This is a genomic window from Pseudomonas sp. MWU349 (assembly GCF_017947325.1).
Classification (GTDB): Bacteria; Pseudomonadota; Gammaproteobacteria; order Pseudomonadales; family Pseudomonadaceae; genus Aquipseudomonas; species Aquipseudomonas protegens.
Genome location: NZ_JAFEVP010000004.1, coordinates 564552 through 620680, shown reverse-complemented (window position 1 = coordinate 620680; position 56129 = coordinate 564552). Strand labels below are relative to the sequence as shown.

At 63.8% G+C, this 56129-nt stretch carries 53 protein-coding genes and 1 riboswitch (2 of these 54 cut by a window edge); of the genes, 25 read left to right on the top strand and 28 right to left on the bottom strand.

From position 1 onward, the window contains the following. From betI to yccS, 9 genes are all read left to right on the top strand, one after another. Positions 1-585, top strand: the 3' portion of a protein-coding gene (gene betI, locus KCG88_RS19225; RefSeq protein WP_025131144.1) for a transcriptional regulator BetI. It extends 9 nt beyond the left edge of the window; the window shows 585 of its 594 coding nt (coding positions 10-594); the start codon falls outside the window, past its left edge; its stop codon occupies positions 583-585. Positions 586-693: 108 nt separating this feature from the next. Further along, on the top strand, positions 694-2166 hold the full coding sequence (gene betB / locus KCG88_RS19220) for a betaine-aldehyde dehydrogenase (RefSeq protein WP_047289660.1): 1473 nt from the start codon (positions 694-696) through the stop codon (positions 2164-2166). A 135-nt stretch (positions 2167-2301) separates the two neighbouring features. Next, on the top strand, positions 2302-4005 hold the full coding sequence (gene betA / locus KCG88_RS19215) for a choline dehydrogenase (protein ID WP_047289661.1): 1704 nt from the start codon (positions 2302-2304) through the stop codon (positions 4003-4005). A 229-nt stretch (positions 4006-4234) separates the two neighbouring features. Next, positions 4235-5677: a TldD/PmbA family protein gene (locus KCG88_RS19210; protein WP_210712892.1), complete on the top strand. Its 1443-nt coding sequence runs from the start codon at positions 4235-4237 to the stop codon at positions 5675-5677. Further along, positions 5677-7014, top strand: coding sequence for a TldD/PmbA family protein (locus KCG88_RS19205; RefSeq protein ID WP_047289663.1), 1338 nt, complete (start codon positions 5677-5679; stop codon positions 7012-7014). Before KCG88_RS19210 ends, KCG88_RS19205 begins: the two co-directional genes overlap by 1 nt. Positions 7015-7050: 36 nt before the next feature. Further along, a complete protein-coding gene (gene mdtD / locus KCG88_RS19200) occupies positions 7051-8481 on the top strand; it encodes a multidrug transporter subunit MdtD (RefSeq protein WP_047289664.1) in 1431 nt (476 codons plus the stop codon). Positions 8482-8724: 243 nt separating this feature from the next. Beyond that, positions 8725-10062: an ATP-dependent RNA helicase DbpA gene (gene dbpA / locus KCG88_RS19195; RefSeq protein WP_241774776.1), complete on the top strand. Its 1338-nt coding sequence runs from the start codon at positions 8725-8727 to the stop codon at positions 10060-10062. Between the two features lie 39 nt (positions 10063-10101). Then, on the top strand, positions 10102-11280 hold the full coding sequence (locus KCG88_RS19190) for an NAD(P)/FAD-dependent oxidoreductase (protein WP_047289665.1): 1179 nt from the start codon (positions 10102-10104) through the stop codon (positions 11278-11280). Positions 11281-11404: 124 nt separating this feature from the next. Continuing rightward, on the top strand, positions 11405-13597 hold the full coding sequence (gene yccS, locus KCG88_RS19185) for a YccS family putative transporter (protein ID WP_047289666.1): 2193 nt from the start codon (positions 11405-11407) through the stop codon (positions 13595-13597). 86 nt (positions 13598-13683) lie between these two features. Here yccS and KCG88_RS19180 read toward each other — a convergent pair whose 3' ends face one another. Beyond that, positions 13684-14421 carry a transporter substrate-binding domain-containing protein gene (locus KCG88_RS19180; protein ID WP_047289667.1) on the bottom strand — a complete coding sequence of 246 codons (738 nt, stop codon included), beginning with the start codon at positions 14419-14421 and terminating at the stop codon, positions 13684-13686. A 277-nt stretch (positions 14422-14698) separates the two neighbouring features. Between KCG88_RS19180 and KCG88_RS19175 the strand changes: the two genes are divergently transcribed. Further along, positions 14699-15151: a GNAT family N-acetyltransferase gene (locus KCG88_RS19175; RefSeq protein WP_210712891.1), complete on the top strand. Its 453-nt coding sequence runs from the start codon at positions 14699-14701 to the stop codon at positions 15149-15151. A 3-nt stretch (positions 15152-15154) separates the two neighbouring features. Here the strand turns inward: KCG88_RS19175 and KCG88_RS19170 are convergent, their stop codons facing one another. The 4 genes from KCG88_RS19170 to KCG88_RS19155 form a co-directional block, all read right to left on the bottom strand. Next, complete coding sequence (locus KCG88_RS19170; protein WP_011063952.1) at positions 15155-15451, bottom strand: winged helix-turn-helix domain-containing protein; 297 nt, start codon at positions 15449-15451, stop codon at positions 15155-15157. A 23-nt stretch (positions 15452-15474) separates the two neighbouring features. After that, complete coding sequence (locus tag KCG88_RS19165; protein ID WP_047289669.1) at positions 15475-15987, bottom strand: M48 family metallopeptidase; 513 nt, start codon at positions 15985-15987, stop codon at positions 15475-15477. A 42-nt stretch (positions 15988-16029) separates the two neighbouring features. Then, positions 16030-18153, bottom strand: coding sequence for an EAL domain-containing protein (locus KCG88_RS19160; protein WP_047289670.1), 2124 nt, complete (start codon positions 18151-18153; stop codon positions 16030-16032). A 180-nt stretch (positions 18154-18333) separates the two neighbouring features. Further along, positions 18334-18474, bottom strand: a complete 141-nt coding sequence (locus KCG88_RS19155) for a hypothetical protein (protein ID WP_158498115.1) — start codon at positions 18472-18474, stop codon at positions 18334-18336. Between KCG88_RS19155 and KCG88_RS19150 the strand changes: the two genes are divergently transcribed. After that, entirely contained in the window at positions 18473-19144 is a 672-nt protein-coding gene (locus KCG88_RS19150) for a polysaccharide lyase family 7 protein (protein ID WP_210712890.1), read from the top strand. The genes KCG88_RS19155 and KCG88_RS19150 overlap by 2 nt on opposite strands. Before the next feature lie 99 nt (positions 19145-19243). Here the strand turns inward: KCG88_RS19150 and fba are convergent, their stop codons facing one another. The 6 genes from fba to tkt form a co-directional block, all read right to left on the bottom strand. Continuing rightward, positions 19244-20308, bottom strand: coding sequence for a class II fructose-bisphosphate aldolase (fba, locus tag KCG88_RS19145; protein ID WP_003229012.1), 1065 nt, complete (start codon positions 20306-20308; stop codon positions 19244-19246). 210 nt (positions 20309-20518) lie between these two features. Further along, positions 20519-20848, bottom strand: coding sequence for an MliC family protein (locus KCG88_RS19140; RefSeq protein ID WP_011063956.1), 330 nt, complete (start codon positions 20846-20848; stop codon positions 20519-20521). A 60-nt stretch (positions 20849-20908) separates the two neighbouring features. Further along, a complete protein-coding gene (locus KCG88_RS19135; RefSeq protein WP_210712889.1) occupies positions 20909-21130 on the bottom strand; it encodes a hypothetical protein in 222 nt (73 codons plus the stop codon). 32 nt (positions 21131-21162) lie between these two features. Beyond that, positions 21163-22326, bottom strand: coding sequence for a phosphoglycerate kinase (locus tag KCG88_RS19130; protein ID WP_047289673.1), 1164 nt, complete (start codon positions 22324-22326; stop codon positions 21163-21165). 17 nt (positions 22327-22343) lie between these two features. Then, the gene (epd, locus tag KCG88_RS19125) at positions 22344-23423 is read right to left on the bottom strand and encodes an erythrose-4-phosphate dehydrogenase (RefSeq protein ID WP_047289674.1); all 1080 of its coding nucleotides are present in this window, start codon (positions 23421-23423) and stop codon (positions 22344-22346) included. Between the two features lie 153 nt (positions 23424-23576). Next, on the bottom strand, positions 23577-25574 hold the full coding sequence (tkt, locus tag KCG88_RS19120) for a transketolase (RefSeq protein ID WP_210712888.1): 1998 nt from the start codon (positions 25572-25574) through the stop codon (positions 23577-23579). Between the two features lie 258 nt (positions 25575-25832). On the opposite strand from tkt, the gene KCG88_RS19115 reads away from it, so the two are divergent. The 4 genes from KCG88_RS19115 (at position 25833) to KCG88_RS19100 (ending at position 30442) form a co-directional block, all read left to right on the top strand. After that, the gene (locus KCG88_RS19115) at positions 25833-26828 is read left to right on the top strand and encodes a metalloregulator ArsR/SmtB family transcription factor (RefSeq protein ID WP_047289676.1); all 996 of its coding nucleotides are present in this window, start codon (positions 25833-25835) and stop codon (positions 26826-26828) included. 19 nt (positions 26829-26847) lie between these two features. After that, on the top strand, positions 26848-28038 hold the full coding sequence (metK, locus tag KCG88_RS19110; protein ID WP_047289677.1) for a methionine adenosyltransferase: 1191 nt from the start codon (positions 26848-26850) through the stop codon (positions 28036-28038). A 224-nt stretch (positions 28039-28262) separates the two neighbouring features. Next, positions 28263-29933, top strand: a complete 1671-nt coding sequence (ligB, locus tag KCG88_RS19105; protein ID WP_210712887.1) for an NAD-dependent DNA ligase LigB — start codon at positions 28263-28265, stop codon at positions 29931-29933. Between the two features lie 113 nt (positions 29934-30046). Continuing rightward, a complete protein-coding gene (locus KCG88_RS19100; RefSeq protein ID WP_011063964.1) occupies positions 30047-30442 on the top strand; it encodes a DUF1090 domain-containing protein in 396 nt (131 codons plus the stop codon). Between the two features lie 39 nt (positions 30443-30481). Here the strand turns inward: KCG88_RS19100 and KCG88_RS19095 are convergent, their stop codons facing one another. Then, positions 30482-30931 (bottom strand): cytochrome c, encoded by a 450-nt coding sequence (locus KCG88_RS19095; RefSeq protein WP_011063965.1) that lies wholly within the window; start codon positions 30929-30931, stop codon positions 30482-30484. A 132-nt stretch (positions 30932-31063) separates the two neighbouring features. Here KCG88_RS19095 and KCG88_RS19090 point away from each other — a divergent pair, with 132 nt between their 5' ends. Beyond that, on the top strand, positions 31064-32239 hold the full coding sequence (locus KCG88_RS19090; RefSeq protein WP_210712886.1) for an MltA domain-containing protein: 1176 nt from the start codon (positions 31064-31066) through the stop codon (positions 32237-32239). An 81-nt stretch (positions 32240-32320) separates the two neighbouring features. Here the strand turns inward: KCG88_RS19090 and KCG88_RS19085 are convergent, their stop codons facing one another. Both KCG88_RS19085 and KCG88_RS19080 read right to left on the bottom strand, forming a co-directional pair. Further along, a complete protein-coding gene (locus KCG88_RS19085) occupies positions 32321-32704 on the bottom strand; it encodes an MAPEG family protein (RefSeq protein ID WP_011063967.1) in 384 nt (127 codons plus the stop codon). Between the two features lie 36 nt (positions 32705-32740). Then, the gene (locus KCG88_RS19080; RefSeq protein WP_210712885.1) at positions 32741-33574 is read right to left on the bottom strand and encodes an EamA family transporter; all 834 of its coding nucleotides are present in this window, start codon (positions 33572-33574) and stop codon (positions 32741-32743) included. A 309-nt stretch (positions 33575-33883) separates the two neighbouring features. Between KCG88_RS19080 and KCG88_RS19075 the strand changes: the two genes are divergently transcribed. Next, positions 33884-35143 (top strand): sodium:proton antiporter, encoded by a 1260-nt coding sequence (locus KCG88_RS19075; protein ID WP_047289682.1) that lies wholly within the window; start codon positions 33884-33886, stop codon positions 35141-35143. Here KCG88_RS19075 and KCG88_RS19070 read toward each other — a convergent pair whose 3' ends face one another. Continuing rightward, on the bottom strand, positions 35144-36031 hold the full coding sequence (locus tag KCG88_RS19070) for a formate/nitrite transporter family protein (RefSeq protein ID WP_047289683.1): 888 nt from the start codon (positions 36029-36031) through the stop codon (positions 35144-35146). It abuts the gene before it with no gap. Positions 36032-36104: 73 nt separating this feature from the next. Then, the gene (locus tag KCG88_RS19065) at positions 36105-36509 is read right to left on the bottom strand and encodes a hotdog domain-containing protein (protein WP_011063971.1); all 405 of its coding nucleotides are present in this window, start codon (positions 36507-36509) and stop codon (positions 36105-36107) included. A gap of 199 nt (positions 36510-36708) precedes the next feature. Further along, positions 36709-36815: riboswitch (S-adenosyl-L-homocysteine riboswitch) on the top strand. A gap of 21 nt (positions 36816-36836) precedes the next feature. Here KCG88_RS19065 and ahcY point away from each other — a divergent pair. The 4 genes from ahcY (at position 36837) to KCG88_RS19045 (ending at position 42310) form a co-directional block, all read left to right on the top strand. Further along, on the top strand, positions 36837-38246 hold the full coding sequence (gene ahcY / locus KCG88_RS19060; protein WP_011063972.1) for an adenosylhomocysteinase: 1410 nt from the start codon (positions 36837-36839) through the stop codon (positions 38244-38246). Positions 38247-38435: 189 nt separating this feature from the next. Beyond that, on the top strand, positions 38436-39281 hold the full coding sequence (gene metF / locus KCG88_RS19055) for a methylenetetrahydrofolate reductase [NAD(P)H] (RefSeq protein WP_210712884.1): 846 nt from the start codon (positions 38436-38438) through the stop codon (positions 39279-39281). Positions 39282-39405: 124 nt separating this feature from the next. Further along, complete coding sequence (locus KCG88_RS19050) at positions 39406-40221, top strand: transporter substrate-binding domain-containing protein (RefSeq protein ID WP_210712883.1); 816 nt, start codon at positions 39406-39408, stop codon at positions 40219-40221. A gap of 223 nt (positions 40222-40444) precedes the next feature. Beyond that, on the top strand, positions 40445-42310 hold the full coding sequence (locus tag KCG88_RS19045) for a DEAD/DEAH box helicase (protein ID WP_047289686.1): 1866 nt from the start codon (positions 40445-40447) through the stop codon (positions 42308-42310). A gap of 299 nt (positions 42311-42609) precedes the next feature. Here the strand turns inward: KCG88_RS19045 and KCG88_RS19040 are convergent, their stop codons facing one another. Beyond that, positions 42610-43206, bottom strand: a complete 597-nt coding sequence (locus tag KCG88_RS19040; protein ID WP_011063976.1) for a YceI family protein — start codon at positions 43204-43206, stop codon at positions 42610-42612. A 32-nt stretch (positions 43207-43238) separates the two neighbouring features. Next, positions 43239-43790, bottom strand: a complete 552-nt coding sequence (locus tag KCG88_RS19035; RefSeq protein WP_047289687.1) for a cytochrome b — start codon at positions 43788-43790, stop codon at positions 43239-43241. 317 nt (positions 43791-44107) lie between these two features. On the opposite strand from KCG88_RS19035, the gene KCG88_RS19030 reads away from it, so the two are divergent. Continuing rightward, positions 44108-45514, top strand: coding sequence for an adenosylmethionine--8-amino-7-oxononanoate transaminase (locus KCG88_RS19030; RefSeq protein ID WP_210712882.1), 1407 nt, complete (start codon positions 44108-44110; stop codon positions 45512-45514). Positions 45515-45597: 83 nt separating this feature from the next. Further along, positions 45598-46317 (top strand): 16S rRNA (uracil(1498)-N(3))-methyltransferase, encoded by a 720-nt coding sequence (locus KCG88_RS19025; RefSeq protein ID WP_047289689.1) that lies wholly within the window; start codon positions 45598-45600, stop codon positions 46315-46317. A 16-nt stretch (positions 46318-46333) separates the two neighbouring features. Here the strand turns inward: KCG88_RS19025 and KCG88_RS19020 are convergent, their stop codons facing one another. From KCG88_RS19020 to KCG88_RS19010, 3 genes are all read right to left on the bottom strand, one after another. Beyond that, a complete protein-coding gene (locus KCG88_RS19020; protein WP_241774872.1) occupies positions 46334-47185 on the bottom strand; it encodes a transporter substrate-binding domain-containing protein in 852 nt (283 codons plus the stop codon). 79 nt (positions 47186-47264) lie between these two features. Further along, on the bottom strand, positions 47265-47615 hold the full coding sequence (locus KCG88_RS19015) for a RidA family protein (protein WP_210712881.1): 351 nt from the start codon (positions 47613-47615) through the stop codon (positions 47265-47267). A 20-nt stretch (positions 47616-47635) separates the two neighbouring features. After that, positions 47636-48877 carry a D-amino acid dehydrogenase gene (locus tag KCG88_RS19010; RefSeq protein WP_210712880.1) on the bottom strand — a complete coding sequence of 414 codons (1242 nt, stop codon included), beginning with the start codon at positions 48875-48877 and terminating at the stop codon, positions 47636-47638. A gap of 107 nt (positions 48878-48984) precedes the next feature. Here KCG88_RS19010 and KCG88_RS19005 point away from each other — a divergent pair, with 107 nt between their 5' ends. After that, positions 48985-49890, top strand: a complete 906-nt coding sequence (locus KCG88_RS19005) for a LysR family transcriptional regulator (RefSeq protein ID WP_210712879.1) — start codon at positions 48985-48987, stop codon at positions 49888-49890. A 285-nt stretch (positions 49891-50175) separates the two neighbouring features. On the opposite strand, the gene KCG88_RS19000 is transcribed toward KCG88_RS19005, so the two are convergent. Next, entirely contained in the window at positions 50176-50793 is a 618-nt protein-coding gene (locus KCG88_RS19000) for a hemolysin III family protein (protein ID WP_011063984.1), read from the bottom strand. A gap of 155 nt (positions 50794-50948) precedes the next feature. Here KCG88_RS19000 and KCG88_RS18995 point away from each other — a divergent pair, with 155 nt between their 5' ends. After that, a complete protein-coding gene (locus KCG88_RS18995; RefSeq protein ID WP_210712878.1) occupies positions 50949-51866 on the top strand; it encodes a LysR substrate-binding domain-containing protein in 918 nt (305 codons plus the stop codon). Positions 51867-51992: 126 nt separating this feature from the next. Here KCG88_RS18995 and madM read toward each other — a convergent pair whose 3' ends face one another. From madM to KCG88_RS18965, 6 genes are all read right to left on the bottom strand, one after another. Beyond that, positions 51993-52760 (bottom strand): malonate transporter subunit MadM, encoded by a 768-nt coding sequence (madM, locus tag KCG88_RS18990; protein ID WP_210712877.1) that lies wholly within the window; start codon positions 52758-52760, stop codon positions 51993-51995. 5 nt (positions 52761-52765) lie between these two features. Further along, positions 52766-53158, bottom strand: a complete 393-nt coding sequence (madL, locus tag KCG88_RS18985; protein WP_047289699.1) for a malonate transporter subunit MadL — start codon at positions 53156-53158, stop codon at positions 52766-52768. A 67-nt stretch (positions 53159-53225) separates the two neighbouring features. Next, positions 53226-54161 (bottom strand): malonate decarboxylase subunit epsilon, encoded by a 936-nt coding sequence (gene mdcH, locus KCG88_RS18980; RefSeq protein WP_210712876.1) that lies wholly within the window; start codon positions 54159-54161, stop codon positions 53226-53228. Beyond that, complete coding sequence (locus KCG88_RS18975; RefSeq protein WP_210712875.1) at positions 54158-54784, bottom strand: malonate decarboxylase holo-ACP synthase; 627 nt, start codon at positions 54782-54784, stop codon at positions 54158-54160. Before KCG88_RS18975 ends, mdcH begins: the two co-directional genes overlap by 4 nt. Continuing rightward, positions 54781-55584, bottom strand: coding sequence for a biotin-independent malonate decarboxylase subunit gamma (gene mdcE / locus KCG88_RS18970; RefSeq protein ID WP_047289701.1), 804 nt, complete (start codon positions 55582-55584; stop codon positions 54781-54783). The genes KCG88_RS18975 and mdcE overlap by 4 nt, the downstream gene beginning before the upstream one ends. After that, a protein-coding gene (locus tag KCG88_RS18965) for a biotin-independent malonate decarboxylase subunit beta (protein ID WP_047289703.1) crosses the window boundary here: on the bottom strand, positions 55581-56129 show its 3' portion. Its footprint extends 303 nt past the window's final position; only the last 549 of its 852 coding nucleotides appear in the window; its start codon lies off the right edge, out of view; the stop codon is at positions 55581-55583. Before KCG88_RS18965 ends, mdcE begins: the two co-directional genes overlap by 4 nt.

Here is a 56129-nt window from a genome sequence, read left to right as displayed (position 1 = left end):
GTCGGTATGCAACCCATACGCCGCCAGCAATTGATCGAAGCCACGCTGCAAGCGGTCGATCAGGTCGGAATGGGGGACGCCAGCATTGCGCTGATCGCCCGTTTGGCCGGTGTCTCGAACGGCATCATCAGTCACTACTTTCAGGACAAGAATGGCCTGATCGCCGCCACCATGCGGTACCTGATGAATGCCCTGATAGAGAACGTCACCGAGCGCCGCCAGGCGCTGACAGATGACAGCCCGCGGGCCCATCTGCAGGTGATCATCGAAGGCAACTTCGACGCCAGCCAGGTCAATGGCCCGGCAATGAAAACCTGGCTGGCCTTCTGGGCCACCAGCATGCACCACCCGTCATTGCACAGGTTGCAGCGGATCAACGATCACCGCCTCTACTCCAACCTGTGCTGCCAGTTCCGCCGCGTCCTGCCGCTGGATGAAGCACGCAGCGCCGCCCGTGGCCTGGCAGCCCTGATCGACGGTTTGTGGTTGCGCGGAGCGCTGTCGGGAGACGCTTTCGACACCGAGCAGGCGCAACAGATCGCTTACGAATACATGGATTTCCAACTGGCTAAGCAGGAGCGCTAGAGCACAACCAAGACGCTCGGCCCCTGAACCGCCACTGATCAGCGTGCCCCGAACTTAGGGGCATGCCCGGTGGTCAAGCCAACTACTTAATGCACTTGCGAGGACACTATGGCCCGTTTCGAACTGCAAAAACTCTACATCGATGGCGGCTACACCGACGCCGGCAGCGACGCCACTTTCGATGCCATCAACCCGGCCAACGGTGAAGTTCTCGCACAAGTGCAACGTGCGACCAAGGAAGACGTGGAACGCGCCGTGGTCAGCGCCGAGAAAGGCCAGAAGATCTGGGCCGCCATGACCGCCATGGAGCGTTCGCGCATCCTGCGTCGCGCCGTGGAAATCCTCCGCGAGCGCAACGACGAACTGGCCGCCCTGGAAACCCTGGACACCGGCAAGGCCTTCTCCGAAACCAAGTACGTGGACATCGTCACCGGCGCCGACGTGCTGGAATACTACGCAGGCCTGGTGCCAGCCATCGAAGGCGAGCAGATCCCGCTGCGCACCACCTCCTTCGTCTACACCCGTCGCGAGCCCCTGGGCGTCGTGGCCGGTATCGGCGCGTGGAACTACCCGATCCAGATCGCCCTGTGGAAATCCGCACCGGCCCTGGCGGCCGGTAACGCGATGATCTTCAAGCCGAGCGAAGTGACCTCGCTGACCACCCTGAAACTGGCCGAGATCTACACCGAAGCCGGCCTGCCGGATGGCGTGTTCAACGTCCTGACCGGCAGCGGCCGCGAAGTCGGCACCTGGCTGACCGAGCACCCGCGCATCGAGAAGGTCTCCTTCACCGGCGGCACCGACACTGGCAAGAAGGTCATGGCCAGCGCTTCCAGCTCCTCGCTCAAAGACGTGACCATGGAACTGGGCGGCAAGTCGCCACTGATCATCTTCGACGACGCCGACCTGGATCGCGCCGCCGACACCGCCATGATGGCCAACTTCTACAGCTCCGGTCAGGTCTGCACCAACGGTACTCGCGTATTCGTGCCAAGCCACCTGAAAGCCGCTTTCGAAGCCAAGATCGCCGAGCGCGTTGCACGCATCCGCATCGGCAACCCGGAAGACGAAAACACCAACTTCGGCCCGCTGGTCAGCTTCCCGCACATGGAAAGCGTGCTGGGCTACATCGCCAAGGGTAAAGAGGAAGGTGCCCGCGTACTGTGCGGCGGCGAGCGCCTGACCGATGGCGAATTCGCCAAGGGCGCCTTCGTTGCACCGACCGTGTTCACCGACTGCACCGACGACATGACCATCGTCCGTGAAGAAATCTTCGGCCCGGTCATGGCGATCCTGACCTACGAAACCGAAGAAGAAGTGATCCGCCGCGCCAACGACACCGACTTCGGCCTGGCCGCCGGTATCGTGACCAAGGACCTGAACCGCGCCCACCGCGTGATCCATCAGCTCGAAGCCGGTATCTGCTGGATCAACGCCTGGGGCGAGTCCGACGCCAAGATGCCGGTCGGCGGCTACAAGCAGTCGGGCGTGGGCCGTGAGAACGGCATCAGCTCGCTGAACAACTTCACCCGCATCAAGTCGGTGCAGGTCGAGCTGGGCGACTACGCCTCGGTGTTCTAAGCAGCTGTCAGCTACAAGCGGCAGGCCCAGGCAACAGCCTGGCTTGCCGCCTGCTCCCCATTCAATGCCAAGCCCGCTTCGCTGCCTTCCCTGCAGCTTGAAGCTTGAGGCTTGCAGCTCTCCACGGAGGCTCCAATGGCCCAAGAATACGATTACATCATTGTGGGTGCCGGCTCGGCCGGTAACACCCTGGCGACCCGTCTGACCGAAGACGAAGGCGTCACCGTCCTGCTGCTGGAAGCCGGCGGCCCGGACTACCGTTTCGACTTCCGCACCCAGATGCCGGCGGCACTGGCGTTCCCCCTGCAAGGCCGGCGCTACAACTGGGCCTACGAGACCGATCCTGAGCCTCACATGAACGGTCGTCGCATGGAGTGCGGTCGCGGCAAGGGCCTGGGCGGCTCTTCGCTGATCAACGGCATGTGCTACATCCGCGGCAACGCCATGGACTACGATGGCTGGGCCAAGCTGCCAGGCCTGGAAGACTGGACCTACCTGGATTGCCTGCCGTATTTCCGCAAGGCGGAAACCCGTGACATCGGCCCCAACGACTACCACGGCGGCGAAGGCCCGGTCAGCGTGACCACGCCCAAGGCTGGCAACAACCCGTTGTTCCACGCCATGGTCGAAGCCGGTGTACAAGCCGGATACCCGCGCACCGAAGACCTGAACGGCTACCAGCAGGAAGGCTTCGGCCCGATGGACCGTACCGTGACCCCCAAAGGTCGTCGCGCCAGTACCGCCCGCGGTTACCTGGACACCGCGAAAAAGCGTTCGACCCTGACCATCGTCACCCACGCCCTGACCGACAAGATCCTCTTCGAAGGCAAGCGCGCCGTGGGCGTGAGCTACCTGCAAGGCAGCACTGAAGAGCGCGTGGAAGCCCGGGCGCGCAAGGAAGTCATCGTCAGCTCCGGCGCCATCGCGTCGCCGCAATTGCTGCAACGCTCCGGCGTAGGCCCCCGCGCCCTCCTGGAAAGCCTGGACATCCCGGTGGTTCACGACCTGCCGGGCGTGGGCGAGAACCTTCAGGACCACCTGGAACTGTACCTGCAGTACGCCTGCACCCAACCGGTATCGCTGTATCCATCGCTGCTGTGGTGGAACCAGCCGGCGATCGGTGCCGAGTGGCTGTTCAACGGCACCGGCATCGGCGCCAGCAACCAGTTCGAAGCCGGCGGTTTCATCCGGACCCGCGAAGAGTTCGAATGGCCGAACATCCAGTACCACTTCCTGCCGGTGGCGATTAACTACAACGGCAGCAATGGCGTGAAAGAGCACGGCTTCCAGGCGCACATGGGCTCCATGCGCTCGCCGAGCCGTGGCCGCGTGCAGCTCAAGTCCAAGGACCCGCGCCAGCACCCGAGCATCCTCTTCAACTACATGGCCACCGAGCAGGACTGGCAGGAATTCCGCGACGGCATCCGCCTGACCCGTGAAATCATGCAACAGCCGGCCCTGGACCCTTTCCGCGGCCGCGAGATCAGCCCCGGCATCGAGGTGCAGACCGACGAGCAACTGGACAAGTTCATCCGCGAGCACGCCGAGACTGCGTTCCACCCATCCTGCTCGTGCAAGATGGGCACCGACGACATGGCTGTAGTGGATGGCCAGGGTCGCGTGCATGGCATGCAAGGCCTGCGCGTGGTGGATGCCTCGATCATGCCGATCATCACCACCGGCAACCTCAACGCGCCGACGATCATGATGGCCGAGAAAATCGCCGACAAGATCCGTGGCCGCCAGCCACTGCCACGCAGCACCGCGGCCTACTACGTCGCCGGCGACGCCCCGGTACGCGGCAAGCCGATGCGCGATGTGACTCCCGCCGCGCAGTAAGCCTGATGGGTGCCGACCGCAAGGGTCGGCGCCCTTTCTCTCTGCCCTTCATTCCCTCAGAACTACTGCCTTGATCGCAGCCTTGGGCAGCGGCTACAGTTCTGCAACTTGCACATCCCCTTTCGCCCCCGCGCCCATCAGCACCTATACCTGTAGGAACCGCCGGGCGGTGTTCCGTTTGCTGGCGAAACGTGTCGACCCGCTATCGCGCCTCACAAGGAGGTCCTCCATGTTCGACTTTCACCCCCAGCTCAAGCAGCGCTTCGCTGCCTTGCGCACGGGCGCCGAATTCTTTTCCCTGCGTTATGTCCGCGAGTCGGACCAGTACCTGTCGGTGCGCAAGAATGTCGCCGAGCCGCCGAGCCTGGGCCGAGACGAAGGGGCGATGCTGACCGTGCGGGTGCGCGGCGTGGAAGCCTACGCCGCCACCAACGACCTGTCGCAAAGCGGCCTGCAGGCCGCCCTGGACCGCGCCGAGCAGCAGGCCCGGGTCATCGCCGCCCATGCCCTGCTGGACCTGCGTGAGCAACCGGTCTCCAGCCACCGCGCGGACTATTTCTCGCCCAACCTGGAGCAGCCCTTCCCCTCCCTCAGCGACTGCTATCAGCTGCTGGGCGATGAGTCGGCCTCGGTACCCAAGGATGAACGCCTGGTGAACTGGCAGGTGGGCATCGGCGTGACCCAGGTCGAACAGATCTACCTCAACAGCGCCGGCGCCGAGCTGCGCCAGGCCCAGCGTTTCGTCTACCCGGGCCTGGACGTGACCGCCTACGACGGCAGCGACAGCCAGACCCGCAGCCTCGGCCGGGAGAACTTCGGCCAGCAGGGCGCTGGCGATGTGATCAGCCGCTGCGGCCTGTTGGGTGCTGCGCCACGGGTCGCCGACCAGGCCCTGCAACTGCTGCTGGCGCCCAATACCCCCCAGGGCCCGCGGGACCTGCTGCTGATGCCGGACCAGATGATGCTGCAGATCCACGAATCCATCGGCCATCCCCTGGAGCTGGACCGCATTCTCGGCGACGAGCGCAATTACGCCGGCACCAGCTTCGTCAAACAGCAGGACTTCGGCCGCCTGCAATACGGCTCTTCGCTGCTCAACGTGACTTTCGACCCGCTGATCCCCGAGGAACTGGCCAGCTACAGTCATGACGACGACGGCACCGCGGCCAGCAAGCAGTTCCTGATTCGCGAGGGCCTGCTGGTACGCCCCCTGGGCAGCGCCCTGTCGCAATACCGCAGCGGCCTCGACGGCGTCGCCAACAGCCGCGCCAGCAGTTGGAACCGTGCACCGATCGACCGCATGGCCAACCTCAACATCGAGCCCGGCGACCAGCCCCTGGAGCAACTGATCGGGCACATCGAGCACGGCATCCTGATGTCCACCAACCGCTCCTGGTCCATCGACGATGCGCGCAACAAGTTCCAGTTCGGCTGCGAATGGGGCCAACTGATCGAGAACGGCGAACTCCGCGGCGTGGTCAAGAACCCCAACTACCGGGGGATTTCCGCGCAGTTCTGGCGCAACCTCAGCGCGGTGGGCGATCGCAGCACCTTCCAGGTGCTGGGCACGCCCAACTGCGGCAAGGGCGAGCCCAACCAGGTGATTCGCGTCGGCCATGCGTCGCCGGCCTGCGTGTTCAGCAAGATTGATGTATTTGGAGGAGACGCCTGATGACCAGGACAGCCGATCAGGCCCAGCCATTCAAGGCCTTGGTGCAGTGGCTCAAAGACGCGCTGCGCGAGACCGAGCAGTTCACCCTGAGCTACGCCGCCGAAGCCTCGGAGTTCATTCGCTTCAACCACGCCAAGGTGCGCCAGGCCGGGCAGGTGCAACAGGCCAGCGTGCACTTCAAGCTGATCGACAATGGCCGCCACGCCGACCTCAGCATCACCCTGAGCAATGACCCCGAGGTGGATCGCCAGCGCCTGGCCGATGGCCTGCAACAACTGCGCGAGACCCTGCCGCTGCTGCCGGCCGACCCGTACCTGATGCTCAACCACACCCATTGGCAAAGCCATCACGTGCAGGACCAACCGCTGCCCGGCAGTGAGCAGGTGGTGGAAGAAATCGCTCGCGCCGGCGCCGGCCTGGACCTGGTGGGTATCTACGCTGCCGGTCCCATCAGCCGTGGCTTCGCCAGTTCCGGCGGGGCCTTCGGCTGGCACCAGGCCAACAGCTTCAACTTCGATTTCAGCCTGTTCCACGAAAACGGCGAGGCGGTGAAGGCCAGCTACGCCGGGCACGCCTGGGACAGCCAGGCCTTCGCCCTGCGCTTCCAGCAGGCCCGGGAACAACTGGAATTCCTTGGACGGCCACTGCGCACCCTGGCGCCCGGACAGTACCGGGCCTACCTGGCGCCGGCGGCCCTGGAGGAAATCATGGGCATGCTGGCCTGGGGCGGCTTCTCGGCCCAGTCGATCGCCAGCAAGCACAGCCCGCTGCAGAAGCTCTATGCCGGTGATGCCGCGCTGAACCCGCTGGTGTCGCTCGACGAACAGGTCAGCGGTTCCCTGAGCCCGGCGTTTTCCGACGAAGGCTACCCGCGCAGCGACCTGTCACTGATCGCTGCGGGCAGCGCCAATGCCCAACTGATCAACTCCCGCAGCGCCGCCGAATATGGCCTGACCACCAATGGTGCCGGCAGCGGCGAGTACCCCAGCGCGCTGAACATGGCCGCGGGGCAGTTGTCCCAGCAGGAGATCCTCAAGCAACTGGGCACCGGGCTGTACATCAGCAACCTGTGGTACCTGAACTACTCGGACCTGCCGGCGGCACGCCTGACCGGCATGACCCGCTTCGCCACCTTCTGGGTGGAAAACGGCGAGATCCAGGCGCCGGTGAGCACCATGCGCTTCGATGACAGCGTCTACAGCCTGCTGGGCTCGCAGCTGGAAGCCCTGACCGAGCAACGCGAGCTGCTGCTGTCGGCCAGTACCTACGGCCAGCGCCAGACCGCTTCGATGCACTTGCCCGGAGCGCTGGTCAGCCGCCTGACCCTGACCCTGTAGAAACCGCCCTCAAACCTGAACTCACCCAGAGGTCCCATGCCCGAACGCGCGCCACTCGATGCCACCACCGCCCGCTGGCTGCCCTGGGTGGTGGCCATCGCCTTCTTCATGCAGTCCCTGGACGGCACCATCCTCAATACCGCCTTGCCGGCCATGGCCCAGGACCTGGCGGAAAACCCGCTGCGCATGCAGGGGGTGATCATCGCCTACATGCTCACGGTGGCCCTCTTGATCCCGGCCTCGGGCTGGATCGCCGACCGTTTCGGCACCAAGCGGATCTTCTTCGGCGCCATCTTGCTGTTCAGCATCGGCTCCCTGCTCTGCGCCCTGTCCAACACCCTGACCCAGCTGATTGGCGCCCGGGTGATCCAGGGCCTGGGCGGTGCGCTGATGCTGCCGGTGGGACGGCTGGTGGTGCTGCGTGCCTACCCGCGTTCGGAACTGGTGCGGATCATGGGCTTCATCACCATTCCCGGGCTTCTGGGGCCGCTGATCGGCCCGACCATGGGCGGCTGGATGGTGCAGTACCTGACCTGGCACTGGATCTTCCTGATCAACCTGCCGGTAGGCGCCGTTGGCTGCTACGCGGTGTGGCGCTTCATTCCCGACCTGCGCGGCAGCGAGCGCACACGCTTCGACAGCCTGGGCTTTGTGCTGTTCGGCGCGGCGATGGTGCTGATCACCATCGCCATGGAAGGCCTGGGGGAACTGCACCTGCCGCACTTGCGGGTGATGTTGCTGCTGTTCGGCGGGCTGGCCTGCCTGGCGGCCTACTGGCTGCGGGCCGTGCACACCGACAACCCACTGTTCGCCCCGTCACTGTTCAAGGTGCGGACCTTTGCCGTGGGCATTCTGGGCAACCTGTTCGCCCGCCTGGGCAGCGGCGCCCTGCCGTTCCTGGTGCCCCTGCTGCTGCAAGTGGCCCTGGGCTACTCACCGTCCCAGGCGGGGATGAGCATGCTGCCCCTGGCGGCCGCGGCAATGCTGGCCAAGTCCATCGCCCGGCCACTGATCGAGCGCCTGGGCTACCGCATCGTGCTCACCGGCAACACCCTGGCCCTGGGCATCATGCTGGCCAGCATGGGGCTGGTCAGCGAACAGACGCCCTACCCACTGCTGCTGGGCATGCTGGCGGTGCTGGGGGCGATCAACTCGCTGCAGTTCACGGCGATGAACACCGTGACCCTGATCGACCTCGACGATGCCGCCGCCAGCAGCGGCAACAGCCTGCTGTCGGTGGTGGCGCAACTGTCCCTGAGCCTTGGGGTGGCCTGTGCCGGCGCGCTGCTGGGCGGCTTTACCGCTGAGTTGGGCAACGATGGCGTGGACACCGTGCTCGGCGCCTTCCAACTGACCTTCCTCACGGTGGGCATCATGGCGATGCTGGCGGCGGCGATCTTCCTCCAGCTGTCGCCTACCGATGGCCGGCGCGCGCGCAAGCTCCAGGAGCAGCACATCGAACACTGACCCCACACACCTCCCCCGTAGGAGCCGGCTTGCCGGCGAAGGCCCTCCCGAGCCCTGCGCCCACCTCGCGGCCGCTTTCGCCGGCAAGCCAGCGCCTACACAAAACCGCCCCTGCGCGGCTGCTCGTCCAGAATTTGCAGGTTGTGGGAGCGGGACTGATACACTGCGCGACATTTTGTTTTGCAGGCCAGTCCCGTGACCACCATTGCCACCGCTTTTAATACTTTGCCCCTGTCTCCCGCCATGCTGGCTAACCTCGACTCCCTCGGTTATGCCCAGATGACGCCGATCCAGGCGCAGAGCTTGCCGGTGATCCTCAAGGGCATGGACCTGATCGCCCAGGCCAAGACCGGCAGCGGCAAGACCGCGGCCTTCGGCATCGGCCTGCTGAACCCGATCAACCCGCGCTACTTCGGCTGCCAGGCCCTGGTGATCTGCCCGACTCGCGAGCTGGCCGACCAGGTGGCCAAGGAAGTGCGCCGGCTGGCTCGCGCCGAAGACAACATCAAGGTCCTGACCCTGTGCGGCGGCGTGTCCTTCGGGCCACAGATCGCCTCACTGGAGCACGGCGCGCACATCATCGTCGGCACCCCGGGGCGTATCCAGCAGCATCTGCGCAAGGGTTCGCTGGTGCTCGACGGCCTGAACACCCTGGTGCTCGACGAAGCCGACCGCATGCTCGACATGGGCTTCTACGACGCCATCGAAGACATCATCGAAAAGACCCCGTCGCGCCGCCAGACCCTGCTGTTCTCCGCCACGTATCCGGTGGGCATCAAGCAACTGGCGTCGAAATTCATGCGCGATCCGCAAACGGTGAAAGCCGAAGCGTTCCACGACGATACGCAGATCGAGCAGCGCTTCTACGAGATTTCACCGGAAGAGCGCATGAGCGCAGTGACCAAAGTCCTGAACCACTTCCGCCCGGCCTCCTGCGTGGCGTTCTGCTTCACCAAGCAGCAAGTGCAGGAAACCGTCGATCACCTGACCTCCAAAGGCATCTCCGCTGTCGGCCTGCACGGCGACCTGGAGCAGCGTGACCGCGATCAGGTGCTGGCGATGTTCGCCAACCGCAGCACATCGGTACTGGTCGCCACCGACGTCGCCGCCCGTGGTCTGGACATCGATGCGCTGGACATGGTGATCAACGTCGAGCTGGCCCGCGATTCGGAAATCCACATTCACCGCGTTGGCCGTACCGGTCGCGCTGGCGAGAAAGGCATCGCGGTCAGCCTCGTCGCACCGTCCGAAGCCCATCGCGCGCAAGCCATCGAACAACTGCAGAAAGCCCCGTTGAACTGGGATCAGGTCGATAACCTCAAGTCCCAGGGCGGCGCCCCGCTGCAGCCACCGATGAGCACGCTGTGCATCGCCGGCGGGCGCAAGGACAAGGTACGTCCAGGGGATATTCTCGGCGCACTGACCGGCGACGCCGGCATCCCTGGCGCCCAGGTCGGCAAGATCGCGATCTTCGACTTCCAGTCGTATGTGGCGGTTGAACGCACCGTGGTCATGCAGGCGCTGCAGCGTTTGAACAACGGCAAGATCAAGGGCCGTTCGCTGCGCGTGCGCGTCCTCTAACCCCACCGCCCCTACACAAATTTGTGCGAGGACACCGTTTTGCGTTCTACCCAAGTCGTGATCATTGGCGCCGGCGCCGCCGGCCTGATGTGCGCCCTGACCGCGGCCGGCCGGGGCCGCCAGGTATTGCTGCTGGACCACGCCAACAAGGCCGGCAAGAAGATCCTGATGTCCGGCGGCGGCCGCTGCAACTTCACCAATATGTACACCGAGCCGGCCAATTTCCTGTCGCAGAACCCGCATTTCTGCAAATCGGCCCTGGCGCGCTACACCCAGTGGGACTTCATCGGCCTGGTGGCCAAGCACGGCGTGCCCTACCACGAGAAGAAACTCGGCCAGCTGTTCTGCGATAACAAGTCCAGCGACATCCTCGGCATGCTGCTCGACGAGTGCGATCAGGTCGGCGTGGAGCTGCGCCTGGACACCTCGATCCAGACCATCGAAAAGGTCGAAAGCGGCTACCTGCTCGACACCACCCTCGGCCAGGTTCAGTGCCAATCGCTGGTGATCGCCACCGGCGGGCTGTCGATCCCGACACTGGGCGCCACCGGCTTCGGTTATCAGGTGGCCAAACAGTTCGGCCATGAACTGCTGCCGACCCGCGCCGGCCTGGTGCCGTTCACCATCACCGACCAGCTCAAGGAACTGTGCGGCGAGTTGTCGGGCACCTCGGTGGACTGCCTGGTGAGCTGCAACGGGCAGAGTTTTCGCGAGAACATCCTGTTCACCCACCGCGGCCTCAGCGGCCCGGCGATCCTGCAGATTTCCTCCTACTGGCAGCCCGGCGACAGCGTCGAGATCAACCTGCTGCCAGACCACGACGCCCTGGGCTGGCTGCAACAGCAGCAGGGCGAGCGCCCCAACAGCGAGCTCAAGACCCTCTTGGGGGAGATTTTCACCAAGAAGATGGCCGGCCTGCTGGCCGACCACTGGTTCGCTTCCAAGCCGATGAAGCAGTACACCCCGGCGGAGCTGGCGGACGTGGCGCAGAAACTCGGCAGTTGGCAACTGGTGCCGGCGGGCACCGAAGGCTACCGCACCGCCGAAGTGACCCTGGGTGGCGTCGACACCCGGGAAGTCTCGTCCAAGACCATGGAATCGCTGAAGAGCCCGGGGCTGTATTTCATCGGTGAAGTGCTGGACGTCACCGGCCACCTGGGCGGCTTCAACTTCCAGTGGGCCTGGGCCTCGGGCTACGCGGCGGCGCAGTACGTCTGAGCCTGTGGCCAGGGCGCCGTAGGAAAGAGGAACAGATTTTGCTCAAGGATGTGACGACGGCATTGCGCCGTCGTCAATACTGGCTCAATTTAGCTGCATCGCCCCGGAAGGCCTGCCCTACTCCATGTCCTCGACCTCTTTTCGCCAATCCCTGCGCCGTCTCTGGGCGCTGGATAAATTCAGCTACAGCGTGCGGGTATTCATCGCCCTGACCGGCAGCATGGCGCTGTGCTGGTATCAGGATGAAATGGCCCTGCTGATCCCGCTGTTCCTCGGCATCATCGCCAGCGCCCTGGCGGAAACCGACGACAGCTGGCAAGGCCGGCTCAATGCCCTGGCCGTGACCCTGGTGTGCTTCAGCATCGCCGCGCTGTCGGTGGAGCTGCTGTTCCCCTACCCCTGGATCTTCGCCATCGCCCTGGCCCTGGCCAGCTTCGGCCTGACCATGCTGGGGGCGCTGGGCGAACGCTATGGCGCCATCGCCTCGGCGACCCTGATTCTCTCGGTCTACACCATGATCGGCGTCGACCAGCGCGGCGGCGCGGTGATCGATTTCTGGCATGAGCCGGTGCTGCTGGTGGCCGGCGCCGCCTGGTACGGCCTGCTGTCGGTGCTGTGGCAGGCGCTGTTTTCCAACCAGCCGGTGCAGCAGAGCCTGGCCCGGTTGTTTCGCGAGCTGGGTTTCTATCTCAAGCTCAAGTCCTCGCTGTTCGAGCCCATCCGCCAGCTGGATGTGGAGGCCCGGCGCCTGGAGCTGGCCCAGCAGAACGGCAAGGTAGTGGCGGCCCTCAACGCGGCCAAGGAGATCATCCTGCACCGGGTCGGCAATGGCCGGCCGGGGTCGAAGGTCAGCCGCTATTTGAAGCTGTACTTCCTGGCCCAGGACATCCACGAACGCGCCAGCTCTTCCCACTACCCGTACAACGCCCTGACCGAAGCCTTCTTCCACAGCGACGTGCTGTTTCGCTGCCAGCGCCTGCTGCGCCAGCAGGGCAAGGCCTGCCGCGCCCTGGCCGAATCCATCCAGCTGCGCCAGCCCTTCGTCTATGACGCCAGCTTCGCCGAAGCGCTCGGCGACCTGCATGCCTCCCTGGAACACTTGCGCATCCAGAGCAACCCGGCCTGGCGCGGACTGTTGCGTTCGCTGCGGGCCCTGGCGGCCAACCTCGGCACCCTCGACCGCCTGCTCAGCGACGCCAGCAACCCCGATGCCCTGGCCGACGCCACCGACAGCAGCCTGCTGGACCGCTCGCCACGCAACCTCAAGGATGTCTGGACCCGCCTGCGCACCCAGCTGACGCCGACGTCGCTGCTATTTCGCCATGCCCTGCGCCTGCCCCTGGCGCTGAGCATCGGCTACGGCATGGTGCATTTGATCCACCCGTCCCAGGGCTACTGGATCATCCTCACCACCCTGTTCGTCTGCCAGCCCAACTACGGTGCCACCCGGCGCAAGCTGGGGCAGCGGATCGTCGGCACCGCCATTGGCCTGACCATCGCCTGGGCGCTGTTCGACCTGTTCCCCAGCCCCTTGGTGCAATCTTGTTTCGCCATTGCCGCCGGGGTGGTGTTCTTTACCAACCGCACCACCCGCTACACCCTGGCCACGGCCGCCATCACCCTGATGGTGCTGTTCTGCTTCAACCAGGTGGGCGACGGTTACGGGCTGTTCCTGCCGCGGCTGTTCGATACCCTGCTGGGCAGCCTGATCGCCGGCCTGGCGGTGTTCCTGTTCCTGCCGGACTGGCAGGGCCGGCGCCTGAACAAGGTGCTGGCCAATACCCTGACCTGCAACAGCATCTACCTGCGCCAGATCATGCAGCAGTACGCCGCCGGCAAGAGCGACGACCTGGCCTACCGCCTGGCCCGGCGCAACGCCCACAACGCCGACGCCGCGCTGTCCACCACCCTGGCCAACATGCTCATGGAGCCCGGGCATTTCCGTAAGGAGGCCGACGTCGGCTTCCGCTTCCTGGTGCTGTCCCACACCCTGCTCAGCTACCTGTCGGGCTTGGGCGCGCACCGGGAAACCCGGCTGCCGGACGAGGTTCGCGAACAGCTGATCAATGGCGCGGGCGTCAGCCTGGCGACGAGCATCGACGAAATCGCCCAGGGGCTGGCCAACAAGACCCCGATCGCCATCCAGAGCGATGCCGAAGAGGCGCTGGCCAATGAGCTGGAGCAGATGCCCGATGAAATCGACGAAGGCCAGCGCCTGGTGCAGACCCAACTGGCGCTGATCTGCCGCCAGTTGGGCCCGTTGCGGACCCTGGCGGCGCATCTGATCAAGGACACCAGCGACAACGCAAAACCGTAGGAGCCGGCTTGCCGGCGAAAGGGGCCGCAAGACTGATGCAAGGTCCGGGGGCGCTTTCGCTGGCAAGCCAGCGCCTACGTCTTCGGTTACATGCCGTGCTGGCGTAGCAGGCGGTCGTAGCTGCCGTCAGCTTTCATGGCAGCGATTTCCTTGTCGAACCTGGCCACAATCTGCGCATGCTCGGGGTTCTTCAGGCTGACCAGGATATGCAGGCTGTTCTCGCTCAGGGGCTTGGGCAGGAACTCCACCGCATTGCGTACCCGCGGTGACTCCCGGGCCAGGTAGTAGCGGGCCACGTATTCGTCTTCCAGGGTCAGCTTGACCCGATCCGCCGCCAGCATGCGCACCGCCATGGCGAAACTGTGCACCGGCACCTTCTGCATGTCGGGGTCGTTGTCGAATTCGGGGGAATAGGCGTAGCCACGCACCACCGCCACCGGGTACTCATGCAGTTGCTTGAGATTGCTGTATTCCAGGGGCGCATCCTTGCGCTTGATGAAACGCACGCGGTTGACCATGTATTCCGCAGAAAACTGCCCCAACTGGGTGCGCTCTTCGTTGTACCAGGCATTGACCAGCACGTCGTAGCGTCCCTCGCCGATGCCCAACAGGGCCCGGGCCCAGGGTACCTGCTCGAATTCGCTGGAGTAGCCGGCGCGGGACAGGGCGGTGCTGACAATGTCGGTGGCCACGCCGCCATTGACCAGGGTCGCGTCGGTAAAGGGTGGCCAGGCATCGGCGACCAGCCGCAGCCTTTCGGCAAAAGCGCTCTGGCCCAGCAACAGCAATCCGATCAAAGCCAAAGCTCGATGCAGTCGCAGCATGCTAATTGATCCTTAGCGGGCCCTGGGCCCAGCGCGTTCCAGCCCATACTCCAGGGTCGCGGCCTGTGCGGCACAGGTCGGCCCAGCTCCTAACATTAGCTCATCAGAACCCATGCACAGGTCTTGAAAACAGATTACACAAAGAAGACAAATACCAGTGGCCTCAGTAGTGGCATTTTGACCCATCTCACAGAAACAACCTCTGCGTGACAAGCGGCAAGACATCCCGCGGCGATGTGCTTACTATTTCGCGCAGCACTCAATACAGGATATGAAGATGACCATCGAATGGGTCTGCAAACATCACACCGACCTGGGCAAGGAACAGTTGTACGCGATTCTGCAATTGCGTACCGAAGTCTTCGTGGTGGAACAGAAATGCCCCTATCAGGAAGTCGACGGCCGCGACCTTGAAGGCGATACCTGCCACCTGATGGCCTGGGACGGCGACCGGTTGCTGGCCTACCTGCGCCTGCTGGACCCGACTTCCCAGGGCGGCGACGTGGTCATCGGCCGCGTGGTCATCGCTGAACAGGCCCGTGGCCAGGGCCTGGGCCACACCCTGATGGAGCAGGCGCTGAAGCAGGCCGAGCGGCATTGGCCGCAAACGCCGATCTACCTCTCGGCCCAGGCTCATCTGCAGGCCTATTACGGCCGCTACGGTTTCGTGGTGGTGGGCGAAGCATACCTGGAGGACGGTATTCCTCACATCGGCATGCGTCGTTCCTGAGCCTCAGGGATAGCCCAGCACGGCCTTGATCTGCCGCAGGTTGGGCTCGATCCAGCCCTTGTCGATGGCACCCCAGTTGTGGATCCGGTAACGCCCGGCATGGTTGCGCGCGCCGTCCTGCTGCTCGAACTCGCAGAGGATGTCCAAGTCCGCCAGGGCCGCGATGGTGTCCTGGGCAGTGCGCCGCGGCATGCCAGTGACCTCGGTCAGCGCCGGCACGCTGCTGGCCAGGCCGCTGTCGATCAGGTACGCCACATACAGGCGGCGGTAGAAACTGCTCTTGGTCTTGCTCACATCCATCGCCCACTCCTTGCCTTCAGGGGTTAATCCGACGCTCCCGCCTTGCCTTGCAGGTCGCGCCAGGTCAGGTAGACCCGCAGGTCGAACTCCAGTTGGTGATAGCCCGGCAGCATATGCTCGCAGAGCTTGTAGAACGCCTTGTTGTGATCCGACTCCTTGAAGTGGGCCAGTTCGTGCACCACGATCATCCGCAAGAATTCCGGCGCCGCCTCCTTGAACAGCGAAGCGATGCGGATCTCTTTCTTGGCCTTGAGCTTGCCGCCCTGCACCCGGGAGACCGTGGTATGCAGGCCCAGGGCACGGTGGGTCAGGTCCAGACGGTTGTCGAACAGCACCTTGTCGATGGCCGGCGCGTTGCGCAGGTATTCCTGCTTGAGTTCCAGCGCGTAGCTATACAGCGCCTTGTCGCTCTGTATGGCGTGCCGGCCCGGGTAACGCTGGCTCAGGTAGTCGCCCAAGCGCTGCTCATCAATCAACTGGCGCACTTGCTGCTGCAAGGCGATGGGATAGGCTTGGAGGTACTTGAGTGCGGTCATGAAGGGGCAACGCAGGGCATGAAGGGCGCCAGTGTAGCGAATTCAGGCCTGTAGCGCGCTCCAGTCAAAGGGCTGGGCGAACTGGCTGGCGGTACTGGCGGTCAGCGGCCGAGCCACCAGGAAACCTTGCACATACTCGCAGCCATTGGTCTTGAGCCACTCGTATTGCTCAAGGGTTTCCACGCCCTCGGCGATCACCAGCAGGTCGAACTGCTTGCACAGGTCGATCACGCAGCGGGCGATGGCGGCATCCCTTGGCGAGGTCAGCAGGCGGGCGATCAGGTGACGATCGAGCTTGAGGGTGTCCAGTTGCAGGTCACGCAGGTAGGCCAGGCAACAACTGCCCGAACCGAAGTCATCCAGGGCCACCCGCACTCCCAGCTGGCGCAGCAACTGCAACTGTTTGCGGGTGTCATCCAGGTTCTGGGTCAAGGCCGCCTCGGTAACCTCCACCTCCAGTTGGCGCGGTTGCAGGCCGTGGCGCGACAGCACCTGGCGCAGCTCGGCCACCAGGTTGGGCATGCTGAACTGAGTGGCGCTGAGGCTGACGCCCAGCACCAGGTCGGGGCTGAACACCTGCTCCCAATCCTTGCGCTGGGCCGCGCCCTGTTGATAGATCCAACTGCCCAGGCGGCTGATCAGCCGCGCCTCCTCAAGCAGGGGCAAGAACAACCCCGGAGGCACGTCGCCCACGCTCGGATGACGCCAGCGCAGCAAGGCTTCGAAACCGCGCAGGCGCCCGTCGGCAACGGCTACCTGGGGCTGATACACCAGGGTGAATTCCTTGCGCTCCACGGCGCTGCGCACGCTTTCTTCAAGCATCAGCCGCGAACGGGCGCGGCCATTCATCTCGTGATCGTAGTAGCGGTACTGCTGGCGGCCAGCGCGCTTGGCTTCGTACATGGCGATGTCCGCCGCCCGCAACAGGCCGTCCAGGTTGGAGCCGCAGTCGGGGTAGATGGCGATACCGATACTGGCCCCCAGCACCACCTCCAGGCCATCGATCTGCTGATTGATGGACAGGCGCTCGATCAGCTTCTCGGCGATTTTCGCCGCTTGCTCGGGGAAGCTCAGTTCCAGCAGCGCGGTAAATTCATCGCCGCCCATGCGCCCGAGGATGTCGAAGGAGTGCAGGCAGTCCTTCAGTTGTTCGGAAACCCAGCGCAGCACCCGGTCGCCGGCGTCGTGCCCCAGGGAGTCGTTGACCCGCTTGAAGCCGTCGAGGTCCAGGTAGAGCAGGACCAGGGTCTTTCCCGAACGGTCGCTGCGCAGCAGGATGTTTTCCACGGTCTGATAGAAGCCGCGGCGGTTGAGCAGGCCGGTCAGCGGGTCGGTCACGGCCTGGTATTCGAGTTGCTGGTGCAAGTGGCGCACTTCGGACATGTCCAGCAGGGTGACCACCATTGCCTTCTGGTCACTGGGCAAGGGCGCACAGGACAAGGCCACGCTGATCAACTGGCCGGGCACGGTGCGCATCTGGGCGTCGTGCAGGCGGTAGGTTTCGCCCCGGCGATAACAGGCGTAGAGCTCGGAGCCGCCCCAGTCGGGAACGTGGGGCTTTTGCAGGTAGTCGAGAAAGGGCGACCCTACCAGTTCATTGACCTGGGCATTGAGCAGGCGCGAAACCGCCGGATTGGCGAAACGCACGCACCCGCCCTCGTCCACCACCAGAATGCCCTCGGCAGCGTTGTCCAGCACCGAGGCGTTGAAGGCCCGCGCCACTTCCAGGTCGTGGCTGAGATGCTGCAAGGCCCGGCGGTTGCGCTGGTGCTCCAGCAGGGCCTGTACCTTGGGCTTGAGGATCTGGGGGTCGAACGGTTTGAACAGGTAGTCCACGGCGCCGCTGGCATAGCCCTTGATCACGGCATCCTGAGACTGTTCGTTGGCGGTGAGAAAAATGATCGGGGTCAGCCGGGTGCGCTGGCTGCCGCGCATCAGGCGGGCAACTTCGAAGCCGTCCATGCCGGGCATCTGAACATCCAGCAACACCAGGTCCACTTCATGCTCAAGCAACAGGCCCAGGGCCTCGACGCCCGAGGCGGCGGTCATCACCTGCCAGTCCTGGCGCTGCAACAGAGCACGCATGCTGAGGAGATTTTCAGGATAGTCATCGACGATCAGAAGAGTGGAGTGGCCTTCGGCTGGCTCTGGTTGCACGCATTCCATGCTGCTTCTCTTGTCTGTAAAAAGACTGAACGGGTGTAAAAACCCGGTAAAACCTAAGGTTTCACTCTAGACCCGGATCCTCAAAAGCAGAAGCTGCCAACACGCCATCACTTCGCCAATGGCCACGACTCCCGACTAACGGTCACAGAGTTGCCGCATAAAAACCGGGACAGATGGCATTTAGACATTTTGCTGACGCCAGATATCCGCCATACGGGCCTCGCCAAGCGCCGCTTCTGCGCTATAAAGACCCCCTAAGAAGCGCAGGCTAAAGCCTTCGGCCACCTGCATCAGCCATGCCCTTGCGGAAACAGCGAACATGATCGACCTGGCAACCTGGAACCTCAGCGTTCCCGTCGGCAGCCCCCCGGCGACCATCGACACCCCGACACTGGTCAAGGGTTTCAAGGACCAGTACTTCCACTCCGACACCGGCACCCTGTTCTTCTGGTCGCCGGTGACCGGCTCGAAAACCGAGAACGCCATCTACCCGCGTACCGAGCTGCGCGAGACCTACTCCAACGGCACCTTGCGCAACTGGACCTACCCCGAAGCGGACAACCTGCTGTACGCGACCCTGGCGGTGAACCAGGTGCCCTCCTCGGGCAAGATCGTCATCGGCCAGATCCACGCCTACAACAGCACCAAGCCCCTGGTGAAGGTCGAGTACCAGTACAAGACCAGCAAGGGCAGCGGCAACATCGTGGCCAAGGTGCGCCTGCACCCGGAGGACGAGGAAGGCCGTGTCATCACCATTGCCGAGAACGTGCCCATGGACCGGGATTTTTCCTACCTGATCCACCTGAGCCCGGGGGGCGCCCTGGGCATCAGCGCTGCCGGCTATCAATGGGACAGCCAGCTGAGCGCGGCCTGGCGCGACAAGCCGCTGTACTTCAAGGCCGGGGTTTATGTGCAGGACAACACCGGCTACACCAGCGAAGGCGGCAAGGTGACCTTTTCCAAGCTGGACATTGACCACAACAAGACCTGAAACCCCTTCCTGTGGCGGAGCCGGCTTGCCCGCGAAGGCAAGAATCGCGGATACAAAAAAGCCCGCATCGCTGCGGGCTTCTTCGTTCGACGCTAAGGCTCAGTTGACCTTGGCGTTCAGCTCACCCTTGAGGTAGCGCTGGAACATGGCTTCCAGGGAGATCGGCTTGATCTTCGAGGCGTTGCCGGCGGTGCCGAAGGCTTCGTAACGGGCGATGCACACATCGCGCATGGCGGTCACGGTGGCGCCGAAGAACTTGCGCGGGTCGAATTCGCTCGGGTTGGTAGCCATCAGGCGACGCATGGCGCCGGTGGACGCCAGGCGCAGGTCGGTGTCGATGTTGACCTTGCGCACGCCGTACTTGATGCCTTCGACGATTTCTTCAACCGGGACGCCGTAGGTTTCTTTGATGTCGCCGCCGTACTGGTTGATGATCGCCAGCCACTCTTGCGGGACCGAGGAAGAACCGTGCATCACCAGGTGGGTGTTGGGGATACGCTTGTGGATTTCCTTGATACGGTCGATGGCCAGCACGTCGCCGGTAGGCGGCTTGGTGAACTTGTAGGCGCCGTGGCTGGTGCCGATGGCGATGGCCAGGGCATCCACCTGGGTCTTCTTGACGAAGTCCGCGGCTTCTTCCGGGTCGGTCAGCATCTGGCTGTGGTCCAGCACGCCTTCGGCGCCGATGCCGTCTTCTTCACCGGCCATGCCGGTTTCCAACGAACCCAGGCAGCCCAATTCGCCCTCTACCGACACGCCGCAGGCGTGAGCCATGGCTACGGTTTGCTGGGTAACACGGACGTTGTATTCGTAGTCGGTCGGGGTCTTGCCGTCTTCACCGAGGGAGCCGTCCATCATCACCGAGGAAAAGCCCAGTTGAATGGAACGCTGGCAGACGTCAGGGCTGGTGCCGTGGTCCTGGTGCATGCACACCGGGATATGCGGAAACTCTTCGATGGCAGCCAGAATCAGGTGACGCAGGAAAGGCGCGCCGGCGTATTTGCGGGCGCCGGCCGAAGCCTGGACGATCACCGGGGAGTCAGTCTTGTCAGCGGCTTCCATGATGGCGCGCATCTGCTCAAGGTTGTTGACGTTGAAGGCTGGAACGCCGTAGCCGAACTCGGCTGCGTGGTCCAGCATCTGGCGCATGCTGATGAGTGCCATTGTGTGTCTCTCTCCCGGTCGAGGGTCGTTAATCGTGCAAGCCTGCCGTAGCGGCGACTGCTATTCAAGTGATTGCAGATCGGGGGTCAACCCGCTCTGTTCCATTCGTTAAAACCAAATCTCTACAGCCACGCAGGAGCCGGCTCGCCGGTGAAAGGGGCCTTGAACCTTGCACAGGTCTGAAGGCCGCCTCCGCTGGCAAGCCAGCCCCTACATGGCCTTGCAGCCGCGGCCGATCAGGTCATTGGTGGCGACCCAGTAGACCAGGCCTTCCTCACCCTTGACGTGAAACGCCAGCATGTCGTCGCTATACAGCGAGCCAGAACCGCTGGGCTCAAGCTTCAGGCGGCGTACCTGGTCGTCGCCCCCCAGGCGCACATCGACGGCCTTGCGGCTGTCGTCGGTGTAGCGCCAGAGCACCTGGGCCTGGCTGTCGCAGGTCCAGGTGGTCCAGTTGTCAGTGGTCGGGGACTTGAGCAGGTTCAGGTTGGCACAACCTGCCAACAAGCCCAGCATCGCCACGGCGATCAAACCTTTCATCAATGTTCCTCGGCTGGCGGCCAACAGCCCCCGGCGCGTTGCGTTAACCCATCTGACCCGTCAAGGGCAACCCTGTTCCCTGGCCTTTGACGGCGTCTCGTACTTCTCCAGGCCCTCAGGGCCCAGGCGCTTGTTGATCACCGGAGCCGTCTCGGCCTGCCAGTCAGCCTGGTAGCAGCCTTTGTGCACCTCGCCGGCATCCTCCGCAGGCGTTGCCTTGGGGGCACTGGAGCAGCCCGCCAGCAACGCCACGGCGATCAACAGTGGCAACGTCTTGACCATCAGAACACTCCTTTGCCCGGCCAATCGAGGCCTCAGGCCTTGGCTCGGGCTTCCAGGACTTCAACCGCCGGCAGCACCTTGCCCTCGACGAACTCGAGGAAGGCGCCACCACCGGTAGAAATGTAGGAGATCTGCTGGGCTACGCCATATTTGTCGATGGCTGCCAGGGTGTCGCCGCCGCCGGCAATGGAGAACGCGGCGCTGTCAGCGATGGCCTGGGCCAGGACCTTGGTGCCATTGCCGAACTGGTCGAATTCGAACACGCCCACCGGACCGTTCCAGAGGATGGTCTTGGAGGATTTCAGCAGCTCGGCAAACTGCGCGGCAGTCTGCGGGCCGATGTCGAGAATCATGTCGTCATCGGCCACATCGGCGATCAGCTTGACGGTGGCCGCAGCGCTCTCGGCAAATTCCTTGGCCACCACCACGTCCACCGGCAGCGGTACGCTGACCTTGGCGGCGATGGCGCGAGCGGTGTCCAGCAGGTCAGGCTCGTACAGCGACTTGCCCACCGGATGCCCGGCAGCAGCGAGGAAGGTGTTGGCGATGCCACCACCGACGATCAACTGGTCGCAGATCTGGCTCAGGCTGTTGAGCACGTCCAGCTTGGTGGAAACCTTGGAGCCGGCAACGATGGCCGCCATCGGCTTGGCCGGGCTGCCCAGGGCCTTGCCCAGTGCATCCAGTTCAGCGGCCAGCAAAGGACCGGCAGCAGCCACTTTGGCGAACTTGGCCACGCCATGGGTCGAACCCTCGGCGCGGTGCGCGGTGCCGAAGGCGTCCATCACGAACACGTCGCACAGGGCAGCGTATTGCTGGGCCAGCTCGTCAGCGTTCTTTTTCTCGCCCTTGTTGAAGCGCACGTTCTCGAACAGCACGATGTCGCCGGCCTTGACCTCGACACCACCCAGGTAATCGGCCACCAGCGGTACTTCACGACCCAGGGCGCGGCTCAGGTAGTCGGCCACCGGCTTGAGGCTGTTCTCGGCGGAAAACTCGCCTTCGGTCGGGCGGCCCAGGTGCGAGCAGACCATCACTGCCGCGCCTTTTTCCAGGGCCAGCTTGATGGTCGGCAGCGAAGCCAGGATCCGCGCATCGCTGGTGACAACACCGTCCTTGACTGGGACGTTGAGGTCTTCACGGATCAGCACGCGCTTACCTTGCAGATCGAGGTCGGTCATCTTCAACACGGTCATGGGTCGCAATTCCTGGGTTACTGTTCTTCAGAAACAGAGAGTTGAGTGTCAGTGCGTGGAGCGGCTGTGTGCAGGTAGTGCCCAGCTACGTCCAGCATTCGGTTGGCAAAGCCCCATTCGTTGTCGAACCAGGCCAGGATGTTCACCAGCTTCGGGCCGGAAACACGGGTCTGGCTGGCATCGACGATCGCCGAATGGGGATCATGATTGAAATCACAGCTGGCATGCGGCAGCTCGGTATAGGCCAAAAGACCCTTGAGCGGACCACTGGTGGCGGCCTCGCGCAGGATCCGGTTGACCTCGGTGGCGTCGGTATCGCTCACGGTCTGCATGGTGATGTCCAGGCAGGACACGTTCACCGTCGGCACCCGCACTGCTTTGGCCTGAATTCGCCCGGCAAGTTCCGGCAACAGGCGCTCGATACCCCGCGCCAGTCCGGTGGACACCGGGATCACCGACTGGAAGGCCGAACGGGTACGCCGCAGGTCTTCATGGTGATAGGCGTCGATCACCGGCTGGTCGTTCATCGCCGAGTGAATGGTGGTGATCGAGACGTACTCCAGGCCAATGGCCTGATCCAGCAGGCGCAACAGCGGCACGCCGCAGTTGGTGGTGCAGGAGGCGTTGGACACCAGCCGTTCGTCGCCGCTCAGGCAATCCTGGTTCACCCCATAGACGATGGTGGCGTCGACATCCGCCTCGCTGGCCATCGGCTGGGAGAACAGCACTCGCGGCGCGCCGGCGTCGAGGAAACGCTGGCCGTCTTCGCGGGTGTGGTAGGCACCGGAGCATTCCAGCACCAGATCGACGCCCAGGGACGCCCAATCGATGCCTTCGGGGGTGGCACTGCGCAACACTTTCACGCAGTTGCCATTGATATGCAGACAATCGCCATCGACCTTCACCTCACCGGGAAAACGCCCGTGGGTGGAATCGAAGCGTGTCAGGTATTCAACGCTGGCCATGTCGGCCAGATCGTTGATGGCAACGATCTCGAACCCGGCCGCGGCCCCTCGCTCGAACAGAGCACGCAAGACGCAACGACCAATCCGGCCGTAGCCGTTGAGTGCAACTTTGTAGGGACGCGGTTGAGGCATGGGGTTCTCAATGACCGGTGATGAAACCATCCGCTTCGTGCTGCCTGCGCCATCGTCATCGCGAGCAAGCTCGCTCCCACAAGGACGGTATACATCCCTGCAGGAGCGAGCTTGCTCGCGATTGCGTCAGTGCAGGCAACCCGGCTTCCGGGTTTAGTCTTCCAGCAGCTCTTCGGCCTGGCCCAGGATGTTGTCCAGGGTGAAGCCGAACTCTTCGAACAGGGCCGGCGCAGGCGCCGACTCGCCGTAGGTGGTCATGCCGATCACGCGGCCTTCCAAGCCCACGTACTTGAACCAGAAGTCGGCATGAGCCGCTTCGATCGCGATACGTGCGCTGACCTGCAGCGGCAGAACCGATTGCTTGTAGCCCGCGTCCTGAGCATCGAACACGCTGGTGCAAGGCATGGAAACCACCCGCACCTTGCGGCCTTGCTCGGTCAGTTTGTCGTAGGCCTGAACGGCCAGGCCGACTTCCGAACCGGTGGCGATCAGGATCAGTTCAGGCTCGCCTGCGCAGTCCTTCAACACATAGCCGCCGCGGCTGATGTCGGCGATCTGGCCGGCGTCGCGGGTTTGGTGCTGCAGGTTCTGGCGCGAGAAGATCAGCGCCGAAGGACCGTCCTTGCGCTCCAGCGCGTTTTTCCAGGCCACCGCCGATTCAACGGCATCGGCCGGGCGCCAGGTGTCCAGGTTCGGCGTGGTACGCAGGCTGGTCAGTTGCTCGATCGGCTGGTGAGTCGGGCCGTCTTCGCCCAGGCCGATGGAGTCGTGGGTGTAGACATGGATCACGCGCTTCTTCATTAGCGCCGACATGCGCACCGCATTGCGGGCGTATTCCATGAACATCAGGAAGGTCGCGCCGTAAGGCACCAGGCCGCCGTGCAGGGCAACGCCGTTCATGATGGCGGTCATGCCGAACTCGCGCACGCCGTAGTACATGTAGTTGCCACTGGCATCTTCAGCGCTGACACCCTTGCAACCTTTCCACAGGGTCAGGTTGGAACCGGCCAGGTCGGCCGACCCGCCGAGCACTTCCGGCAGCAGGGGGCCGAACGCATTCAGGGTGTTCTGGCTGGCCTTGCGGCTGGCGATGGTTTCGCCCTTGGCGGCCACTTCGGCGATGTAGGCGTCGGCCTTCTCGGCGAAGTCGGCAGGCAGGTCACCGCTCAAGCGACGTACCAGTTCGTTGGCTTCGGTTGGGAAGGCTGCGGAATAGGCGGCGAAACGCTGGTCCCACTCGGCTTCGGCAGCGCGACCTTTTTCCTTGGCATCCCACTCGGCATAAATGTCGGCCGGGATTTCGAACGGACCGTAGTTCCAGTTCAGCGCCTGGCGGGTCAGGGCGATTTCCGCGTCGCCCAGTGGCGCGCCGTGGCAATCTTCCTTGCCCTGCTTGTTCGGCGAACCGAAACCGATGGTGGTCTTGCAGCAGATCAGGGTCGGCAGCGGGCTCTTGCGCGCGGTGTCGATGGCGGTCTTGATCTCTTCCGGATCGTGGCCGTCGACGTTGCGGATCACTTGCCAGTTATAGGCTTCGAAACGCTTGGGCGTGTCGTCGGTGAACCAGCCTTCGACTTCGCCGTCGATGGAGATGCCGTTGTCATCGTAGAAGGCGATCAGCTTGCCCAGGCCCAGGGTGCCGGCCAGGGAAGCGACTTCGTGGGAAATGCCTTCCATCATGCAGCCATCACCCAGGAACACGTAGGTGTGATGGTCGACGATGTTGTGGCCTGGGCGGTTGAACTGCGCCGCCAGGACTTTCTCCGCCAGGGCAAAGCCCACGGCGTTGGCCAGGCCCTGGCCCAGCGGGCCGGTGGTGGTTTCCACGCCTGGGGTGTAACCGAACTCCGGGTGGCCCGGGGTGCGGCTGTGCAGTTGGCGGAAGTTCTTCAGGTCATCGATCGACAGGTCGTAGCCGGTCAGGTGCAGCAGCGAGTAGATCAACATCGAGCCGTGGCCATTGGACAGCACGAAGCGGTCGCGGTCGGCGAAGGATGGGTTGCTCGGGTTGTGCTTGAGGTAGTCACGCCAAAGTACTTCGGCGATATCCGCCATACCCATAGGGGCACCTGGATGGCCGCTGTTGGCTTTTTGCACGGCATCCATGCTGAGGGCACGAATGGCGTTGGCACGCTCACGACGGCTTGGCATCGCTGATCTCCTGGGGATTGAATAAAACGAAACGGAAAAAAGGCCTGCATTTTCCCTCAGGCGCCAGGCGGGGGCAATGACAGATAGTCACTCAGGCATGTTTTTCCCCTGTTGAAGACGCAATCCATTGATGAAACCCCTTCGCCGCTCGTTGACTGTAGAAGCAGAGGCTCTGGAAAAGCCCCTGCAGACTCCAATATCAAAACTTTTTGATATTGGCCTTGCGAGCATTTGCGGGCCCCTCTAGACTGCTGCCCCATGAACCTGCCCGCGCCTGCCATCAGCCATGACGATTGCGACGAACTGGCGGCCCTGTGCAAGGCCGGCGGCGACCCCCTGCGGCTGAATGTATTGCGCGCGCTGAGCAACGATTCGTTTGGCGTGCTGGAGCTGGCGCAGATCTTCGCCATCGGCCAGTCGGGCATGAGCCACCACCTGAAGGTCCTGGCCCAGGCCAGCCTGGTGGCGACCCGTCGTGAAGGCAATGCGATTTTCTATCGCCGCGCCCTGCCCCATACCGGGCTCCTGGGCGGCAAACTGCACGCAGCCTTGCTGGAAGAGGTCGACCAACTGAACCTGCCGAGCGAGGTGCAGGCCCGGATCAGCCTGGTGCACCGGCAGCGGGCTGCAGCCAGCCAGGACTTCTTTTCCCGGGTGGCGGAAAAATTCCGCGCCCAGCAGGACCTGATCGCAGGACTGCCCCAGTACCGCGACAGTGTGCTGGCGCTGCTGGACAAACTGAGTTTCGACCCAATGGCCACGGCCATTGAAGTCGGCCCCGGCGACGGTGGATTTCTCCCCGAGCTGGCCCGACGCTTTGCCCGGGTCACCGCGCTGGACAACAGCCCGGCGATGCTGGAGCTGGCACGCCAGCTGTGCGAACGCGAAACATTGGCTAACGTCAGCCTGCAATTGGCCGATGCACTGAACGGTGTACAGCTGCAGGCCGATTGCGTGGTGCTGAACATGGTCCTGCATCATTTCGCCGCGCCGGCCGAGGCCCTCAAGCAGATGGCCCAATTGCTGCAACCAGGCGGCAGCCTGTTAGTGACAGACTTGTGCAGCCACAACCAGAGTTGGGCCAAAGAGGCTTGCGGCGATCTCTGGCTAGGGTTCGAACAAGATGATTTGGCCCGTTGGGCCACCGCTGCGGGACTGACTCCCGGGGAAAGCCTGTATGTAGGCTTACGTAATGGTTTCCAGATCCAGGTCCGCCATTTTCAGCGACCGGCTGGCGACACTCACCATCGGTAAATTTTAGGAAACCGTCGAGATGAGCGAATACTCCCTTTTCACCTCCGAGTCCGTGTCTGAAGGGCATCCGGATAAAATCGCTGACCAGATTTCCGATGCGGTGCTGGACGCCATCATTACCCAGGACAAGCACGCCCGCGTAGCGGTCGAGACCCTGGTCAAGACTGGCGTGGCCATTGTTGCCGGCGAAGTCACCACCAGCGCCTGGGTCGACCTGGAACAGATCGTTCGCGATGTGATCTGCGATATCGGCTACACCAGCTCCGACGTCGGCTTCGACGGTGCTACCTGCGGCGTGATGAACATCATTGGCAAGCAGTCCCCCGACATCAACCAGGGCGTCGACCGCGCCAAGCCGGAAGATCAGGGCGCTGGCGACCAGGGCCTGATGTTCGGCTACGCCAGCAACGAAACCGAGGTGCTGATGCCGGCGCCGATCACCTTCTCGCACCAACTGGTCCAGCGCCAGGCCGAAGCCCGCAAATCGGGCCTGCTGCCCTGGCTGCGCCCGGACGCCAAATCCCAGGTCACCTGCCGCTACGAAGGCGGCAAGGTGGTCGGTATCGATGCCGTGGTGCTGTCGACCCAGCACAACCCCGAGGTGTCCTACAACGACCTGCGCGAAGGCGTGATGGAGCTGATCGTCAAGCACGTACTGCCTGCCGAGTTGTTGAGCAAGGACACCCAGTTCCACATCAACCCGACCGGCCAGTTCATCATCGGTGGCCCGGTGGGCGACTGCGGCCTGACCGGCCGCAAGATCATCGTCGACAGCTACGGCGGCATGGCCCGCCATGGCGGTGGCGCGTTCTCCGGCAAGGACCCATCCAAGGTCGACCGTTCCGCCGCTTACGCCGGTCGCTACGTGGCCAAGAACATCGTTGCCGCCGGCCTGGCCGAGCGCTGCGAGATCCAGGTGTCCTACGCCATCGGCGTGGCCCAACCGACCTCGATCTCCCTGAACACCTTCGGCACCGGCAAGATCAGCGACGACAAGATCATCAAGCTGGTACGCGAAGTGTTCGACCTGCGCCCCTACGCAATCACCACCATGCTCGACCTGCTGCACCCGATGTACCAGGAAACCGCTGCCTACGGTCACTTCGGCCGGGCTCCGCAAACCAAGACCGTGGGTGACGACACCTTCACCACCTTCACTTGGGAAAAGACCGACCGCGCCGACACCCTGCGCGCCGCTGCCGGCCTGTAAGCTTCACCTGGCAACATCCAAAGCCCCGCCCGGCTCGCCAGGCGGGGCTTTTTTGTCGCCTGAGGTTTCTTGCACATCCCGCAAACCGCTGCTGATACGGGGCCAAGCGAGCAAGGACACCGGTGTTCCTTGACGGGGAAACACCTCGCAACCACCTTCGCCCCGGCCCTCAGCCAACCCCCTCTAGCCTTTAGCACATGACCCACAGAGCAAGGATGCTCCCCATGCTGCCAAGAGCCGTTGTGCTGCTGAGCCTCACGCCATTCTTCGCCCAGGCCGCCTGCCCCGACTGGCCGGTTCCCCGTGCCGCCGATGAAATCACCGCCCTGCAGCAGCAACTGCAGCGCTGGGATAGCAGCTATTACCGTGACGGCCGATCACTGGTGGCGGATGAGCTCTACGATCAGGCCCGCCAGCGCCTGCTCACCTGGCGCCAGTGCTTCCCCCAGGCTCCCCAGGCAACGGACCAGCCCCTGCTCGGCGCCGGGGGCAGCATCCGCCACCCCATCCCCCACACGGGGGTGGAAAAACTCGCCGATGCCAATGCCGTGACGGGGTGGCTCAAAGGCCGCGACGACATCTGGGTGCAACCCAAGGTCGACGGCGTCGCGGTGACCCTGATCTACCACAAGGGGCAGTTCCAGCAAGCACTCAGCCGTGGCGACGGCGTGCATGGCCATGACTGGACCCGTGCAGCCCGGCAAATCGAGGCCATACCCAAACGGCTGCCACGGCCCGTGGACCTGTTGCTGCAGGGAGAGCTGTATCTGCGCCTGGAGCAGCATGTCCAGGCTCGCTCCGGCAGCCTCAAGGCGCGCAACCGCGTGGCAGGCTGGATGGCGCGCAAACAGCTGACGGCGGCGGAGGCGGCGCAGATCGGGCTGTTTGTCTGGGACTGGCCCCAGGGTCCGGCTACGTTGGGCGAACGCCTGGAGCAACTGGCAGACCTGGGCTTTGCCGAACCCCGCGAGTACAGCCGGCCCGTAAGCGGCTTTGCCGATGCACAACAGTGGCGGGAGCGCTGGTATCGCTCGCCACTGCCCTTTGCCAGTGACGGCATCATCCTGCGGCAAAGCCGGCGTCCCGCCGCCGAACGCTGGCAGGCCAGGGCCCCATACTGGATTGCCGCCTGGAAGTACCCCTACGCCCAGGTGCTGGCCAGCGTTCGTCAAATCGAATTTCGTATCGGCCGCACGGGGCGCATCACTCCCCTGCTGGAGATCGAGCCGGTGGCCCTGGACGACCGGCAGATCCGCCGTGTCGGTCTCGGCTCGCTGCAACGCTGGCGATCCCTGGAAATCCTTCCCGGCGATCAGGTAGCCATCAGTCTCGCCGGGTTGAGCATCCCGCGCCTGGATGAAGTGGTACTCAGAAGCACTCTGCGCCAAAGCATCCAGCCCCCGCGAGAAGCCGACTTTCACTTCCTGAGTTGCTGGCAGCCATCACCTGGCTGCGAGGAGCAATTCCTGGCCCGACTGACCTGGCTCAGCAGCAAACAAGGCCTGAACCTGCAGAAAATCGGCAGCCGGACCTGGGCCCGGCTGGTTGAAACAGGCCGTATCAAAGGCCTGCTGGATTGGCTGACCCTGGACCAGGCAGAGCTTGCTAACATTGCCGGCTTTGGTGATCGCAGCAGCAAGCGTTTGCTCGAGAGCCTGCGCAGCGCCAGGCAACAGCCCTTCCCACGCTGGCTCAAAGCCCTCGGCATCCCGCCCAGTGGCTCGGCCGACCTGAGCGGGCCATGGCAGACCCTGGCTCTGAAAAGCAGCCTGGACTGGCAGAATGAAGCCGGTATCGGAGCGGAGCGGGCCGCACAACTGGTGGCGTTTTTCCGCGCCCCAGAGGTCCAGGCCTTGCAAGCGGCCCTGAACAGCGCCGGCATCGAAGGTTTTTAACCCGATGGCACCTGGAACCACCCAAGCCGGAATACGCTCCAACAGCCCATTCCCGGTACAACAGTCAGTATTTTTATTGGTTATTTCTTGATCTTTTTCACCTGGAGCCTTCAATGAAACTTTTTCCATCGCTCGCCACCCTGACCCTCTGCAGCCTGATGAGCGCACCACTGCTGGCCGCCGAGCAGGCCCCCGAACTGACCGGCTGCGCCGCCAAGCGCCAGGCCATCATGAACCAGATCGAACAGGCCAAGGCCCACGGCAACAGCAATCAGCAAGCCGGCCTGGAGCGCGCCCTGAGCGAAGTGACCGCCCACTGCACCGACGCCTCGCTGAAGAAAGAGCGGGAAAACAAGGTACTTGAGGCCAAGCATGAGGTCAGCCGGCGCCAGGCCGACCTGGAAAAAGCCATGAAGAAAGGTGACTCGGAGAAGATCAACAAGCGCAAGGACAAGCTTGCCGAGTCCCGCAAGGAACTGCAGCAAGCCCTGGACGAACTGGACAAGTAAACAACCTGATACCGCGGCCCTGCTCAGCAGAGCCGCCAATCAGTGATTGCGGAACTCTTTGTGGCAGGCGCTGCAGGCGTCCTCGACCTTCTGCACCGCCGGCCCCAGATTGCTGGCCTTGTAGGGCTGGACCTGGCTGATCGTCACCAGCTCACCGGTGGCGGCTTCCAGGGTGCGGGCCAACTCCTGGAAACGCGCCTGCTTGCGCCAGACGTCATCGGTGGCGCTGCTGTGATCCTCCTCCTTGACCTCGGGGAAGTGCTTCCAGGGCTCATGGGACAGGCTATCAAGCTTCACCGCCCCCTCGGCAAAACGCGCGCCGTCGAAAGGAATCCGCCCCCGCAGCATGCCCCCCAGGTCCTCGCCGGTCTTGAGCATCTGCTTGAAGATCGCCTTGCGCTGGCCCAGGGGAGAATTGGGATCGACACCGCCACAGGCGGAAAGCGTCAGGCAGGCCAGCAATACAACAGAAAGTCTTTTTAGCGTCATGGTGGCTTCAGGTCTGGTCACGGAAACGGCGGCCAGTATCCTCGCCTCCCCGGCAAACACCAATACCCCTATTAATAATATGGGTTGTCCCCCGCCACCAATGCGGCGGGCAGCCTCTCGAGGAAATACAGCATGAATCCGAGCCCGCTCCGCTGGCCTCGCCATCTGCTCTGGGCCCTGCCGGCCCTGGCGCTGCTCGCTGGCTGCAACGGCGGCGACAATACCAAGCCAGCCCCCACCCACGCCCTGGCCACCTATAACAGCGCCACCTGGGACGCCCTGCCCAGCGTCGCCGACAACGACCTGCTGGCCGGTTTCGGCTCCTGGCGCAGCGCCTGCACCCGCCTCAAGGCCGACCCGGTGTGGGGCGCCACCTGCGCCGCGGCCGCGACGGTGCCGCAAACCCCCGAGGCCATCCGCGGCTTTCTCAAGGAGCACCTGCAGGTCTACGGCCTGCGCTCGGGCAGCGGCAGCAGTACCGGCCTGATCACCGGCTACTACGAGCCGGTCTATCCCGGCAGCCTGACCCAGACCCAGGTGGCCAATGTACCGGTATACGGCGTGCCGGAGGACATGATCATCGTTGCCCTGGACAGCCTCTACCCGGAGCTCAAGGGCAAGCGCCTGCGTGGCCGGCTCGAAGGCCGGGTACTCAAGCCCTATGACGATGCGGCGACCATCCAAAGCAAGGGCACCAAGGCCCCGGTGATTGCCTGGCTGACCGACCCCATGGACCTGCAGTTCCTGCAGATCCAGGGTTCCGGGCGAATCCAGCTGGATGACGGGCGCCAATTGCGGATCGGCTATGCCGACCAGAACGGCCACCCCTACCGTCCCATCGGCCGCTGGCTGGTGGAACAGGGCGAGCTGAAGAAAGAGGACGTGACCATGGGCACCATTGCCGCCTGGGCCAAGGCCCACCCGGCACGGATTCCCGAGCTGCTGGGCAGCAACCCCAGCTACGTGTTCTTCAACCGCAACCCGGATAGCAATGAAGGCCCGCGGGGCTCGTTGAACGTACCGCTGACGTCCGGCTATAGCGTGGCCGTGGACCGCAAGGTGATACCCCTGGGCAGCCTGCTGTGGTTGTCCACCACCCGCCCGGATGGCAGCAGCCTGGTGCGTCCCGTGGCCGCTCAGGACACCGGCGGCGCCATCACCGGTGAAGTGCGCGCCGATCTGTTCTGGGGCACAGGCGATGCCGCGGGGCAGCTGGCCGGAGACATGAAGCAGCAGGGCCAGATCTGGATGCTCTGGCCCAAGGGCGTGGCGCTGCCCAAGGTGCCGGAAGTGCCCGATACCCCATGACCCGTTGTAGGAGCCGGCTTGCCGGCGAAAGCGTCTTCACAGTCGCCATCGCCGGCAAGCCGGCTCCTGCAAAAGGGTGTTTCAGACTGAAACGAAGAAGAAACTGGCGATCAGGCCCATGCCCACGAACCACACCAGGGAGCGCAGGATCGCCCAGTCTGCCAGGTAACAGATCATGTACAGCAGGCGGCTGGTGATAAACAGTACCGCCAGCACGTTGATCGTCACCAGCTCGGCGTTACCTGCTACATGGGCGATGATCACCGCCGCAGCAAATGCCGGGGTCACCTCGAAACCATTGAGCTGCGCGTTGTGGGCACGCTTGGGCAACCCCTCCAGAGTACTCAGGAACGCCCGTGGGTCATGGTTGTAGCGAAGCCCGTATTTGCCGGCGCCCTTGGCGATGGCAGTACAGAGATAGGGCAGGATGATTGCAATCAACACACACCAGAAAGCGACAGTCATGGAGCAAATCCTTTTTTTTAAGTTTTTAGGGAGCCTTCAGAACTTCATCACCAACATGCCAATCAGCACCAGTCCACAGGCTAAGAGCCGTGGCCGGCCGAAAGGTTCTTTCAGGTAGCGCATGCCGAACAGCACCACCAGGATCACACTGATTTCACGCAACGCAGCCGCTTCGGCGATCGATCCCAGTTGCATGGCCCAAAGCACCAGAGCGTAGCTGAACAACACGCAAAACCCGACGCTCAGCCCCAGGCGCCACTGCTCGCGCCAGAACAGGGCAAAGGCCGGGCGCGTCCAGACCACCGCCACCAGCGGAAAGGGCCAGGCGCTGAGCAGCGTGACCCAGGTCAGATAATCCAGCGGGTGCGACCAGCGGCGCAGCGCCTGGCCATCAATATAGGTGTAGCAACCGATGCACAGGCCGATCAGCGCCACCACCGGCAGCATCGACCAGGGCAACCGCGCCCCACCGCCGCCCTGCCAAAGCAGGCAGAGCATGCCGAAGGGAATCAGCAGAATGCCCAGGACCTGCTGAGTGCTCAGCGCCTCGCCGGCGAAGACCAGGGTCAACGCCAGCACCACCAATGGCGAAAGCCCGCGCATCAACGGGTACACCAGCCCTAGATCTCCCACGCGATAGGCCTGGATCAGCAGATAGCGATACAAGAGCTCGAAAGCCGCCGAGGCGATGATCCAGGGCCAGATCTCCAGTGGTGGGAACTCGAGGAAAAACAGCATGATGGCCACGAACAGCAGGGCCACGGTGTCCATGCAGGCCACCACCAGCAGGCGCTCGCCACTGAACTTGATCAGGGTGTTCCAGGCTGCGTGCAACAACGCTGCCACCAGAACCAGACTTGTCGCCAGCACCTTGCACTCCCGGGTTGCCTGAAAAGCCGGATGCCTTACACCCGGGCAGAAGCCGGGAATCCTCGCATGCCCGCGGCCCTGCTTGCACCAGCTAGCGGTGCATTTGGCAGTGCCAGCAGCCAATTCGGCACCATGGGCACGTGCAAGGTACTTTTCCCCAAGTACCTGCAACGTCGGGCCGCGGCTGTGGTCAATGGCTGCGGTCGGGCGACGCTGGCGAAACTGTGTCCCTCGCCGACGCCGGTACATCAAACCCCTAGCCTGAAAGCATTCAGGTCGCTTTTTCTGTAATCATCCAAAGGAGTCCGGATGCTTGAACTTGTCGCTGCCTTTATCTGCCTGACGACGCTGCTCACCTACGTCAACTTCCGCTTTATCGGCTTGCCACCGACCATCGGCGTGATGGTCACCGCCCTGCTGTTCTCGCTGCTGCTGCAAGGCCTGAGCTACCTGGGCTACCCCGGCCTGGAAGAGCACGTGGAAGAATTGATCGGCAAGATCGACTTCGGCGATCTGCTGATGAACTGGATGCTGTCGTTCCTGCTGTTCGCCGGCGCCCTGCACGTCAACCTCAATGACCTGCGCAGCTACCGCTGGCCCATCGGCCTGCTGGCCACGGTTGGCGTGCTGATCGCCACCTTCGTCATCGGCAGCCTGGCCTACTGGATCTTCGGCCTGTTCGGCTGGCACGTGAGCTTCCTCTACTGCCTGCTGTTCGGCGCGCTGATTTCCCCCACCGACCCGATTGCGGTGCTGGGTGTGCTGCGTACCGCCAACGCTTCCAAACCGCTGAAGACCACCATCGTCGGCGAATCGCTGTTCAACGACGGCACCGCGGTAGTGGTGTTCACCGTGCTGCTGGGTATCGCTCAACTGGGGGAAACCCCGACCGTGACCGCCACGGCCTGGCTGTTCGTGCACGAAGCCATCGGCGGCGTGCTGTTCGGCGGGCTGATCGGCTACCTGGTGTATCTGATGATCAAGAGCATCGAGCAGCACCAGATCGAAGTGATGCTGACCCTGGCCCTGGTCATCGGCGGTTCGGCGATGGCCAGCGAGCTTCACGTCTCGGCGCCGATTGCCATGGTGGTGGCCGGCCTGATCATCGGCAACCTGGGACGCAACCTGGCGATGAACGACATGACCCGGCGCTACCTGGACGGTTTCTGGGAGTTGCTCGACGACATGCTCAATGCCCTGCTGTTCGCCCTGATCGGCCTGGAGCTGTTGCTGCTGCCGTTCAACTGGCTGCACCTGGCGGCCGCCAGCCTGCTGGCCGTGGCCATCGTGCTCTCGCGCGTGCTCACCGTGGCCCCGGCAATCCTCTTGTTGCGGCGCTGGCGCAGCGTGCCCCGGGGCACTATCCGCGTGCTGACCTGGGGCGGCCTGCGCGGTGGCGTCTCGGTGGCCCTGGCGCTGGCCCTGCCCCTGGGGCCGGAGCGTGACCTGGTGCTGAGCATCACCTACATCGTGGTGTTGTCGTCGATCCTGCTGCAGGGTCTGACCATCGGCAAGCTGGTGCGCCATGTCACCCAGGATGCCCCGGCGGTCAAGGCCGAGGCCCACTGATCATTTCTTGATCTGCCGCGGATCGGGCGCCGGTGCCCGGTCCGCGTTCCTGTTCGGCTTGCCACTTTCACTGCGCACCTGGGCATGGCTGATCAGGGCGAAGATGAAACTGCCTCCAATGATGTTCCCGGCCAGGGTCGGCCCGGCGAACACCCCCCAGAAATCCCGCCACGGCAACTCGCCGGCAAATACCAGGTAGGACACTTCCGCCGAGCCCACCACGATGTGAGTGAAATCCCCCAGCGCCATCAGATAGGTGATCAGGATGATGATCCACAGCTTGGCGCTCTCCATGGACGGGATCATCCACACCATGGTGGCGATCATCCAGCCGGAGATGATGCCCTTGGCGAACATCTGCGAACTGTCGTTCTCCATGACCTTGCGGCCGATTTCCAGAAAGGCCTGATCGGTCTTGCCGTCGAAAATCGGCAAGTGCAGCATCACATAGGCCACCAGCAGGGTGCCGCACAGGTTGCCCACCAGCACCACGCCCCACAAGCGCAGCAAGCGCCCGACGTTGTTCAGGCTCGGCTTGCTCATCACCGGCAGCACGGCAGTCAGGGTGTTTTCCGTGAACAGTTGCTGGCGCGCCAGAATCACCGCCAGAAAGCCTGCGCAGTAGCCAAAGCTGGCAATGACCTTGAAGGCCTCGCCGTCGGGCAGGCGGGAGTTGAGCAGGCCCATGCCCATCAGCGAGAGGCCCATGGTCAGGCCGGCCGCCAGGGCCGACCACCACAGGGCCGCGACACTGCGCTCCAGCTCCTGGTCGCCCTGGGTACGGATGATTTCATGCAGGACCGCCGCGCGGGGCGGTTGGTTATGCTCGACCTCATGTTGCTCTTGAGCAGAGAGGCCGGGGGTCTTGCCGTCTTTTTGCGCGTCCATAAGGCTCCTGAACCAGGCGGGTCGTTTAGCTACGACACGCTGGGCTCAGGGCTGTTCCTTTCTGCGCAGGGCATCAGGCGTCGGAAGCGTCATCCTTGAACTGGTCTTTGACGTATTTGATTTCGGTGCGGCCGTGAGGCGCCGGCAGGCCGTCTTCCCCCAGGTTGACGAAGACCATCTTCTCCACCGTGAGAATGGATTTGCGAGTGATCTTGTTGCGCACTTCGCACGTCAGGGTGATCGAGGTGCGACCGAATTCGGTGGCGGTGATACCCAGCTCGATGATGTCGCCCTGGCGCGAGGCACTGACGAAGTTGATTTCCGAGATGTACTTGGTCACGACTCGCTGGTTGCCCAGCTGGACAATGGCGTAGATCGCCGCTTCTTCGTCGATCCAGCGCAACAGGCTGCCGCCGAACAGCGTGCCGTTGGGGTTGAGGTCTTCGGGTTTTACCCACTTGCGGGTGTGGAAATTCATATGCACTCCTGACCGTCCTGCCAATTGATGCCCGGCATAATGGCAGACCGGGCAGTCATGCTCTATGCAACATCGACTATGGTCGCGATTAACGATCTTCATCCAGATGACATAAACACTTTTGGAAGTCTGGCCCAGGCGGCTATAATCGCCACCGTTTCAAAACGGTCATCTGCACTTGGTACCGTTTTCCCGCCACCTGTCCGAGGGGCGCTGCAGCAGGCATGACCTGTCAGGCTCGGATGGGGCGTTGTTGGTACAGGGCTCCCTGTACGGACACTAAACGCACAACGGCGCCCATTCGCACACTACGAATGGAGGCTCTTGATGAGCGCTGTAAACACGCCTGCAGGTTTTACCGACTACAAAGTCGCCGACATCTCCCTGGCAGCCTGGGGTCGTCGCGAAACCATCATCGCCGAATCGGAAATGCCGGCCCTGATGGGTCTGCGCCGCAAGTACCTGGCTGAACAGCCACTCAAGGGCGCCAAGATCCTCGGCTGCATCCACATGACCATCCAGACCGCCGTGCTGATCGAAACCCTGGTTGCCCTGGGTGCCGAAGTACGCTGGTCGTCCTGCAACATTTTCTCGACTCAAGACCAGGCCGCAGCCTCCATCGCCGCTGCCGGCATTCCTGTGTTCGCCTGGAAAGGCGAGACCGAAGAAGAGTACGAGTGGTGCCTGGAGCAGACCATCCTCAAGGATGGCAAGCCTTGGGACGCCAACATGATCCTCGACGACGGCGGCGACCTGACCCAGCTGCTGCACGACAAGTACCCACAGGTACTGGACCGCGTTCACGGCGTGACCGAAGAAACCACCACCGGCGTGCACCGCCTGCTGGACATGCTGGCCAAGGGCGAGCTGAAGGTGCCTGCGATCAACGTCAACGACTCGGTGACCAAGAGCAAGAACGACAACAAGTACGGCTGCCGTCACAGCCTGAACGACGCCATCAAGCGCGGCACCGACCACCTGCTGTCCGGCAAGCAAGCGCTGGTCATCGGCTATGGTGACGTGGGCAAGGGTTCGGCCCAGTCCCTGCGTCAGGAAGGCATGATCGTCAAGGTTTCGGAAGTGGACCCGATCTGCGCCATGCAAGCCTGCATGGACGGTTTCGAACTGGTTTCGCCGTTCATCGACGGTATCAACCACGGCACCGAAGCCAGCATCGACAAAGCCCTGCTGGGCAAGATCGACCTGATCGTGACCACCACCGGTAACGTCAATGTTTGCGACGCAAACATGCTCAAGGCCCTGAAAAAGCGTGCCGTGGTCTGCAACATCGGCCACTTCGACAACGAAATCGACACCGCTTTCATGCGCAAGAACTGGGCATGGGAAGAAGTGAAGCCACAGGTGCACAAGATCCACCGCACCGGCCCTGGCGATTTCGATGCACAGAACGACGACTACCTGATCCTGCTGGCCGAAGGCCGCCTGGTGAACCTGGGCAACGCCACCGGTCACCCAAGCCGCATCATGGACGGCTCGTTCGCCAACCAGGTCCTGGCGCAGATCTTCCTGTTCGGCCAGAAGTACGCCGACCTGTCGCCCGCCCAGAAAGCCGAGCGCCTGACCGTTGAAGTACTGCCGAAGAAACTCGACGAAGAAGTGGCCCTGGAAATGGTGCGCGGCTTCGGCGGCGTGGTCACTCAACTGACCAAGCAACAGGCTGAATACATCGGCGTAACCGTCGAAGGCCCGTTCAAGCCAGACGCCTACCGCTACTAAGAGCAGCTGCAGGCGGCCAGTCATCAGCGGCAAGCAAAGAGCCAAAAGCTCTGCTTGCTGCAACTGACCTGGTGCTTGTCCTAATCGCTATAGCAGTTTCAAGCAGCAGGCTGCAGGCACAAGAAACCAGCGCACCTCCGCTTTTTCTTGGCGCTTGCCGCCTGCGACTTGCAACTGGAGGTCCCCTCCATGTCCCAAGATCGTCGCTACAGCTTCGAGTTCTTCCCCACCAAGACCGATGCTGGGCATGAAAAACTGCTCGCCACTGCCCGTCAGCTGGCAAGCTACAACCCCGATTTCTTCTCCTGCACCTACGGTGCCGGCGGCTCGACCCGTGATCGCACGGTCAACACCGTGCTGCAACTGGAGAGCGAAGTTAAAATCCCTGCGGCGCCGCACCTGTCCTGCGTCGGCGACAGCAAGGACGACCTGCGCGGCCTGCTGCAGCAGTACCGGGCAGCCGGTATCAAGCGCATCGTCGCCCTGCGCGGCGACCTGCCTTCGGGCATGGGCATGGCCAGCGGTGAACTGCGCTACGCCAATGACCTGGTGAGTTTCATCCGCGAGGAAACCGGCAGCCACTTCCACATCGAAGTCGCCGCCTACCCGGAAATGCACCCGCAGGCACGCAACTTCGAGGAAGACCTGGTCAACTTCGTGCGCAAGGCCAATGCCGGTGCCGACAGTGCGATCACCCAGTACTTCTTCAACGCCGACAGCTACTTCTACTTCGTCGAGCGCGTGCGCAAGATGGGCGTGAACATCCCGATCGTGCCGGGCATCATGCCGATCACCAACTACAGCAAGCTGGCGCGCTTCTCCGACGCCTGCGGCGCAGAGATTCCACGCTGGATCCGCAAGCAGCTGGAAGCCTATGGCGATGACAGCGCCAGCATCCAGGCCTTCGGTGAACAGGTCATCAGCGACATGTGCGAACGCCTGCTCCAGGGCGGCGCACCCGGGCTGCACTTCTATACCTTGAACCAGGCCGACCCGAGCCTGGCGATCTGGAACAACCTCCAGCTGCCACGCTGACAGGCTGCAACCCAGGCTCCGGGCCCCGGTGAAAACCGGGGCCTTTTTATTTGCAACAGCCTTGAGCTAGAGCGCCCGGAACTGCCTCTAGCAATTGCATGATCTCTCGTCGTAATCTCCAGCAATGTCCGTCATAGCCCGGTTGCTGACCGCCCTTCTCTGCACTTGCCTGAGCCTTGCCGCCCATGGCGAGAAGCTGCGCATTGTCACCGAGCCCTGGGCGCCCTATGTCTATGAGGAAAATGGCACGGCCAAGGGCCTGGACTACGAAACCACGGCCATTGTCTTCCAGCGCCTGGGCATAGACGTGCAGTGGCAGTTCCTGCCCTGGAAACGCTGCCTGGCGATGCTGGAAACCGGCCAGGCCGATGGCGCCCTGGACATCTTCCATAGCGACCAGCGCGACAGCACCCTGCTCTACCCCAACGAACCGCTCTCGGACGTGGAGTTCGTGATGTTCTATGCCAACCAGCGCCCACACCCGTTCAAGCGCCTGAACGAACTCAAGGGCCTGACCATCGGCACTTCCCCCGGTTATCTGTACAGCGACGACTTCAGCAACTCGACCCTGTTCAACCGCGAACCGGCCCCCACCCACGAAGCCAATTTCGGCAAGCTGCTGCTGGGGCGGATCGACCTGCTGATTACCGACAAACGGGTCGGCCAGCACCTGCTGGACAGCCTGGGGCTGCGTGACCAGGTCAGCCAGAACCCCACTGTCATCAGCCGCCAGAGCCAATACCTGGCCGTGCGCCGCAACGCTGGCATGGACCTGCTGGTACAGCGCTTCGGCGCCGAACTCAAGCGTTTCAAGCGCGAGCCGGCCTACGCCCAACTGAGTGCCAAGTACGGTGCTGAACCTTCTCTGCCGCCGGGCAGGTCTTCATCAACCCGCGAGTCAGAAAAAACCGTTGAGCAGCAGGAAAGCAGCGCACACTGATTGCTCTGTTATACTCCGGCCTCCCGCTAGGCTCACGCCCGGACGCTGGACCCTGTTCAAGGCCTCTCCACCCCGCTACGGCGCAGCCAACCGGCCCGCGCGAGCCGCCGGTGAATGACCCTTCAGGCCAGCAGGACCGGACGGGATTGCGTCCTCTTAAACGCCATTCACGCCCGGCAAGATTATCCCTTTGGGCCAAGCCCTCACTAAAACAGGATTACTCATGTCCTTTGCTTCCCTCGGTCTCTCCGAGGCTTTAGTCGGCGCCATCGAAGCCGCCGGCTACACCCAGCCTACTCCGGTGCAACAGCGGGCCATTCCCGCCGTGTTGCAAGGTCGCGATCTGATGGTCGCGGCACAGACAGGTACTGGTAAAACCGGCGGTTTCGCCCTTCCGATCCTGGAACGGTTGTTTCCCAACGGTCATCCGGACAAATCCCAGCGTCATGGCCCGCGCCAACCCCGCGTACTGGTCCTGACCCCCACTCGCGAACTGGCCGCACAAGTGCATGACAGCTTCAAGCTGTACGCCCGCGACCTGAAGTTCGTCAGCGCCTGCATCTTCGGCGGCGTCGGCATGAACCCGCAGGTTCAGGCCATGGCCCGTGGCGTCGATGTGCTGGTGGCGTGCCCCGGCCGTCTGCTGGACCTGGCTGGCCAGGGCAGCGTCGACCTGTCCCACGTGGAAATCCTGGTGCTCGACGAAGCCGACCGCATGCTCGACATGGGCTTCGTCCATGACGTCAAGAAAGTCCTCGCCCGCCTGCCGGCCAAGCGCCAGAACCTGCTGTTCTCCGCGACCTTCTCCAAGGACATCACGGACCTGGCCGGCAAGCTGCTGCACAATCCCGAGCGCATCGAAGTGACCCCGCCGAACACCACGGTGGAGCGTATCGAGCAGCGGGTCTTCCGCCTGCCGGCCAGCCACAAGCGTGCCCTGCTGGCGCACCTGATCACCGCCGGCGCCTGGGAACAGGTCCTGGTGTTCACCCGGACCAAGCACGGCGCCAACCGCCTGGCCGAGTACCTGGACAAACACGGCCTGAGCGCCGTGGCGATCCACGGCAACAAGAGCCAGAACGCCCGTACCAAAGCGCTGGCCGACTTCAAGGCCGGCGAAGTGCGGATCCTGGTCGCCACCGATATCGCCGCCCGCGGCCTGGATATCGACCAACTGCCTCATGTGGTCAACTTCGAACTGCCTAACGTCGACGAAGACTACGTGCACCGTATTGGCCGTACCGGCCGTGCCGGTCGCTCCGGCGAAGCCATCTCCCTGGTGGCTCCGGACGAAGAGAAACTGCTGAAAAGCATCGAGCGCATGACCAAGCAGAAGATCGCCGACGGTGACCTGATGGGCTTCGATGCCAGTGCCGTGGAAGCCGAGAAGCCGGAAGTGCGCGAGCGTCCGGACGTGCGCAACCCGCGCAATCCCCGTGGCCCACGTGGCGACGGCCCGAACGGCGGTGGCGGCGGTGGTGGTCGCAAGGACAAGGGCAAGGACAAGGGCGGCAAGGACAAGCCAGCCCGTGGCGAGCGCCCGGCCCGCGAGCAGAAGCCTCGTGAAGGCACCCCGGCCCGCGAACAGCGTCAACCGACGCCCCGTGCCGATCGCGCACCGGACGAGTTCCTCGACGACGACGTGGACAACTTCGGTAACCGCGCTGACTACGTCAGCCCGTACCAGAACAAGAACAACCAGGGCCGTGGCCGCCGCCCAGGGGCTCCGGCCCAGGGTGCAGGCGCCGGTGCCGGCAATCCGCCTCGCGGCGGCGGCCAGGGTCGTTCCGGCAACCCGCGCAACAGCAACGGCAGCACCACCGGCACCGCACCGGCCAAGCGCAGTGGCGGCCCGCGCAACGGCGCCCCTCGTGACAGCCAGGGCCGTCGCGACGAGTCGCGCAATCGTCGCCCGAACCGTGACGATCAGCCACGCCAGGAGCCGGCCGTGCAGAATCCTCGTGGCAACCAGCCGAAGATCATGCACAAGGAATCCAAGGCCGATCGTTTCCCGACGCCCGAGCAGCTGGATCAGTTGCCAAGCCGTCCACGGGGCGAAAAGCCGGCGCTGCTGACCCGCAACCGCTGAGCCTCGCGCTGAAATGAAAAACGCCCCTGGCCGCAAGGCCCGGGGCGTTTTTTGTGGGGGCTGGTCGAGGGCGTTTCTGTAGCCGCTGCCGCAGGCTGCGAACGACGGGGAACCCGGCGCCAGGACCTGACTGGTTTACCGCATTTCATGACGGGCAATAAAAAACGCCCCCGGTTTGTGGTCGGGGGCGTTTTTTTGCTTTCGCAGGTTGCGATCAGTCCTGTAAGGGCTGTGCGGGGGAGATCGCGAAGGCCCTGCGGGCCTTATCGCAGCCTGCGGCAGCGGCTACAGACGAAGCATTACTTCGCTTTCACGCCTTCAAAGCTGATGTACAGGTCAACATTGTTGGAGGCCGGGCCCAGGTCCATCATCTTGCCGAAATCCTGGCGATTGATGCTGGTGGTACCTTCGAAGCCAGCACGGTAGCCGCCCCACGGGTCCTTGCCTTCACCCAGGAAGGTGGCCTTGACCACCACCGGCTTGGTCACGCCGTGCAGGGTCAGGTCGCCGGCCACGTCAGCGGTCAGCTTGCCGTCGGCGTTCTTGCCGGTGGGCTTGACGCTGGTGGAGACGAACTTGGCGTCGGCAAACTTGCCAGCGTCCAGGAAGTCCTTGCTGGTGATGTGCTTGTCACGTTCGGCGTGGTTGGTGAACACGCTGGCGGTGCGCACGTTGACTTCGATCTTGGCGTCTTCCGGCTTGGCCGCGTCAAAGCTGAACTTGCCGTCCAGGTCCTTGAAGGTACCGGTGATGAAGCTGTAGCCCAGGTGGCTGATCTTGAAGTCGACGAAGGCGTGCTGGCCTTCCTTGTCGATCACGTAGTCCGCTGCCATCACTTGACCGGCCGCCAATACAGCAGATCCGATTGCCAGAGCGGCGAGAGTCTTTTTCAACATGCTTTCTATTCCTTTTGAGTCAAGGTTGAACATCAGGCTTTGCGGCCCAGCATACGGGTAAGGGTCGCATCACGATCGATAAAGTGGTGCTTCAGCGCAGCCAGGCCATGGATACCGGCAAAGATCACCAGTGCCCAGGCCAGGTACAGATGCACCACACCTGCTACATCTGCCTGGTCCGGTAGTCCGGAAACCAGGGCAGGAACTTCAAACAAGCCGAACACCGGGATACCCACGCCGTCAGCGGTGGAGATCAGGTAGCCGGCAATCATGACCGCGAACAGGCCGAGGTAGAGGAACGCATGCCCCAGCTTGGCCCCCAGGCGGGTCATAGGCCCATGGCTGGCCGGAGCCGGCGGCGGTGGGCTGACCCACCGCCACAACACCCGCAGCAGCATGATTGCAAACAGTGTCAGGCCGATACTCTTGTGCAGGTCCGGCGCGTCTTTGCGCCAGGTGCTGTAGTAGTCGAGGCCGACCATCCACAGGCCCAGGGCGAACAGACCGAACACCGCCAGGGCCACGCCCCAGTGCAGAACAATGCTGACCCAACCATAGCGAGAAGAAGAATTACGTAACTGCATCAGTTGCATCCTGTAAGAAACGCAGATCAAGACTAGCGATTTACCTATCGAATTAAAGCGGAATTTTTTGCTTTGAAATATCGAGAAATACGATCAATAGTCTGAACCGAGCGCGTTAAGAAAAGATTAAGCCTCCCGCCAAGCCTACCCCCCTGCTCCCTCGTGCAGTGCCCTGGGTCTTGCAAGCGGCGTCTTTGCACCTGACCCGTCGCGCCGTGGCGCGTCTTGCACAATAGGTTGTCCCGCGGCCATGCATTGCATAGGCTTGCCCGATTGTTCGCCCGCGCCGTTGGCGCGCCGCTTCCAGGAGACTGTACATGGGCCTGAATAACCAGTGGATGCAACGCGATCTTGCGGTGCTGTGGCATCCCTGCACCCAGATGAAAGACCACGAACAGCTGCCGTTGATCCCCATCAAGCGAGGCGAAGGCGTCTGGCTGGAAGACTTCGAAGGCAAACGCTACCTGGATGCGGTCAGCTCCTGGTGGGTCAATGTGTTCGGCCACGCCAACCCGCGCATCAACCAGCGCATCAAGGACCAGGTGGACCAGCTGGAACACGTGATCCTCGCCGGCTTCAGCCACCAGCCGGTGATCGAGTTGTCTGAGCGCCTGGTCAAGATCACCCCCGAAGGCCTGACCCGCTGCTTCTACGCCGACAACGGTTCGTCATGCATCGAAGTGGCGATGAAGATGAGCTTCCACTACTGGATCAACCGCGGCCAGCCGGCCAAGAAGCGCTTCGTCACCCTGAGCAACAGCTACCATGGCGAAACCATTGCCGCCATGTCCGTGGGCGATGTACCGCTGTTCACCGAGACCTACAAGGCCCTGCTGCTGGACACCCTCAAGGTGCCGAGCCCGGACTGCTACCTGCGGCCCGAAGGCATGAGCTGGGAAGAACACTCGCGGAACATGTTCGCCGCCATGGAGCAGACCCTGGCCGAGCACCACCAAACCGTGGCCGCGGTCATAGTCGAGCCGCTGATCCAGGGCGCCGGCGGCATGCGCATGTACCACCCGGTGTACCTCAAGCTGCTGCGCGAAGCCTGCGACCGCTATGGCGTGCACCTGATCCATGACGAGATCGCCGTGGGTTTCGGCCGCACCGGCACGATGTTCGCCTGCGAACAGGCCGGCATCCGCCCGGACTTCCTGTGCCTGTCCAAGGCCCTGACCGGTGGCTACCTGCCCCTGGCCGCGTGCATGACCACCGACGATGTCTACAGCGCCTTCTACGACGACTACCCGACCCTGCGCGCCTTCCTCCACTCCCACAGCTACACAGGCAACCCGCTGGCCTGTGCCGCGGCCCTGGCGACCCTGGATATCTTCGAGCAGGACAAGGTGGTGGAGAACAACCACGCGCTTGCCCGGCGCATGGCCAGTGCCACCGAGCACCTGGTGGACCACCCCCACGTTGCCGAAGTACGCCAGACCGGCATGGTCCTGGCCATCGAGATGGTCCAGGACAAGGCCAGCAAGACCGCCTACCCCTGGCAGGAACGCCGCGGCCTGAAAGTCTTCCAGCACGCCCTGGAACGCGGCGCCCTGTTGCGTCCCCTGGGCAGCGTGGTGTATTTCCTGCCGCCGTACGTGATCACCCCGGAGCAGATCGACTTCCTTGCCGAAGTCGCCAGTGAAGGTATCGACATCGCCACCCGCGACACCGTCAGCGTGGCCGTGCCCAAGGACTTCCACCCCGGCTTTCGCGATCCAGGCTAGAGCAGGTCGTTAGTGGTGGCGAGGGAGCTTGCTCCCTCGCCACAGAACGCTTCCCACCGATTCACATTCAACAGAGACCCCAGATGAGATTGTCCCGCTTCTTTATCGACGCCCCCCTGAGCCTAGGCGAACACGAGTTGCCGGAAGCCCAGGCCCACTACATCGGGCGCGTGCTGCGCATGGCCGAAGGCGCCGCGCTGCAAGTGTTCGACGGTTCGGGAACGGAGTTTCGCGGGACCCTGGTGGAAGTGGGCAAGAAGCGGGTTCGGGTCCAGCTGAATGAAAGCTTCGCCGGCCAGCAAGAATCACCTCTGCGGATTCACCTGGGCCAGGGCCTGTCCCGGGGCGAGCGCATGGACTGGGCGATCCAGAAAGCCACGGAGCTTGGGGTCAGCGAAATCACCCCGATCTTCAGTGAGCGCTGCGAAGTGCGGCTCAAGGACGAACGCGCCGACAAGCGCCTGCTGCACTGGCGCCAGGTGGCCATCAGCGCCTGCGAACAGTGCGGCCGCTCGCAGGTCCCGGTGATCCACCCGCCCGTGCTGCTGGCGGACTGGATCAAGCAGGCCCGGGCCGACCTGAAGCTGGTGCTGCACCCCGTGGCCCAGCCCCTGGAAAGCCACGCCAAGCCTGCCAGCCTGGCGTTCCTCATTGGCCCTGAAGGCGGCCTGACAGACGCCGAAGTTGAACTGTCCCACAGCGCCGGTTTCCTCCCCGCGCGCCTGGGGCCACGAGTGCTGCGTACCGAAACCGCTCCCGTGGTGGCCCTGGCCGTGGCCCAGCAACTGTGGGGCGACTTCTAACCCCTCCTGGTGGTGGCTATTGCACCGGATCGCTGGTGGGCTGGGCGATGATCGCTTTGAGTTCACTGGTCATGGGGAATTCCAGGTTCAGGCCCTTGGGCGGAATCGGCTGCTGGAACCAGCGCTGGTAAATGCCGTTGATCTCCCCGGAGCGGTACAGGTCCGCCAGGGCACCGTTGACCAGGGCCAGGAACTGCGGGTCATCCTTGCGCACCATGCAGCTGTAGATCTCCCGCGACTGTTCTTCCCCCACTACCACCCAGTTGTGCGGGTCCCGGGCCTTGGCCCGCTCGCCGTACAGCAACGCATCGTCCATGTAGAACGCCGCCGCACGCCCCGACTGGAGCATCTGGAAGGCCTCGCCGTGGTCCTTGGCGCTGATCACGAACATGTCGATCTTGTGCTCGACGTTGTAGCTCTTGAGAAAGCGCTCGTTGGTGGTCCCCGCCGTGGTCACCACGTTCTTGCCCCGCAGGTCGGCGAAGCTCTTGATCCCGCTGTCCTTGGCAGTCAGCAACTGGCCTTTGACGTAGATGAAGCCGTAGGAGAACGCCACCTGCTTCTGCCGCTCGGCCGTCACCCCGGTGGAACCGCACTCCAGGTCCACGGTGCCGTTCTGCACCAGGGGAATGCGGGTCTGCGAGGTCACCAGGTTGTATTTCACCTTCAGGTTGGGCAAGTGCAACTGCTGCTGGATGCGCTCCACCACCTTGCTCGCCAGCTCCACGGAATAGCCCATGGGCTTGCCGCTGTTATCCCCCACGTAGGAAAAGGGCACCGAGGCATCGCGATAACCCAAGGTAATACTGGCGCTGTTGGCGATCTTCGCCAGGGTGCCCTCCAGAGGTGCTTCATTGGCCTGGGACATGGCGCTGAACAGCAGCCCCAAGGTGCAGCCGAGCAACGTGATCTTATGCATTGTTATTCTCCGTTGTGGGTAAGGGCAGTTAGCAGCGGGCCGCGATGACGCTGATTTCGACAAGGATCTGCGGGCGCGCCAGGGCCGCCTGCAAGGTGGTTCGCGCCGGCGCCTGGCCGGGGGACAACCAGGCCGACCAGACTTCGTTCATCACCGCGAAATCGGCCTGGATGTCCTTGAGGTAGATCGTCGCGCTGAGCAGGTGCTCCTTGTCGCTGCCAGCCTCGGCCAGCAAGGCCTCGATCTTCTCCAGCACCTCGCGGGTCTGGCCGCCGATATCACTGCTGGTCCCCGGCACCTGCCCGGAAAGAAACACCAGTGCGGCAAAGGTCACCGCGCCACTGAGGCGCTCGTTGCTGTGGATACGCTGGATACTCATCTGAAGACTCCTTTTAACGTTCAGGCAACGCGGGGCGCCAGGCCCTGCATGTCGATACTGGTGGAGCGCTGGCCGATCAGTTCGCCCAGCAACTGGCCGCTGCCACAGGCCAGGGTGAAACCCAGTGCGCCGTGGCCGAGGTTGAGCCACAGGTTGCGGTAGGCGGTGGCCCCGATCAGCGGCACGCCGCTGGGGGTAGCCGGACGCATGCCGGCCCATTCCACGGCAGCCTGATAGTCACCGGCCTCGGCGAAGGTCTGGGCCGCCTGACGGCGCATCAGGGCCAGGCGGCCGGGGTCTGGCGCCGGGTCGAAACCGACGATGTCGACCATGGCCGCCACCCGCAGTTGCTGGCCAATGCGCGCATAGACGATCTTGCGGTTGTAGTCGGTGATGCTGATATCCGGCGCCCGGTGCTGCGGGCCGATGGGCACGCTGAGGCTGTAACCCTTGAGCGGATACAGCGGCAGATGGAGCCCGGGCAGGCGCAGTTCGGCGCTGCGGTGCCCGGCAGCCAGCACCAGTTGGTCCACCGGCAACACGCGCTGCCCCAGGTCGATGGCCTGGACCTTATCCCCCCCATGGCGAATGCCCCGCACCCGCTGGCCCAGTAGGATTTCGCAGCGCCCGGAAGCGCGCAGCCGCGTGGCCAGTTGCTGGCAGAAGGCGTGGCAATCGGCCACTTCTTCATCCGGGGTATAGATACCGCCGACGAAGGGCGCATCCCCCAGGGCCGGTTCCAGGACCGTGCATTCGGCAGCGGAAAGCACCTGTTGCTGACGGCTGTCCGCCAGGTTGTGGCGGGCGTGCTCGAAGCTTTTTTGCTCGCGGAAAGTCACCAGCTTGCCGTTGCGCCGCCAGTCGAAGCCCTGTAGGCCATCCTCTTCGCGCCAGCGTTGCAGGGTGCTCTGGCTGAGCAGCGCCAGGCGCAGCAGGTGCGCGCCATTGCGCCGGTTCACCGAGTGCCGGCAAGCACCGAGGAACCCCGCCAGCCAGCGCCACTGCGCCGGGTCCAGGCGTGGCCGCAGCTTGAGCGGAGAGTCGCCCTTGAGCATCCAGCCCAGGGCTTGCCAGGGCACCCCGGCATCGGCCAGAGGCGCCACATAGCGATAGGACAGCTGCCCGCCGTTGGCGAAACTGGTCTGGCTGCCCAGGGACTCCTGGGCCTCCACCAGGGTCACCTCGAAGCCCTGGCGGGCCAGGGCGTAGGCACTGGCCAAGCCGATGACGCCCCCTCCAATGATGCACACCCGCTGACTCATGACTGCCCCTGGCCTGTTGGTCGATGGCCCAAGGTTAGGGGCAGGTGACAGGCGCCGGACAATGAATAAAGATGGACCTCCCATAAACAAAGGTTATGGACTGTCCCATGCGCCTTCGTCATATCGAGATTTTCCAGGCCATCCGCCAGACCGGCTCCATCAGCGGCGCAGCGCAGTTGCTGCATGTCTCCCAGCCGGCAGTGACCAAGGTTCTGCAGCACGCCGAACTGCAGTTGGGTTTCCCGTTGTTCCTGCGGGTGCGGGGCAAGTTGCAGCCAACCCCGGAAGCCCTGGAGCTGGAGCGGGAAGTGGACAAGGTCAGCGAGAGCCTGCAAGGGGTAAGGCGCCTGGCCCAGAACCTGCGCCGGGCGCCGGGCCACAGCCTGCGCATCGGCGCCACACCAGCCCTGGCCCTGGCCTTGCTGCCGCCCGCCATCAGTGAATGGACCCGCCTTTACCCGGACAGCCTGTGCGAACTGTCCAGCGCCCATAGCCGCGAGCTGGTACAGAACCTGCTGATGCGCGAAATCGACCTGGCGCTGACCCTGCAACCCCCGGATCACCCGGGCCTGAGCGCCCACCCCCTGGCCCAGGGCGTGCTGGTGGCCCTGGCGCCGCTGGGCTTCTGGCCCGAGCACAGCCGCGGCCAGCCCCTGGCGCTGCAGGAGCTGGCGGACGCGCCACTGATTGGCCTGAGCAGCGCCGACCCGTTGTCCGCCCGGCTCGACAGCTACCTCAAGTCGGTGGAGCCGCCGCCGCGGGTGAGCATTGCCGTGCAGACCTATTCCCTGGCCCGGGCCATGGTCGAGTCCGGCGCCGGGCTGGCCTTGATCGACCCCTTCACCGCCCTGGGCGCCTCAACGGCCAACACCGCTATCCGCCCCCTGAGCCCGCCGCTGCCTATCACCCTGTACGCCGTGACCCGCGCCGCCGAGCCGCCGCCCCACACCCTGGCCAGCCTGCTGGAAATCTTCGCCCGCCAGGCCCAGGCCCAGCTCGACCGCCCTTTGTAGGAGCTGGCTTGCCAGCGAAAACACCCGCCAGCACGGCGCAAATCCAGAGGGCCCCTTCGCCGGCAAGCCGGCTCCTACACCAATCCACAACGCCCCGCCCCGTAGGAGCTGGCTTGCCAGCGAAAACGTCCGCCAGCACGGTGCAAATCCAGAGGGCCCCTTCGCCGGCAAGCCGGCTCCTACACCAATCCACAACGCCCCGCCCCGTAGGAGCTGGCTTGCCAGCGAAAGCGTCCGCCAGCACGGCGCAAATCCAGAGGGCCCGCTGCGCCGGCCAGCCGGTTCCTACAGGACGTAGAACAGGATCGCGACGAAATGCAGCAGGCTGCCGGCGATCACGAACAGGTGCCAGATACCGTGGGCATGGCGCAGTCGGCTGTCGAGGGCAAAGAAGATGATGCCCACGGTGTACAGCACCCCACCCGTGGCCAGCCAGGCGAACCCGGCTGGCCCCAGGGCCGCCAGCAGCGGCTTGACCGCCACCAGGACGATCCAGCCCATCACCGCGTAGATCACGATGGAGAGAATCCGCGCCTCGGAGCGCGGCTTGATCTCCTGGAGGATACCGATCAGCGCCAGCCCCCAGACGATGCCAAACAGGGTCCAGCCCCAGGGCCCGCGCAGGGTCACCAGGCAGAACGGCGTGTAACTGCCGGCAATCAGCAGGTAGATCGAAAAATGATCAACCTTCTGCATGATGTTCTTCGCCCGTCCGCGCACGCTGTGGTAGACCGTGGACACGCTGTAGAGCACCAGCAAGGTGAAGGAATAGATCGCCACGCTGACGATCTTCCACGGGCTGCCATCCAGGCTGGCCAGCACCACCAGCCAGATGCCGCCGATAAACGCCGCGATTGCCCCCAGCAGGTGGGTCCAGGCGTTGAATCTTTCTCCGTGATACATCAGTCGCTCACCCTTGGAACATTGAAAAAACACGCAAGGCTCAGGCCTGCAGCTTGAAAGCGCAATATGTCTATTGGGGCGCGGCCGAGAAAAAACCAGCGGCCACGTCCTGACCGATCGGGCATCATCAGCCCCTCATCAGCCGAGGCCAGTCCATGCTCATCGACGAAGAGTTGACCCTGAAAAAGCTCGAAGTGTTTCTGGCCTTCATGCGTACCGGCAACCTGACCCGCGCCGCCACCGAGTTGCAGACCAGCAATGTCAGCGTGCACCGGGCCATCCATTCCCTGGAAAATGCCCTGCGCTGCCCATTGTTCAAGCATGAAGGGCGCAACCTGACGCCTCTGGAAAGCGCCTTCGTCCTGGAGGAACGGGCACAGAAGCTGGTGCAGGACGTGGTCGAGAGCGTGCGCCTGACCCGCGAAGCCGCGGGCTTTTCTGCAGAACGCTTCAAGCTCGGCGCACTTTACTCGCTGACGGTGAAAACCGTGCCGCAGCTGATCATGGGCCTCAAGCTGCGCCGCAGCGAGCTGAACATCGACCTGATCCTGGGCTCCAACATCGACCTGCTGTACAAGCTCAAGAACATGGAAGTGGACGCCATCCTGATTTCCCTGGACGACAGCGCCCACGACCCGGACTGCGAGCAACTGCCGTTGTTTTCCGATGACATTTTTCTCGCCACCCCCGCCGACTCGCCCTTTGCCCAGCAGAGCGAAGTGGACCTGGCCGACGTGCGCGACGCCACCTTCATCACCCTGACCCAGGGCTTTGCCACCCATCAGGACGGGGTGCGGGTGTTCAAGCAGGCGGGGTTCGAACCCAAGGTGGCGATGCAGGTCAACGACATCTTCACCCTGCTGAGCATGGTCAGCTCCGGGGTCGGTTATGCGTTGCTGCCGGGGAGGATCGCTGCGGTGTATGAAAACCGCGTGAAGCTGATACCGCTGCAGGCGCGCTACCGCCTGCAGCAACATATCGGCGTGGTGTTTCTCAAGGCCAAGGAGCGCGACCCGAACCTGTTGGCGCTGCTGGCCGAATGCCGGATGTACGCCAACCGGCAAAGCACGTAGGAAGCCGGCTCCTGCCAAAACGCGTCATTCACAACACCGCAACCCGCCGTAGGAGCTGGCTTGCCAGCGAAGGCGTCCATAAGACCTGTGCACGTCTCAAAGCCCCCTTCGCCGGCAAGCCGGCGCCTACGCGCCCAGCAGGCCGCGCATCAGCAGGAACAGCAACGACGGGCCCAGCAGGCAGCCCAGGGCGGTGTAGAACGCCGCCGTCAGGCAACCGTAGGGCACCAGCTTCGGATCGGTGGCCGCCAGCCCCCCGGCAACACCGCTGGAGGTGCCCATCAAACCGCCGAAGATCACCGCGCTGCGCGGGGTGTTGAGGCCGATCAACGGCGCCACGAAGGGCGTCATCACCATCACCAGGATCGCCTTGATCAAGCCCGCGGCAATCGACAGCGCCATGACTTCGGAACTGGCGCCAATCGCCGCGCCGGTCACCGGGCCAACGATATAGGTCACCGCCCCGGCGCCAATGGTGGTCAGGCTCACCGCATCGGTATAACCAAAGGCCATGGCCACGCCGACTCCAGCCACAAAGGACGAGCCAACCCCGACGAACAGCGCCAGTACGCCGACGAACCCGGCGCGCTTGAGTTCCTCGACACTGACGCCGAAGGCCGTGGCGACAATCGCGAAGTCCCGCAGCATGGCCCCGCCCAGCAGGCCGATGCCCGAGAGCAGCGGAATGTCCACCACGCCCTTCTGCCCACCGGTGAAAGCGCCGCCCACGTAGGACAGCACCAGCCCCAGCAGAATGGCGATGGCCGAGCCGTGCAGGCGGCCCTTGGTAAAGGTGTTGGAGATCCAGTAGGACACCCACATGGTGATCCCGATCACCGCGAAGCCGCTGATCAGCCCGTAGCCGGTAATGACCTTCATCATCGATTCGTACATGGCCCTTACCCCACTGTTTTCTGAGCAACGGCCGCATCCGGCGCCTTGTTGCCGATGCGCACCAGCACCGGTACCAGGGCGAAGGCGACCACCACCGCCAGGGTGCCGGCGAGAATCGCCATCGGCCCGCCCTTGAGCGCGCCGTAGACGTTCTGCTGGGCGGCCATGGCCACCACGATGGGGATGTACACCGCGCCCCAGAACTCCACGCCCTGTTCGGACTTGCCGGCGAACAGCCCGCGCTTGTGCAGGTAGCTGCCCAGGCCGATCAACAGCAGCATGGCGATACCGACCCCGCCGACATTGGCCGGCACGCCGATCAATTTGCCCAGCAGCTCACCGATGAAAATACCCACCAGGGTACAAAAGGCCAGGAAGGCCACACCGTAGATAATCATTGTTGTTGTCCTCAAAGTGCATCGTCGAAGTTGTTGTTCTTGTGCTTCGTCAGCCTGAGTCGGTGCTCTATCGGTCGCGGCGTCCCTCCTCACTCAACAGGGCCTGCAGGGTGTCCAGGCGCGCGCCGTCGAAGGCGATCACCGTCCCTTGGGCAAACACCCGGCGGGCCAGCCCGGTCAGTACCGCACCGGGAGGCAATTCGATCTGCAGGCGCACCCCGCGCTCGTAGGCGCTTTGCACGGTGCCGCGCCAGTCGACGACGCGGCACATGTTGAAGGCCAGGTCGTCGCGCAACGCTTCCACGGAGCGCATGGGCCGCGCCCGGCTGCCACTTAGGTAGCCCAGCTTCGGCAGTTGCAGGGGGACCTCGGCAAAGGCGGCAGCCAGGGCCTGGGCCGGTTGCTCCAGCAGTGGGCAATGGGACGGCACGCTGACCGCCAGGCGCTTGGCCACGCCGACCCCGCACCCCCGGGCCAACTCGGCCACCGCCTGCATCGCCGCATCGCTGCCGGCGATCACCACTTGGCTGTCGGCGTTGATATTGGCCAGGTACACCGGGGTTTGCGGGCTGTGGACCTGGGCCAACAGCCCTTCCACCGCCGCCAGTTCCAGGCCGATCAATGCGGTCATGCCATAGCCCTGTGGATAAGCCTGCTGCATCAACGCTCCCCGCAGGTTCACCAGGCGCAAGGCATCGGCAAACTCCAGGGCCCCGGCCACCACCGCCGCCGGATAGGCGCCGATGGACAGGCCCGCCACGTAGTTGACCCGAATATCGGACTGCAATAGAGTGCGCGCCGCTGCCACGCCGGCGATCAGCAGGCACAACTGCACCGCCCGGGTGCTGGCCAGGGCCTGGGGTGAATCCAGGGTCAGCACGTCTTCCCCCAGGACCTCACTGGCTTCCTGCAGGCAGGCGCGGGTGTCCGGGCTTGGCGGCAGGCGCTGGAGCATCCCCGGCTGCTGCGCGCCCTGGCCCGGAAACACCAGCAGGCTGCTCATGCCGCCTGCTCCTGAAGGTTCCAGGGGTCGCTGACCAGGCGCGCGCCCTCGGCACTTTTGAGCAGCACCCGGGGCGCGGTTCCCGCCCACTCACGCAGGGCCAGAGCCCCGGCGGGAACCTGCAGTTGCAGGTCTACCGGGCACTCGGCGCACTCCAGCAGGGCCAGCAGCTCGCGGGCCTGAGCCCGGGAAAAAGGCTCCGGAGTGCGCAGGATCAGGTCCAGGTCGCTGTGCTGATGCAGCGCAGCCACCCCGGAGGCCAGCTCGAAACCGGCACTGCCGCTGACCCCCCAGACCAGGCCCAGGGCATCCAGCTCGCCGCGCAGTTGCTGCAACGCCTGAAACGCCGGCAACAAGCGCGTGCCGGGCCGATGACACAACGCTTCGGGACGCACCCCACGCTGCACCGACGCCAGTGCCAGCAACGCCGGATAGCGTTGCTCGCGCCTGCTGCCGCGCAGGCCGACCGCGATCTGCCCCGGTGCAGTCAGGGCCCGGCGCACCACCACCGGCTGCCCCGCCTCCAGCACGGCAAAGGCCCAATCCGGCGCATCGGTGGCCAATTGCGCCGGGGTCATGCCCCACAGCAAGTCGTGGGGCAGCAAGGGGCCGAGGCCGTTCACCATTGTTCCCGCAGCAATTGGCGTACCCGGCTCGACGCCGCCCGGTTCGACGCCCCCAGGCGGCCGCTCAGGTCGACGCCCTTGGCCCGCACATCGGCGATGGCCGTCAGCAGGCACTCCTTGACCGCGAGCAGATCCTCGGTCGTGGGCTGTTCAATCTGCCGCACCGACAGGCTTTCCCAGAGCAGCCCCAGGCCGGCGTAGCTGTCGATGTCATAGGCCATGGGCGGCACGCTGGCGGCCAGGGCTTCCAGTTCCTCGACGCTGCGCAGAGTCACCCGCGCCGCCGAGGCCTTGCCCATGGCGTGCACCATCACCCCCGGGTCACGCAGGGCGATCAAGCGGTTGGCCTGATACCCATGGGCCAGAAAGGCCCCGGACATGGCCTTGCCCACCAGCAGGGCAATCACCGGGTGCCCGGCCAGGCGGGCCCGGGCATAGCTGTCGGCGGCGCCCGCCAGGGCCTGATGAATGCCCAGGGCCTCTTCGCGCCGGCCATAGGCCTGGCTCGGCACATCGACAATGGCGATCAGCGCCCGCTTGTGGGGCTGGGCCTGATCGGCGCGGATCACCTCATCCACGGCCTTGGCCAGCCCCCAGCCTTCCAGCAGACCGACCTCACCCTGGCGGGCGCGGGGAAAACGGTTGTCGGGGTCAGGCACTACCGCAATGAAGCGCGCCGGCTGCCCGTCCAACTGGCCGTCGGCCACTTTCAAGGAAGGTGGCAGGCCGCGCACAGGGGGCGCATCGCCACTCAAGGCGTCGAACCAATTCAGGCCCCGCAGGGAACTGGCAGTCATGGGCGGTCTCCTTGGTACAGATCGCGAACCGTCGCCGCATCGATTTGCGGCGTCGTGTCCAGGCGGGACAGACGTTGCAGGTACAGCTCGGCCTCGCGGCTGCGTTGCCGCGACGGCAAGCCCAGGGCCAGCAGCTCACGGACCTGGGCCTGGATCTGTGCCACATCATCGGCTACATAACGGTCCACCAGACCGCTGGCGAAACGTTGCTCGCCACCGGTCAGGCTCCAGATGAAAGGCCGGTCCCGGGAATCGTATTCCTCAAGGCCCGCTTCCTGCTCGATCACCTGGGGGCCGTTGAGCCCCAGGCGCGCTTCCTGGGTGACCACCAGATAACTGCACAGCCCGGCGGCAATCGACATGCCGCCAAAGCAGCCGACGCTGCCGGCCACCACGCCGACCACCGGCTGGTACTGACGCAGGTCGACAATCGCCGCGTGGATATCGGCAATCGCCGCCAGCCCCAGGTTGGCTTCCTGCAAGCGCACGCCGCCGGTTTCCAGCAGCAGCACGGCGCGGGTCGGGATGCCGTTGCGATTGTCCTC

What these genes read in the sequence shown, in the direction of transcription:
- betB (WP_047289660.1), top strand. Translation starts at nt 694, where the DNA reads ATGGCCCGTTTCGAACTGCAAAAACTCTACATCGATGGCGGCTACACC.
- betA (WP_047289661.1), top strand. Translation starts at nt 2,302, where the DNA reads ATGGCCCAAGAATACGATTACATCATTGTGGGTGCCGGCTCGGCCGGT.
- KCG88_RS19210 (WP_210712892.1), top strand. Translation starts at nt 4,235, where the DNA reads ATGTTCGACTTTCACCCCCAGCTCAAGCAGCGCTTCGCTGCCTTGCGC.
- KCG88_RS19205 (WP_047289663.1), top strand. Translation starts at nt 5,677, where the DNA reads ATGACCAGGACAGCCGATCAGGCCCAGCCATTCAAGGCCTTGGTGCAG.
- mdtD (WP_047289664.1), top strand. Translation starts at nt 7,051, where the DNA reads ATGCCCGAACGCGCGCCACTCGATGCCACCACCGCCCGCTGGCTGCCC.
- dbpA (WP_241774776.1), top strand. Translation starts at nt 8,725, where the DNA reads ATGCTGGCTAACCTCGACTCCCTCGGTTATGCCCAGATGACGCCGATC.
- yccS (WP_047289666.1), top strand. Translation starts at nt 11,405, where the DNA reads ATGTCCTCGACCTCTTTTCGCCAATCCCTGCGCCGTCTCTGGGCGCTG.
- KCG88_RS19180 (WP_047289667.1), bottom strand. Translation starts at nt 14,421, where the DNA reads ATGCTGCGACTGCATCGAGCTTTGGCTTTGATCGGATTGCTGTTGCTG.
- KCG88_RS19175 (WP_210712891.1), top strand. Translation starts at nt 14,699, where the DNA reads ATGACCATCGAATGGGTCTGCAAACATCACACCGACCTGGGCAAGGAA.
- KCG88_RS19170 (WP_011063952.1), bottom strand. Translation starts at nt 15,451, where the DNA reads ATGGATGTGAGCAAGACCAAGAGCAGTTTCTACCGCCGCCTGTATGTG.
- KCG88_RS19165 (WP_047289669.1), bottom strand. Translation starts at nt 15,987, where the DNA reads ATGACCGCACTCAAGTACCTCCAAGCCTATCCCATCGCCTTGCAGCAG.
- KCG88_RS19160 (WP_047289670.1), bottom strand. Translation starts at nt 18,153, where the DNA reads ATGGAATGCGTGCAACCAGAGCCAGCCGAAGGCCACTCCACTCTTCTG.
- KCG88_RS19150 (WP_210712890.1), top strand. Translation starts at nt 18,473, where the DNA reads ATGATCGACCTGGCAACCTGGAACCTCAGCGTTCCCGTCGGCAGCCCC.
- KCG88_RS19155 (WP_158498115.1), bottom strand. Translation starts at nt 18,474, where the DNA reads ATGTTCGCTGTTTCCGCAAGGGCATGGCTGATGCAGGTGGCCGAAGGC.
- fba (WP_003229012.1), bottom strand. Translation starts at nt 20,308, where the DNA reads ATGGCACTCATCAGCATGCGCCAGATGCTGGACCACGCAGCCGAGTTC.
- KCG88_RS19140 (WP_011063956.1), bottom strand. Translation starts at nt 20,848, where the DNA reads ATGAAAGGTTTGATCGCCGTGGCGATGCTGGGCTTGTTGGCAGGTTGT.
- KCG88_RS19135 (WP_210712889.1), bottom strand. Translation starts at nt 21,130, where the DNA reads ATGGTCAAGACGTTGCCACTGTTGATCGCCGTGGCGTTGCTGGCGGGC.
- KCG88_RS19130 (WP_047289673.1), bottom strand. Translation starts at nt 22,326, where the DNA reads ATGACCGTGTTGAAGATGACCGACCTCGATCTGCAAGGTAAGCGCGTG.
- epd (WP_047289674.1), bottom strand. Translation starts at nt 23,423, where the DNA reads ATGCCTCAACCGCGTCCCTACAAAGTTGCACTCAACGGCTACGGCCGG.
- tkt (WP_210712888.1), bottom strand. Translation starts at nt 25,574, where the DNA reads ATGCCAAGCCGTCGTGAGCGTGCCAACGCCATTCGTGCCCTCAGCATG.
- KCG88_RS19115 (WP_047289676.1), top strand. Translation starts at nt 25,833, where the DNA reads ATGAACCTGCCCGCGCCTGCCATCAGCCATGACGATTGCGACGAACTG.
- metK (WP_047289677.1), top strand. Translation starts at nt 26,848, where the DNA reads ATGAGCGAATACTCCCTTTTCACCTCCGAGTCCGTGTCTGAAGGGCAT.
- ligB (WP_210712887.1), top strand. Translation starts at nt 28,263, where the DNA reads ATGCTGCCAAGAGCCGTTGTGCTGCTGAGCCTCACGCCATTCTTCGCC.
- KCG88_RS19100 (WP_011063964.1), top strand. Translation starts at nt 30,047, where the DNA reads ATGAAACTTTTTCCATCGCTCGCCACCCTGACCCTCTGCAGCCTGATG.
- KCG88_RS19095 (WP_011063965.1), bottom strand. Translation starts at nt 30,931, where the DNA reads ATGACGCTAAAAAGACTTTCTGTTGTATTGCTGGCCTGCCTGACGCTT.
- KCG88_RS19090 (WP_210712886.1), top strand. Translation starts at nt 31,064, where the DNA reads ATGAATCCGAGCCCGCTCCGCTGGCCTCGCCATCTGCTCTGGGCCCTG.
- KCG88_RS19085 (WP_011063967.1), bottom strand. Translation starts at nt 32,704, where the DNA reads ATGACTGTCGCTTTCTGGTGTGTGTTGATTGCAATCATCCTGCCCTAT.
- KCG88_RS19075 (WP_047289682.1), top strand. Translation starts at nt 33,884, where the DNA reads ATGCTTGAACTTGTCGCTGCCTTTATCTGCCTGACGACGCTGCTCACC.
- KCG88_RS19070 (WP_047289683.1), bottom strand. Translation starts at nt 36,031, where the DNA reads ATGGACGCGCAAAAAGACGGCAAGACCCCCGGCCTCTCTGCTCAAGAG.
- KCG88_RS19065 (WP_011063971.1), bottom strand. Translation starts at nt 36,509, where the DNA reads ATGAATTTCCACACCCGCAAGTGGGTAAAACCCGAAGACCTCAACCCC.
- ahcY (WP_011063972.1), top strand. Translation starts at nt 36,837, where the DNA reads ATGAGCGCTGTAAACACGCCTGCAGGTTTTACCGACTACAAAGTCGCC.
- metF (WP_210712884.1), top strand. Translation starts at nt 38,436, where the DNA reads ATGTCCCAAGATCGTCGCTACAGCTTCGAGTTCTTCCCCACCAAGACC.
- KCG88_RS19050 (WP_210712883.1), top strand. Translation starts at nt 39,406, where the DNA reads ATGTCCGTCATAGCCCGGTTGCTGACCGCCCTTCTCTGCACTTGCCTG.
- KCG88_RS19045 (WP_047289686.1), top strand. Translation starts at nt 40,445, where the DNA reads ATGTCCTTTGCTTCCCTCGGTCTCTCCGAGGCTTTAGTCGGCGCCATC.
- KCG88_RS19040 (WP_011063976.1), bottom strand. Translation starts at nt 43,206, where the DNA reads ATGTTGAAAAAGACTCTCGCCGCTCTGGCAATCGGATCTGCTGTATTG.
- KCG88_RS19035 (WP_047289687.1), bottom strand. Translation starts at nt 43,790, where the DNA reads ATGCAGTTACGTAATTCTTCTTCTCGCTATGGTTGGGTCAGCATTGTT.
- KCG88_RS19030 (WP_210712882.1), top strand. Translation starts at nt 44,108, where the DNA reads ATGGGCCTGAATAACCAGTGGATGCAACGCGATCTTGCGGTGCTGTGG.
- KCG88_RS19025 (WP_047289689.1), top strand. Translation starts at nt 45,598, where the DNA reads ATGAGATTGTCCCGCTTCTTTATCGACGCCCCCCTGAGCCTAGGCGAA.
- KCG88_RS19020 (WP_241774872.1), bottom strand. Translation starts at nt 47,185, where the DNA reads ATGTCCCAGGCCAATGAAGCACCTCTGGAGGGCACCCTGGCGAAGATC.
- KCG88_RS19015 (WP_210712881.1), bottom strand. Translation starts at nt 47,615, where the DNA reads ATGAGTATCCAGCGTATCCACAGCAACGAGCGCCTCAGTGGCGCGGTG.
- KCG88_RS19010 (WP_210712880.1), bottom strand. Translation starts at nt 48,877, where the DNA reads ATGAGTCAGCGGGTGTGCATCATTGGAGGGGGCGTCATCGGCTTGGCC.
- KCG88_RS19005 (WP_210712879.1), top strand. Translation starts at nt 48,985, where the DNA reads ATGCGCCTTCGTCATATCGAGATTTTCCAGGCCATCCGCCAGACCGGC.
- KCG88_RS19000 (WP_011063984.1), bottom strand. Translation starts at nt 50,793, where the DNA reads ATGTATCACGGAGAAAGATTCAACGCCTGGACCCACCTGCTGGGGGCA.
- KCG88_RS18995 (WP_210712878.1), top strand. Translation starts at nt 50,949, where the DNA reads ATGCTCATCGACGAAGAGTTGACCCTGAAAAAGCTCGAAGTGTTTCTG.
- madM (WP_210712877.1), bottom strand. Translation starts at nt 52,760, where the DNA reads ATGTACGAATCGATGATGAAGGTCATTACCGGCTACGGGCTGATCAGC.
- madL (WP_047289699.1), bottom strand. Translation starts at nt 53,158, where the DNA reads ATGATTATCTACGGTGTGGCCTTCCTGGCCTTTTGTACCCTGGTGGGT.
- mdcH (WP_210712876.1), bottom strand. Translation starts at nt 54,161, where the DNA reads ATGAGCAGCCTGCTGGTGTTTCCGGGCCAGGGCGCGCAGCAGCCGGGG.
- mdcE (WP_047289701.1), bottom strand. Translation starts at nt 55,584, where the DNA reads ATGACTGCCAGTTCCCTGCGGGGCCTGAATTGGTTCGACGCCTTGAGT.